Below are 57,342 nucleotides of genomic sequence, written 5' to 3'. Positions count from 1 at the left end.
GGCGTGAAGACGCCGCTGGAGCTGACCGTGACCCTGCCGCCCACGCCCTACGCGCGCCAGGGCGGCGAGGTGATCGCGGCCCAGCTGGCCAAGATCGGCATCACCGCCAAGCTGCAGAACGTGGAATGGGCCCAGTGGCTCAGCGGCACCTACGGCAACAAGAACTACGACCTGACCATCATCTCGCACGTGGAGCCGTTCGACCTGGGCAACTTCGCCAAGCCCGACTACTACTGGGGCTACAACTCGCCCAAGTTCAACGAGATCTTCAACCAGATCAAGAACGCCGCCCGCCCGGCCGACCGCTCGCGCCTGCTCGGCGATGCCCAGCGCCTGCTGGCCCAGGATGCCGTGCACGCCTTCCTGTACCAGAACCAGTGGATCACGGTGGCCAACAAGAACCTCAAGGGCCTGTGGAAAGACATGCCCGTGTTCGTGAACGACATCTCGGCCCTGTCCTGGTCCTGATGCAAACTGGCGGGGGCTGCACAAGGCCCCTGCCACTGAGACGCCTTGCCCCTGTGCGCTGCCGGCCCCTGCCGGCAGCCGCCCCGCCTTCCCTCCCCAGCCCCTGCCATGAGTGACCTCCACGACCTGCCCGCCCACGAACTGATCGCTGCCTACCGCCAGCGCACGCTATCCCCCGTCGAGGTCACGCAGGCCGTGCTGAACCACATCGCGGCCTGGGAGCCCCACATCCAGGCGACCTACCTGCTGCGCCCCGAATCGGCGCTGGAACAGGCGCGCGCCTCCGAAGCGCGCTGGGCCCGTGGCGAGCCCCTGGGCCCGCTGGACGGCGTGCCCGCCACCATCAAGGAAAACATCGCGACCGAAGGCGACCCGCTGCCGGCCGGAACGGCCGCCGTGGAGCTGGTGCCCGCCGCAGCCGATGCCCCGCCGGCCGCGCGCATGCGCGAGGCCGGCGCCGTGCTCGTGTCCAAGACCACCATGCCCGACTACGGCATGCTGTCCTCGGGGCTGTCGAGCTTCCATCCCCTGGCGCGCAACCCCTGGGACACGAGCAAGGGCCCGGGCGGCTCCAGCGCGGGTGGCGGCGCTGCAGCCGCCGCCGGCTACGGCCCGCTGCACATCGGCACCGACATTGGCGGCTCGCTGCGCCTGCCGGCCAGCTGGTGCGGCATCTTCAGCCTCAAGCCCAGCCTGGGCCGCATCCCGATCGATCCGCCCTACACCGGGCGCGCCGCCGGCCCCATGACCCGCACCGTGGCCGACGCCGCGCTCATGATGCAGGTCCTGAGCCACCCCGACGCACGCGACAGCATGTCCCTGCCCGCGCAGGACATTGCCTGGGACCAGTTCGACCAGGGCGCCGAGCGCCTGCGCGGCCTGCGCATCGGCCTGCTGCTGGACGCCGGCTGCGGCCTGCCCGTGGATCCCGAGGTGCGCGCCGCGGTGGAGAACGCCGCGCGCCTGATGGAGGCCGCCGGCGCCACCATCGTACCCATGCAACCGTTCATGACACAGGCCATGCTCGACGGCATGGACCACTTCTGGCGCATGCGCTCCTTTACCGACCTGCAGGCCCTGCCCGCCGCCAGGCGTGACAAGGTCCTGCCCTATATCCGCGCCTGGGCCGACAGCGCCGAGGGCATGTCGGGCACCGCCGTGTTCAATGCCAGCCAGCAATTTCATGTAACGCGCGTGGCCACCGTCAAGGCGTGCAGCGCGTTCGACTACGTGATCTCGCCGGTGGCGCCGAATGTCGCCTTCCAGGCCGAGCTGCCCTCGCCCACCAACGACCCGCTGCGCCCGCTGGAGCACATCGGCTTCACGGTGCCGTTCAACATGTCCGAGCAGCCCGCCGCCTCGGTCAATTGCGGCTACACCCAGGCCGGCCTGCCCATCGGCCTGCAGATCGCTGGCGCGCGCTTCGACGACCTCGGGGTGCTTCAGGTCTCGCGCGCCTTCGAGCTGGTCCGCGGCGCGCAGCGCCCCTGGCCGCAGCCACCCAAGGGCTGATCCGCCATGGACGTCCTGATCCTGTCGATCCTGATCGCCAGCGGCATCTATATGCTCAATGCCAAGGAGCAGCGCAAGCGCATTGCGCTGCTCGGGGCACACCTGGCCAACTACCAGATCGAAAAGCTCATGGAAGCGCTGACCGAGGGTTACCTGCGCGCACTGGGAGAGAGCACCGACGAGCGGCGCAGCCAGATATGGTCGCTGCTGGAGACCACCGAATCGCAGCTGGCCGAGCAGTTCACGCGCTTCGCAGCCGATTTCGCCAAGGTGGATGAAGCCCAGGCCCGCGTGAGCCGGCTGGCCCTGGCCATCCCCTTCGCACAGGCCATCCTGCCCGCGGCCACCTTCGACATGCGCCGCGCCCTGGCCATCCATGCGCGCGGCATCGCCAGCGTGGCGGAAAACAGCGAGCATCGCACGCCCAAGGACAAGGCCTTCGTGATGACGGCCGAGCTCTTGCTCATGCAGCACAGCTGCCACTGGTTCTGCAAGTCCAAGACCATCGCCACGGCGCGCATGCTGGCCCGCCACAAGACGCCGCACGAGCAACTCGTGGCCTCGGTGTCGCCCGCCACCCGCACCGCATACCTCGCCCTCATCGAGGGCAAATGAGTTGCCTCAGGACGGGGTGACTGCCCACCCCGCACAATGCACCGATGCACACCGCCACCGACAGCCTGGGCAACCCCGTCACCCTGCAGGACCAGAGCAGCCTTGCGGCGCTGAACGACTTCGTCGAAGGCTTCATCGCCTGCGAGGCTCGCGCCGTGAACGTACTCGCTGCAGAGCAGGACCACAGCGCCATCGTGCAGGCCTGCTGCGCGGCGCTGCACATGTTTGCCGAGTCGGCCGACGCACCCCGCAACGCGCTCCCCTACCTGCAGCGCGCGCAGGCGGCTGCCGACCATGCGACGGAGCGCGAGCAGCGCTTCGTCGCTGCCGTGGCCGCCTGGGTCGCGGGCGACCTTCCGCGCGCCATTGCGCTGCATGAAGAGCAGGCCCGCCTGAACCCGCGCGACCTGGCCTCGCTCAAGCTGGGCCAGTACCACCTGTTCAACCGCGGCGACTCGCCGGGCATGCTGCGCATCGCCCTGGCCGCCCTGCCTGCTGCAGCCGAGGTGCCCTACCTGCATGGCATGCTGGCCTTCGGCTGGGAGCAGTGCCACCTGCTCGACCGCGCCGAGGCATCGGCCCGGCATGCCGTGGCGCTGTGCCGCAAGGAGCCCTGGGCCCACCATGCACTGGCACACGTGATGCTGACCCAGGGCCGCATTGCCGAAGGAGCGGATTTCCTCGCCAGCGTGAGCGACACCTGGACGGGTCTGAACTCCTTCATGGTCACGCACAACTGGTGGCACCAGGCCCTGTTCCTGCTGGAGCAGGAGCGCCATGCCGAGGTGCTGGCGCTGTACGACCAGCAGGTCTGGGGCGTGGTCAAGGAGTACACGCAGGACCAGATCAACGCTGTCTCGCTGCTCGCACGGCTGGAGTTGGCCGGCGTGGACGTGGGCCCTGCGCGCTGGACCGACCTGGCAGGCCACCTGGCGCTGCGCCTGTCGGACCAGGTGCTGCCCTTCCTGGACCTGCAGTACCTCTACGGCCTGGCGCGTGCCGGCCGGGTGGACGAGGCCCGCACGCTGCTGCAGCACATCACCGTGCACGCGGCCAGCCGCAGCGAAGCGCATGAGCGCACCGTGTGGCAGCAGGTCTGCGTGCCCGCTGCGCATGGCCTGCTCGCGCATGCCACGGGCGACTGGGCCTCGGCAGCGCGGCAGTTGGGCCTGGCCCTGCCCCAACTGGTGGCCGTGGGCGGCAGCCATGCGCAGCGCGACCTGTTCCACCAGATCTACCTCGATGCGCTGGCCCGCAGCGGCCAGTGGGCCACGGTGCAGAACCTGCTGCAGCCCCAGGCCAATGCCCAGCCCGAGTCGCTGCGGCTGGCACGGCAGCTTCGGGCCGTGTACGGGGCCCTCGCGCTGGACGGCGCCCTGGGTCACACGTAGGACAACACCGCATGCTGCCGTAGCCGCCCAGCCCACTCCCAAGGCTGCGCGCTGCACGCCGTGCAAACCCCTGATGGCACGGGGCCTGCGCCGGGCAATCCGGTTCTAGAATGGGAGCGCACAGCGCCCTGGGGGTGCGGTGCGCCCCATTCCTTCCACAGGTCTCCCGTACCTTGCAGCACACCGCCCTCGCACCCACGCTCCCCCAGCCCGCCGCCACCGACGCACTGCAGGCGCTGCGGCATGCGACGGCGGTACGGCATGCCCAGCTCGACTCCGGGCTGCCCATCGCCCGTGCGAATGCCAGCCTGGCCGACTACCTGCGCCATGTCCATGCGCTGTCGGCCTGGTTGCAGGCCCTCTGGCCCGCGCTTGAGCACATGCAGGCGCGCGAAACCGGCTTTTGCTTCGCCCCGGCCGCGCGGCTGTCCGCGATGCGCGAGGACCTGGCCCATGCGGCCTCGGAGCCCATCCTGCCATGGCCCCACCCCAGTGCGGCCACCGTGCTGTGCCTGGACAGGGCCCTGGAGCGCCACCCTCACCATGCCGATGCCGTGCGCTGGGGCCTGGCCTACGTGGTGGAAGGCTCCCAGCTCGGCGGGCAGGTGCTTTACCGCGGCCTGGCGCCCCGGCTTGCGCCGCACCCGCTGCGCACCCTGCAGGGCGATGGCGCCGGTACGGGCGCGCGCTGGAAGGCCTTTATGGCCCTGCTGCGCGCCCGCGTAGCGTCCCCCCCGGCCATTGCGGCTGCATGCGACGGCGCACTGGCCGCCTTCCAGGGCCTGCAGGTGCATTTCGATGCCACACAGGGAACGCCGGCATGAGCTCCAGTGCGGCCCCTGTGCAAGCCACCACGCTGGAAAACTGCGACCGCGAGCCCATCCACATCCCGGGCTCCATCCAGTCCCACGGCGTGCTCCTGGCCGTGGATGCGAGCGGCGTGGTGCGCCACGCCAGCAGCAACGCCCAGGACCTGCTCGGGCATGCCGTGCAGCCTGGCGACGCGCTGCGCGACAGCGCGCTGGTGGCACAGCAACCGGGGCTCGGCGAGCTGCTCGACGAAGGTCTTGCCGCCCTGGGTGCCGCGGCCGACCTGCCCATGCCGACTGAGCTGGAAGCCGCGGGCCACAGCTTCGACGTGGTGCTGCACCAGTCGCACGACCTGCTGGTGATGGAGTTCGAGGCACGCCAGGCCTCATCCGACGAGCTCACGGGCTTTGCCGTTCAGGCCCATCGGGCCATGGAGAAGCTGCGCCGCCCGCGTGCCTCCATCGACGACCTGCTGCAACTGGCGACCCAGGAGCTCAGGGCGCTCACGGGATTCAACCGCGTGATGGCCTACCGCTTTCGGCCTGACAGCAGCGGCGACGTGGTGGCCGAATCGCGTGCGGACTTCCTGGACTCCTACCTGGGCCGGCGCTACCCGGCCAGCGATATCCCGGCGCAGGCACGCGCGCTGTATGTGGCCAACACCCTGCGCCTGATCGCCGATGTGCGCGCCGAGCCCGTTCAGCTGCAGCAGCAGGCCGGTGGCAAGCCGCTGGACCTGAGCGCCGCCATCCTGCGCAGCGTCTCGCCCATCCATATCGAGTACCTGAACAACATGGGCGTGGGCGCGTCCATGAGCATCTCCATCGTCATCAACAACCGGCTGTGGGGCCTGCTCGCCTGCCACCACATGGGCCCGCGCCAGGTGCCCTACAGCGTGCGCATGGCCTGCGACGTGATGGCGCAGATGCTGGGCGCGAACATCCAGGCGGCCCTGGCGCGCAAGCAGGCCGAGCGCCAGCAGCAGGTGGCCGAACTGCGCACGCGCGTGATGGAAAGCGTGTTGCACTCCGATGACGAATTCGCGGCCCTGTGCTCGCATGCCACCGCCCTGGCCGCGTCGATGCATGCCGACGCCATCATCGTCTCCGAGCACAGCAAGCTGTGCCTGGAAGGGGGTATCCCGGACACGGCCGCTCGGGCCCTGCTGCACTGGCTCGACACCACGCAGGACGGCAGCGCGCTCTACGCCACCCATGCCCTGCCGCTGGAAGCGCCGGGCATCGCCGTGCAGATGGCCCCGTGGTGCGGCGTGCTGGCCCTGCCACTGGACAGGAACCGGGGCAGCTGGCTGGTGTTCCTGCGCAAGGAGCAGATCGAGACCATCCACTGGGGCGGCAAGCCCGAGAAGGAGGTGCGCCCCGGCCCCCTGGGCCCGCGCCTCACGCCACGCGGCTCGTTCGACCTGTGGAAGGAGATCGTGCGCTCCACGGCCGAGCAGTGGGCCGCTGACGACCTGGAGATCGCCCGGCAACTGCTGGCCGAGCTGGTGCGCGCCCAGAACGCCCGGCACGCCGAACTCAACAACGCCCGCGCCCACCTGATGGCCGTGCTCGGCCACGATCTGCGCGACCCGCTGCACTCCATCAGCATGGCAGCGCGGGTGCTCGAAAAGAACAATGGCACCGATGGCAGCACCGGCCGGTTGGGCCAACGCATCCAGTCCAGCAGCAGCCGCATGCAGCGCCTGGTGAGCCAGGTGATGGACATGTCGCGCCTGCAAAGCCGCCTGGGCCTGGACCTGCGGCCCACGACCATCGACCTGGTGCAACTGCTGGCCGACCTGATGGACGAGGCGCGCACAGCCCACCCGGGCCTGCAACTGGTGGCACACCTGCCGGACAGCCTGCGCGCAGAGGCCGACCCCGACCGCATCGCCCAGGTGTTCGCCAACCTCATCAGCAATGCGCGCCACCATGGCGATGCCGGCCACCCGGTCGAAGTGCATGCCCATGGTACGCCGGCCGGACCGGTGGTGCAGGTGCGCAACGTGGCTCCGGCCATCGCGCCCGAGGTGGCGGCCGACCTGTTCACGCCATTCAAAGCCTCCTCCGTGGGCAAGGCGCGCAACCGCTCCGGCCTGGGCCTGGGCTTGTACATAGCTCACCAGATCGTGCAGGGCCACGGCGGCAGCATCGGCTACGCGCACGAGGCGCCGCACGTGGTCTTCACCGTGCACCTGCCCCTGCGCCCGCCGGGCGCCACCGACCATTCCCTTGCCTGACCAACATGCCGCTAGAGATCCTCCTCATCGACGACAATCAGGACGCCACCGAACTCCTGGAAGAACTGCTGTCCATGGAGGGCCATGCCGTGCGCACGGCCCCTACCGCGGCCCGGGCCCTGGCACTGGCGCGCGAGAAACCCGCGCAGATCTTCCTGGTGGACCAGAACCTGCCGGATATGAGCGGCTCGGACCTCGTGCCGCTGCTGCGCGAGAGCGTGGCCGCGCATGGTGCAGGCCCCTGCTTTGCCATCGCCATCACCGGCATGGCCTCGGGCGGCGTACAGGCAGCCGGGGGACAGATGGGCGTTTTCGACTACATCCTGGGCAAGCCGCTCGACTTCGACGCCTTCGACGCATTGCTGGCGCGCTGCGCTGCCGCGCTGCAGGCCCCTCCCGCGCCCTGAGCGCCACCACGACCGCCATCCTCCGCCCATGCCCGCCAAGAAATCCGCACCCTCCCCGTCCGACCGCACCCGGGAACTGACGGATGCCGGCCTGCAGCATGCCGTGCTGATGCGTGCCATGCCGGTGCTGCGGCACGACGTGGCCAGCCCCCTGTCGGTGATGCGCATGGGTACCATGCTGCTCAAGCGCCGGCTGGGCCAGGGCGACATGGCGCCCGAGCAGGCCGTGGAGCGCGTGGAGCAGATCGAGGAGCAGCTCGCCGAGATTGCGCGCCACATCCGCCGCCTGCGGCTGTGGGACCTGCAGATCAACGACCGCCACACCGTGCAGGAACTGGCGCGTGAAGCCGTGGAACTGGCGCGCCCCATGCTGATGGTGCGCGGCACCGAGATGGAGCCCCTGGCCGAAGACGCCCCCGGCTGGGAGGGCAATGCCAAGGTGCCGCACTCGCTGCTGTACCTGGTGCTGGCCGCCATCTACCACCTGGCCGAGCAGCCCGGCCCGGCGCCCGCGCGGATCACGGTGGAGCCCGCTGGCGCCCTGGGCGTGCGGGTGCTCGCGCAGGGGACTTCGACCGCCCCGCAGGACATGCTGCCAACCCCGGAGGCCGGTGGCCCCGCGCGCCCCCCGGCGCTGGATCTGGCGGCCCTGCTGCAACTGGCGCAGCCCCTGGGCGTGCAGGTTCAGGTGGCCGGGCCGCAGGTCGACATCACCCTGCCACCCTGAAACGCCCTCACTCGGCAGCAGTCTCCGCCAGCAGCTTCTTCTGGTCGTAGACCGGCTGGGGCGGCAGGTCTGCCAGGTGGCGCACATCGGCCCAGTGCAACAGCTCGATGGCGTCGCCATCCAGGCGCACGCGGTTGAAACCCGCGTTTGGGATATCGCTCTGGCGCGGGCCGTGCAGACCCACACCCTTCGCAGTACGCCAGACCATGTCGAGCACGCCACCGTGCGTGACCACCATCAGGGTCTTGCCCGCGTACTCCTGCGCCAGGCGGCGCACCGCATCCATCACGCGGGCATGGAACTGGCGCGTGGTCTCGCCACCCGGCATGCCGCCATCGGCGTCGAAACGCAGCCAGTTCTCCCACGCCCCCGCATGCTGCAGCTTGATGTCGTCCACGCGCATGCCATCGACCAGGCCGAAGCTCTGCTCGCGCAGGCTGGCATCGACCACGTTGTCGATGTGCAGCGCAGGCAGCAGGGCGCCCAGCACGGGCTGCGCGGTCTGGCGGGTGCGGATCAGGTCGCTGCTGACCAGGTGGTCCACCGCCAGTCGCTCTGCGCCCAGGCGCTCTGCCAGGCGGCGCGCCTGTTCGTGGCCCGTGGCGTTCAGGGGTACGTCCACCTGGCCCTGGAAGCGCAGCTCACGGTTCCAGTCGGTTTCACCGTGGCGTATCAGTATCAGTTCGGTCATCCCGTCCATTATCGAATGCATGCACCGCATTGCAAGCCGGTCGCCTTCCGGTACGCACCCCCGGAGGGTCTGCCGTCAGAACCGCAGGGGTGCGCCATGCGCCAGCGCCGGGTCGAGTAGCGGCGCGCTGCCCCCGGTGGCGCGGGCCAGCACCAGGGCATACGGCCCTTCGCCGCGCGTGGCCAGGTGCCGGGCCAAGGCGCCCTCGCCGCCGCGCGGCGCGCTCAGCACCAGTGTGCTGGCACCGGCGCGCACCAGGCCGATCTGCACGTCGCTGTGGGGCAGGTCCACTGCGGCGCTGGCATGGCTGGCCGGTGCGCCCTGCGGTGGCTCGCCCAGCAGGGCCCGGTAGCGGCCCAGGCTGGCGGGCAGGTCGTGCACCGCGATAGACAGGCTGGCCACGCCGATGGCGCCGTTGGGATGCACGCGTGCATCGCCCTCGGGAACGCGCAGCGCGCGCGGCGTGAGGTCGCCGCACAGAAAGGGCAGATCGTGCGAGGGCGGGCGCGCCGTCTGCCAGCGCAGCTGTTCGCCGTCGGGCCGCACGCGCCCGCCGTCGTGCGGGCCGCTCAGCGCCAGGCCGCGCGCCTGCGCCGCGGCCACCGTGGTGGCGGTGCCGGGCGGCAGCAGGGCAAAGTCCACGATGCCTTCACCGTGCTGCTGCAGCAACTGCCACCAGCGATCGGCGGGTGCTGGTTCGCGCCAGGCGATCAGCTCGAAATAGCTGCCGTCGGCAAACACCACCAGGGCGTTGTGCGTGGGCCGGCCGGGGTGGTCGCCACCGCGCAGCACGTTGAAGCCCAGCGCCTGGTAGTCGGCGATGGTGGCCCCGAGGTCGTTGACGGCGATGACCACATGGTCCAATGGCAAGGCCAGGGCCTGAGCGGGGGTGCCGGCGCTCATGCCGCCACCGCCTCTTCGATCACAGGCACGGCAGCCTTGGAATTGGTGAGCTTTACCTCGGCGCGGATGGCCTGCGGGTTGCGCAGCAGGTTGAGGATGGGGCAGTTGCGCTCCACCGCCTCGAACAGGGCATCGATCTCGGCGCGGCCTGCGGGGGAGTCGATGTGCACCGTGTAGGCGATCTCGTGCGGCCAGATCGGGGTGGCCTCATGCCCGGGCTTGCCGCCGCGCGGGTCGATGATGCCGCTGACCTCGACCTCCAGGCTTTCCAGCGGCACCTGGCGCTCGGCTGCCTGGATCAGGAAGATGTGCGTGACGCAGGTGCCCAGCACGCCGAGCTGCAGCTCGGGCGAGCTCGGCCCCAGGTTGTAGCCCGCGAAGTCGGGCGGGCTGTCGCTGATGACCTGGTGGTCGCGGATGCGCAGGCGGCGCACGCCGCTGCGGCCCTCCGCGCTCACGCGCGCCTTCAGGGCGGCGGGCTGGGCCGTGCCGGCGTCGATGGCGGCCTGGCGCGCCAGCACGGCAGCGCGTTTCTCGGCAAGGTACTCGTTCAGATGGCTCATGGCTCAGCGGTTCTCCGGTGTGTGCGTGCCGCCGCAGACAGAGCGCGGATCACGGACGTTCAGGCCATTGTTGGGCGCCGCGCCGCTGCCTGGGAAGCGACAAAACCGCGTGCGCTTATGCGCATTCCGGATATGCGGCGCAGCGCCGTCCATGCACGGTTTTCAAATAACGATGCTACTTTTTATACCAATGCGCTTATGTAGCGCCGATACCATGAATTGCGTGGGCCGGGCCTGCGCCATGGGGCGGCAGCCGGTCTTGAAAGAGCGTTAGGCGGTGAGGTATGAACGTGTTTCCCCTGAAGAAATCGATGGTCTGGGCTGCAGTGGGCATCCCGGTGCTGGCACTGGGCGTGCTGCTGGCGGGCTGCTCCAAGAAGGACGCGCCAGCCTCTGCCACGGCCAGCGACGGCCCCGTGCAGGGCGGCACCCTGGTGTACCTGGAGCAGCAGGCCCACACCAACCTGTACCCGCCGGCCGGGGGCTTCTACCCCAACGGCGGCGTGCTCAATCAGATCACCGACAAGCTCACCTACCAGGACCCCAAGACGCTGGAGATCCAGCCCTGGATCGCCGAGTCCTGGGAGGTGAACGCCACGGCCACCGAGTACACCTTCAAGCTGCGCAAGGGCGTCACCTTCTCCGACGGCACGCCGCTCGACGCCACCGCCGTGGCCAAGAACTTCGACACCTACGGCCTGGGCAACAAGGAGCTCAGGCACCCGGTCTCGGAGGTCATCAACAACTATGAGAAAAGCGAGGTGCTGGACCCGCTCACGGTGAAGTTCACCTTCAAGAAGCCTTCGCCGGGCTTCCTGCAGGGCACCTCGGTCATCGGCTCGGGCCTGGTGTCGCTGGCCACGCTGGCCCGGCCTTTCGAGGAGCTGGGCGACGCGACCAAGATCATCGGATCCGGCCCCTTCGTGGTCACCAGCGAAACCCTGGGCAAGGAGCTCACCCTGCAGGCGCGCAAGGAATACGCCTGGGGCCCGGCCAGGCTGGCCCACCAGGGCCGCGCCCGGCTCGATGAGGTCAAGTTCATCGTGACGCCCGAGGACAGCGTGCGCATCGGCGCGCTGCTGGCCGGCCAGGCCGGCTTCATCCGCCAGGTGCAGGCCTATGACGAAAAGCGCGTGCAGGAACAGAAGTTCCAGGTCTACGCCCCCTCCACACGCGGCGTGAACAACAGCGTGGTCTTCCGCCCCGACAACGCCCTGGTGGCCGACGTGAAGGTGCGAAAGGCTTTGCTGCACGCCACCAACACGCAGGAGATTGTGCAGACCCTGTTCTCGGCCAACTACCCGCAGGCGAAATCGGTCATTGCCTCCACAGCCGCAGGCTATGTGGACCTGTCGGCCAAGCTGGCCTACGACGAGGCCGCCGCGAAGAAACTGCTGGACGAAGCCGGCTGGACCCTGGGCGCCAACGGCCTGCGCCAGAAGGACGGCAAGGAGCTGGTGCTCGCTGCCTACGAATCCCTGCCCCAGCCGCAGAACAAGGAAACGCTGCAGCTCATCGCCCAGCAGTGGGCCAAGGTGGGCGTGAAGCTCAATGTGCTGGCCGGCGACAGCGGCAGCCGCACGCTGGACAACCTTGACCCCGAAAAGACCCCGGTATCGCCCGGCATGGTGGGCCGCGCCGACCCCGACGTGATCAAGAGCAACTACTACCCCACCAACCGCAACGTGCTGCTGCAAAAGGGCGGGGTGAGCGGCAAGGTCAAGTCCTTTGTCGATGACAAGCTCAATGGCCTGCTCGACGCCATCGCCGCCGAGACCGACCCCGCCAAGCGCCTGGCGCTGGCCGGTGAGGTGCAGCACTACCTGATCGACCAGGCCTATGTGATCCCGGTGTTCGAGGAGCCCCAGGCCTTCGCCGGTGCCACCTGGGTGCGCGACGTGGGCTTCGAGGCGGTAGGCCGGCCCAGCTTCTACAGCACCTGGGTCAGCAAGCAGCCCTGATAGGACGCAGCAGCACGGAGGCTTTGCAATGAACCTGCCCTACCTCGCGCGCCGCATCGGCCAGGCCCTGCTGGTGCTGTGGGCCGCCTTCACGGCGTCTTTCATCCTGCTGCAGTTGCTGCCGGGCGATGCGGTGCTGATCAAGTTCCTGAGTCCCGAGTTCGCTCTGGGCCCGCAGGAGATCGCCGACATCCGCGCCGCCTACGGGGCCGACACGCCTGTGTGGCGCCAGTACCTGCACAGCCTCACCGGCTTTCTCACGGGCAACTTCGGCTACTCGGTGCAGGCGGGCGTGCCGGTCAGCCAGGGGCTGGCCACCAACCTGCCGCCCACACTGCGGCTGGCCAGCTTCGGCTTTGCCACGGCCCTGCTGCTGGCCGTGGCGCTGGCGTTTGCGGCACAGCTGGCACCACTGCGCTGGCTGCGCTCGGCACTGCAGTCGCTGCCCTCGCTGTTCGTCTCGGTGCCGGTGTTCTGGCTGGGCATCATGCTGATCCAGGTGGTCTCTTTCCGCCTGGGCTGGATCCCGGTGATCAACCCCGGGCGCTGGGAGGGGCTGGTGCTGCCCACGCTGACACTGGCCGTCCCGATCTCGGCGCCGCTCGCGCAGATTCTCTTGCGCAACATCGACGAGGTGCTCACCCAGCCCTTCGTGGCCGTGGCGCGCGCCAAGGGTGCCACGCGCCAGTGGGTGCTGTGGAAGCACGTGGCGCGCAATGCGCTGCTGCCCACGCTGACCATCGCTGGCGTGCTGTTTGGCGAGCTGCTGGCCGGCGCCGTGGTGACCGAGGCGGTCTTCGGCCTCAACGGCCTGGGCAGCCTCACCCAGCAGGCCGTGGGTAACCAGGACACGGCCGTGCTGCAGGCCGTGGTGGTGTTCTCGGCCACGGCCTTCGTGCTCATCAACCTGGCCGTGGACCTGCTCTACCCGGTGCTCGACCCGCGGCTGCGCCATTCCCCCGGAACCTGAACCCCATGACCACGCACTCACACACGGCCGACCCCGGCCTGCTGCTGGGCACGTCCCAGCGCACAGATGCACCCGCTCCAGTGGCCGCAGCACCCCTTGCGGCGCCGGCCCCCCGGCAGTCCTTGCCCTTCGCCCGCGCCGTGCGCCGGCTGCGCGGCACACCCGCCACCCTGCTGCTGGCCTGGGCGGTGATCGCCATCGTTGCCCTCTGGGCGCTGGCGCCGGGCCTGTTCACCAGCTACAACCCCATCCAGGGCACGGCCGGCCACCAGTTGCAGGGGCCGAGCGCCGCGCACTGGCTGGGCACGGATGCGCTGGGACGCGACGTCTATGCACGCCTGGTGCATGGCGCCGTGCATTCGCTCTCGGGTGCCTTCGTCGCCGTGGCCGTGGGCCTGGTGCTGGGCACGCTGCTGGGCCTGGTCGCGGGCTCGGTGGGCCGCTGGGTGGACGACGCGCTGATGCGCACGGTGGACGTGCTGCTGTCCGTGCCCTCGCTGCTGCTGTCGCTGTCCATCATCATCATCCTGGGCTTTGGCACCATCAACGCGGCCATCGCCGTGGGCGTGGCCTCGGTCGCGGCTTTTGCGCGGCTGGTGCGCTCGGAGGTGGTGCGCGTGCGGCGCACCGAGTACGTGGAGGCCGCCTTCGGCAGCGGCGGGCGCTTTGCCGCCGTGCTGTGGCGCCACGTGCTGCCCAACTCTCTGACCTCGGTGATCGCCATGGCGGCGCTGCAGTTCGGCTCGGCCATCCTGTCCATCTCCACCCTGGGCTTTCTGGGCTATGGCGCGCCCCCGCCCACGCCCGAATGGGGGCTGTTGATCGCCGAGGGACGCAACTACCTCGCCACCGCCTGGTGGCTCACCACCGTGCCCGGTGTGGTGGTGGTGGCCGTGGTGCTGTCGGCCAACCGCATCAGCGCGGCCATCGCGAAAGGCCGGCCATGAGCAGCCTCCCCACCAAGGCGCCGGTGCTCGCAGTCGGGGACCTGGCCATTGCCTACCGCGACCGGCAGCAGCACGCGCAGCGCGTGGTGCATGGCGTGTCGTTCTCCATCGCGCCCGGCGAGGTTGTGGCGCTGGTGGGCGAATCGGGTTCGGGCAAGACCACCACGGCCCAGGCCGTGATCGGCCTGCTGGCCGACAACGGCGAATTCGAACACGGCTCCATCCGCCTGAACGGCACGGACATCGCGGGTTGGCCGCCCGAACGCCTGGACGGCGTGCGCGGCCGTGTGGTGAGCCTGATCCCGCAGGACCCGACCAGCTCGCTCAACCCCGTGCGCACGGTGGGCGAACAGGTGGGCGAGATCCTGCGCATCCACCGCTACGGCAACCGCCAGGCCATTCAGGCGCGCGTGCTGGAGCTGCTTGAACGCGTAGGCCTGTCCCAGCCCGCGCTGCGTGCGCACCAGTACCCGCACGAGCTCTCGGGCGGCATGAAGCAGCGCGTGCTGATCGCCATCGCCATCGCGCTGCGCCCGGCCCTCATCATTGCCGACGAGCCCACCAGTGCGCTGGACGTGACGGTGCAGCGGCGCATCCTGGACCTCATCGACGGGCTGCGCCGCGAGGACGGCACGGCGGTGCTGCTGGTCACGCACGACCTGGGCGTGGCCGCTGACCGGGCGGATCGGCTGGTCGTGATGCAGGGCGGCCGCATCCAGGAACAGGGGCCCACACAGGACCTGCTGCGCCGCCCCGGCAGTGCCTACACGCGCCAATTGCTGGCCGATGCACCTTCGCTGTCGGGCGGCCGCTTTCGCCCTACCCCCAGGTACCAGGATGGCTCGGCACAGGACATCGCCATCGCTGTCGAAGGCCTGGTGCACGAGTTTCCCGTGGCCGGGCAGCGCCAGCCTTTTCGTGCGGTGGATGGCGTGAGCTTCCAGGTGCGGCGCGGCACCACGCATGCGCTGGTGGGCGAGTCGGGCTCGGGCAAGACCACCACCATCCGCGACGTGGTGGGTTTTGCGCGGCCCACGGCGGGTCGCATCCTGGTGCAGGGCATCGACCTGGCCACACTGCGTGGCGAAGCGCTGCGCCAGGCGCGCCGGCACATCCAGCTGGTGCACCAGAACCCTTTCAGCTCGCTGGACCCGCGCCAGACGGTCTACCAGATCATCGAGGAGCCCCTGCTCAACTACGAACCCGTCGCCCGGCCCGAACGCGAACGCCGGGTGCACGACATCCTGGCCCGCGTGGGCCTGCCGCCGGCCGTGCTGCAGCGCCCGCCGCGCGCGCTCTCGGGCGGGCAGCGCCAGCGTGTGGCGATTGCGCGCGCGCTCATCCTGGGCCCGCAGGTGCTGGTGCTCGACGAGGCCGTCTCGGCCCTGGACGTGAGCGTGCAGGCGCAGATCCTCGCGTTGCTCGACCAGTTGCAGCGCGACCTGGCGCTGACCTACCTCTTCATATCGCACGACCTGGCTGTGGTGCGCCAGATCGCGGACACCGTCTCGGTACTGCACGCCGGCCGCCAGGTGGATACAGGACGCGTGCAGGACGTCTTCCTGCACCCCGGCAGCGACTACACGCGCGAACTCATCAACGCCATCCCCGGCAACGCCGCACCAAGGAACAACGACCGTGCCCTCTCCAAGCTCCCCGATCCATCCTCCGACGCCGAAGCGCCTGGGCTTCTTCAGCAGGCTGCTTGACGACGCCCCGGCAGGCGAGCGCTACCGGCTGGTGGCCGAGCAGATCGCCCATGCCGAGGCGCTGGGCTTCGACTCGGCCTGGGTCGCGCAGCACCATTTCCACGAGCACGAGGGCGGCCTGCCCTCGCCCCTGGTCTTTCTGGCGCACGTGGCCGCACGCACCCACCGCATCCGCCTGGGCACGGGCATCATCACCCTGCCGCTGGAAAATGCCGTGCGCGTGGCCGAAGACGCCATCGTGCTGGACCTGCTCGCGGGCGGGCGGCTCGACGTGGGCGTGGGCACGGGTGGCACGCCCGAGTCGTTCGCCGCCTTCGGGCACGACAGCGAAGACCGCTCCGCCCTCTTTGCCCGGCAGTTGGCCGTGCTGCGCAACGCCTGGGCCGGCCAGCCGCTGCCAGGGGGCGACATGCTCTACCCCGCCGCACAGCAACTGCTCGGCCGCATCTGGCAAGCCACCTTCTCGGTGGCTGGGGGTACGCGCGCCGGGCTGGCGGGCGACGGGCTCATGCTCTCGCGCACCCAGCCACGGCCCGGCGATGCGCCCGACGCCTCGCTGTCCGCGCTGCAAAACCCCATCATCGACGCCTACCTCGCTGCCCTCCCCGCCGGCACCACGCCGCGCATCGTGGGCTCGCGCAGCCTGTTCGTGGCCGACAGCCGCAAGGAAGCGCTGCGCCTGGCCGACACAGGCCTGCGCCGCGCGGCCGCGCGTTTCGCGGCGCTGGCCGCCGCGCCGGGCAGCGCGCCCCGCCTGGGTCCCGATGCGCCGCTGGAACAGCTGATCACCGCCTACGACGGGCACGTGGGCACGCCCGAAGACGTGATCGCCTCACTGCGCGCCGACACCACCCTGGAGCGCGTGACGGACCTCGTGTTCCAGGCGCACTCCATCGATCCGCCGCACGCGGCCATCCTGCGCTCCATCGAACTCACCGCCACCGAGGTCGCACCCGCCCTGGGCTGGGTGCCACGGCACGCCCCCACAGCCACGCCCCGCACCGCCTTGCCCCAACCCGCCTCGGAACCCGCATGACCCAGACCGCCGACACCACCCCCGACGTGATCGACCTGCTCACCGGCATTGCGCCGGGCGACCGGCTCGACACCATCCGCCGCCACCGCCTGCAGGCGCGCACCCATGCGCAGCAGAGCTACCTGGCGCTGTTCGAGCCCGCGGCGCCGCAGCCCGGCCGCTTCAGTCTGGCCGACCGCCAGGCCGTGGCGGCCTTTGTGGCCGGCCTGCACCAGCAGCCCGACGCCACGGCCTTCTACAACGCCGGCCTGGCCGCCGAGGGTGCGCGCCAGGCCCGCGCCGGCGTGCCCCAGGCCATCGCGGCCGAAGTGGTGCGTGGCGCGGCCCGCGGCCCCTATGGCAGTTACCCGCCCGGCCCACTGAGCGAGGAAGACACGCCCGGCCCCGCCTACCGCGTGGGCGATGCCCAGCGCGCCGTGCTGGGCACGCCGCTGTCGGCCGCGCTGGAGCACGCGCACCTGCTGACCTTCCACCCGCGCGATGCCAGCCCCGCTGCCCTGCAGGCGCTGCTCGACGCCGGCTGGCGCGCCACCGAGATCGTGACCCTCTCGCAGCTGGTCGCCTTCCTGGCGTTCCAGATCCGCGTGGTGGCGGGGCTGCGTGCCCTGGCCGCCGCCCCCGCACGCACCGGCAAACACCCTTTCAGCGAGGCCACCCAGGCATGACCGATAGCACCACCCTTTCGCACCCCGGCAGCCAGGAACCCGTGGCCTTCACGCAGGCCCAGCTCGAATGGCTGCCCTGGCTGGCCCCGCTGCCAGAGGCGGAACTGACCGAGCGCCACCTGGCGGGCCTGGTGGACGCGGCGCGCGCCAAGTCGCCCTACTTCCGGCTGTTGGCGCGCGACCCCGACATCCTGGGCGCGCGCACCCGCACCGACAAGGACATCTTCTACAACCCCGACGCCGGCCTGCCGCGCGCCGAGCGCGAGCTGTCAGCCGCCGCGGCTTCGCGCCACAACGGCTGCATCTACTGCGCCTCGGTGCACGCACGCTTCGCCTCGCACTTCTCGGGCCGCGCGGACGACGTGCAGCGCCTGCTCGACGAAGGCACGGGCACCGACCTGGGCCCGCGCTGGAATGCCATCGTGCAGGCCTCGGTGGCGCTCAGCGACACGCCGCTGGACTTTGGCACGGAGCACATCACGGCGCTGCGCGAGCAAGGCCTGGACGACGCGGCGATCTCGGATGCGCTGCACGGCGCCGCGTTCTTCAACTGGGCGAACCGGCTGATGCTGTCGCTGGGTGAGCCCCAGGAAGCTGCCGTGAAGGTCTGATCACCGCATGGGCACGATGAGCACCTTGCGACGCGGGGTGCAACCAGGTCCTTCATACGGCTGGCTGTCCTTGACCCAGCCCTGGCCAGGCGAGGTTTGCGCACAGACGCGTTGGCCATCGACCTTGCTGCGCCAGTAGAACCAGGGCGCGGGCGCAGCGAATGCGGCCGTGGCAGCCAGCGCGCAGGCAAGCGCACCAGCCCGCAGCCGGTGGGCCTCCATGAACGCAAGGGCTCCTGTCATGGCCCTATTGTGGAGCGCTCTTGTCCATCCCTGCACCCGCCAGGGGCATGGGCGCGGTAACGATCCAGCCTTCCAGCGGGTCCAGGCCGGGCGGCAGGCCATAGAGGGCGTCGCCCTCGGCATGGCGCTGCTCGGCCCAGCCGGCCTGCAGCATGCACAGCACGGCATCCAGGCTGTCGCCGCTGGCGTCGGCCACCAGGGCGTCGCGCTGGGCGTGCGTGAGCTTCAGGCGCAGGGCCAGGCGCGTCTGCCCCAGCTCCAGCGCGGTCAGCAGGTCCTTGCGTGCGATCAGGCGGTCTGGCGTCTGCTTGGCCACGTCGTCGCTCTTGTAGCTGCGCCGCTGCAGCACTTCGCGCGCCAGCAGGCCGGGGTAGGCCTCCAGCGCCACGCGCGTGGGATCACCTGCGTGCAGGCCGGGCAGGTGCACGCCGGCATCGAGCAGAAGCGGCAGCCCCGCGTGCAGCATGTAGGCTACGGGCGGGTTCACCCACTTCATCGACGGGCTGGAGCCCGCCGGCCCATCGGTCGCACGGTGCGCGAACTTGCCGCCCACGGGGCGGGCATCGCAGAAGGCCGCGAAGGCTTCGCGGATCTGGGGGCGCGTGAGCGTGCGGTAGTGCTGCATGCTGGCATGCCACTGCAAGGGCCAGCCCAGGGTCTGCAGCAGCTCGCGCGGCAGGCCGAAGGGCAGGTCGAACCCGCCGACCCAGGCACGTGGCTCGGCCAGCCAGCGGCCCACGGCGGCCAGCGTCTCCAGACGCACCAGTTCCGTGAGTTGCACGCGCGCGCCTTCGCGCCGGCCCAGGGCCAGCACCACGGGCTTGCGCCGCGTAGGGCTGCTGGAAAAATCACAGCCAAGCAGCATGGCTTACCCCAGAGCGAGCGCGGTGACGCCGGCCGCAATCAGCACGGCACCGCAGATGCGCGCCACGCGGTCGCCCTCGCCCAGCAGATGCCCGCCGATCAGCGCGGCAAAGAGCATGGACACCTCGCGCGCCGGGGCCACATGGGACATGGGTGCCTCCTTCATCGCGTACAGCACCAGTACGTAGGCTACGGGGCTGACCACCGCCACCAGCAGCGCAAAGCGCCACTGCGCGCGCCACAGCTGCCCGGCCGTGGGCAGGTCCCGCAGCACCACGGGCGCGAGCAGCGCCACCCGCACGAAATTGCCCATGTAGTCCACGAGGATGGGCGACATCAGCAGAATCTTGACGGCATAGCCATCAACCACCGTGTAGCTGGCAATGAAAGCGCCCGTGAGCAAGCCGTAGAACACGCCCTTGTGCACGCGCTCGCGCGCGGCCGGGTCGTGCGCGGCACGCAGCAGGGCGGGTCCGCCTGCGATCAGGAACACCCCGCCCACCACGCCCGCAATGCCGGCCACGCCCAGCGCCGAAATGCGCTCACCCAGCAACGTGATCGCCACCAGCGAGGACATCAGCGGCCCCGAGCCGCGCGCCAGGGGGTAGACCACGGTGAGGTCGGCCTTGCGGTAGCCGCGCAGCAGGATGACGAAATAGCCCACGTGCAGCAGCCCGCTGGCCGCCACAAAGCCCCACTCCACCGCGCCCCACAACGGCACCACGTCACGGCCCAAGTACCAGCCCAGCGGCGCCCATACCAGCATCAGCAGCAGCGAAGTGAAGAACGCGAAGCGCGAATCCCCGCCTGCCTTCTTCGCCACGATGTTCCAGCAGGCATGGATCAGGCCCGCCAGGATGATGAGGCCGAAAGCATTGAGGGTCACGGTGGAAAATGCAGGAAAAAAAACAAAAGGCCGCAGCGCGTTGGCGGCTGCGGCCCGTGGTCGGACGGCGGGCCATGCGGCCCGGTGCCTGGTATTCGCGCCCCATGATCGACGCCGTGGCCATCAATTCTTCCAACAGCGCGAACGACCCCTTGCCCGACACCGCATACGGGTCGAGTTCGGGCTTTTCGGAGTACTTGAGCAAAATGGAATGGTTGATCTTGGACAGGTTCACCTGGCCCATGGTCCAGCCGCCGAAGCGGCGCTCGGAGATCTCCTCGTAGTGCAGCAGCTCCACGTTCTGGTGGCGCGGGTCGCGCTGGATGTGGCCGTACAGGTCGCTCACGGCCGACCGGCCGCCCTCGATGGCCTGCAAAAAGATGCCGCCGCCGTAGCACAGCACCCCGGTGATGCCACTGCCCGGGTTGTGCTGGCGCGATTGCATCAGGATGGCTTCGATGGCGGCGGGCGAGGTGTCCACCGCGCGGCTGGCATAGAGCAGGCGTACGAGCATGGTCAGTTCTTTCCAGGGATGAGGGACAGGAATTCACGGCGCAGCGAGGGGTCCTTGAGGAACACACCGCGCATCACGGAGTTGATCATCTTGCTGTCCATCTCGCGCACGCCGCGCCAGGACATGCATAAGTGGCTGGCCTCCATGACGATGGCCAGGCCGTCGGGCTGGGTCTTTTCCATGATCAGGTCGGCCAGTTGCACCACGGCCTCTTCCTGGATCTGGGGGCGGCCCATGACCCAGTCGACCAGGCGCGCGTACTTGGACAGGCCGATCACGTTGGTGTGCTCGTTGGGCATCACGCCGATCCAGATCTTGCCGATCACCGGGCAGAAATGGTGGCTGCAGGCGCTGCGCACCGTGATGGGCCCGACGATCATGAGCTCGTTCAAGTGCTCGGCGTTGGGGAACTCGGTGATCGGGGGCTGCGCCACGTAACGGCCCTTGAACACCTCGTTGAGGTACATCTTGGCCACACGGCGCGCGGTGTTGTGCGTGTTGTGGTCGCCTTCCGTGTTGATGACCAGGCTGTCGAGCACACCCTGCATCTTGACCTCGACCTCGTCCAGCAGCTTCTCCAGCTCGCCGGGCTCGATGAACTCGGCGATGTTGTCGTTGGCGTGGAAGCGCTTGCGCGCGGCGGCAAGGCGCTCTCGGATCTTGACGGAGACGGGCGTGCCTTCTTCGTCCGGCGGGGTGGTCGTCATATCGGCGGCAGTGGGACTGGACATGTCCGGCATCGTAACAGTGATCGAGGGGGACCGCCTTGCAAGGGTTTTGCGCAGCTATCGCCCATGGAACATCACCATATAGCTCCTATTTGTGTAGCAAAAAATCGATGCATGGTGCTCAATAGCGCTTTCCCGTGATCCACAGGGCCAGGCGCATCAGCGCATAGGCCGCGCCATCGAGCACGCGCTGGCGCAGCGGCCGCCCGGCATAGCGCGCCGGCTCCATGCGCCGGCCGGCCTGCTGCATGGCTTGCACCAGCCGTCCGCGCAGGTCGGCGGCAAAGGCCGCATCCTCCACCACCACGTTGGCCTCGCGCGCCAGCAGAAGGCTCAGCGGGTCGAGGTTGGACGAGCCCACCGTGGCCCAGGGCCGCTCGCCCAGCGCATCGACCACGGCCACCTTGGCGTGCAGAAAGCTCGGCGCGTACTCGTGGATCTCCACCCCCGCTTCGAGCAGCGCACCGTACACCGGCCGCGCGGCGTGGTACTGCATGAAATACTCGTAGCGCCCCTGCAGCAGCAGGCGCACGCGCACGCCGCGGCGCGCCGCCATCAGCAGTGCGCGGCGCAGCTTGCCGCCGGGCAGGAAGTAGGCGTTGGCAATGATCACCTCGTGCCGCGCCGCCCCAATCGCGCGGCGGTAGGCCTTCTCGATGCGGCTGCGGTGGCGCACGTTGTCGCGCAGCAGCAGCGCGGCGCGCATGGCCGGCCCCTGATGCTGTGCCTCGTCGGCCGCATGCCGGGCGGCACTGGCCACCCGCAGGGCCTGCAAGGCCTCGGGCAGGCGGCGCTCGCGCATGTCGCGCACGGCCTGCATGCGCCACCAGAGCTGGTCCATGGTCTCGCTGGCCGCTGCCACCAGGCTGCCCGTGGCCTGTACGGCAAAGTCCAGGCGCGGTGCGGCCAGCGCGCCGTGGTTGGGGTCGTACAGGTCGTCCAGCACGTTGATGCCGCCGCAGAACAGCACGCAGCCATCGACCACGCACAGCTTGCGGTGCAGCCGGCGCCAGCGCTGCGGCAGCAGCAGGCCCAGCGGCCCGAGCGGCGAATACACGCGCACCTGAACCCCCGCGGCTTCCAGGCGCCCCGCCCATTCACCCGGCAGGGCCCCGGTGCCCACGCCATCCACCACCCGTTGGGTGCGCACGCCGCGCCAGGCGGCCCGCTCCAGCGCCTCGGCCACGCTGGCGCCGCTGCCGGTGAAGTCGAAGATATAGGTCTCAAACTGGATGTCCGACAGCGCGGCATCCATGGCCCCGACCAGCGCCGGGAACAGCTCCTGTGCGCCTTGCAGCAGGCGTACCCGGTGGTCGGCGGCGAAGCTCACAGGCCGAATTCGGCAATGAGGGGCAGGTGATCGGACATGCGCCACCAGATGCGCCCGCGTGGCACATGCAGCGACAGGGGCGTGAGGCCGCGCACATAGACATGGTCCAGCTGCACCAGGGGCAGGCGCGCGGGGTAGGTGAAGGCCCGGGGCTCCTCGAACTCGTACAGGCCGAAACCCGCGAGCATGCGCTTGACCTGCAGGCCCCAGTCGTTGAAGTCGCCCGCCACTACCAGCGGCGCACTGGCCGGCACCTCGCGCTCGATGAAGCGCTGCAGGCGCTCGATCTGGCGGATGCGGCTGCCCGGGATCAGCCCCAGGTGGACAACGATCACATGGATCTTGCGGCCATGGGCGGCCACCTCGACGTGCAGCAGGCCGCGCTGCTCGAAGCGGTGGTCGGATATGTCCTCGTGCTGGTGGCCGACCACCGGCCAGCGCGAGAGCAGCGCATTGCCGTGCTCGCCATGGCGGGTGAAGGCGTTGGTGCGGTAGACGGCCTCGTAGCCCTCGGGCGCCAGGTACTCGGCCTGGGGCAGCTCGGGCCAGCGCTGGAAGTACCTGGCCTCCTGCCGGTTCATGCGGCGCACCTCCTGCAGGCAGACGATGTCGGCATCGAGCTGCTCGACCGCGTGGCCCAGGTTGTGGATCTCCAGCCGGCGCGCCGGGCCGATGCCCTGCACCCCCTTGTGGATGTTGTAGGTCGCCACCCGCAGGATGTCTGTGTTGTCCATGGCTGCCATTGTGTCGCAAGCAACCGACACTTGGCAGGCCGGGCGGTGCTTACCCGCATCGCACAATGCGCACACCGGGCATACACTGTGCTTGCAGTGAGCAGTTACTTTTAATTACACCAACCCCGAGCTGCAGATGGCTACAGCCAAAGACCCGGATCCACCAGAGAGCCTGGCACTGATCATCGACAGCAATGCCACGTCGCGCAGCATCCTGGTGGGGCAGTTGCGCGAGTACGGCGTCACCAAGATCGTGCAATGCAGCCGCGTGCGCGACGCCCGTGCCCGACTCGAACACACCGTGTTCGACTATGTGCTGTGCGACCAGTTTTTCAGCGAGTCCGGCGACTCCGGGCAGACCCTGCTGGACGACCTGCGCCGGGCCCAGCTGCTGCCGTTTTCCACGGTGTTTTTCATGGTCACGGCAGAAGCCTCGTATGCCGCCGTGGCCGAGGCCGCCGAATCGGCACTGGACGGCTACCTGCTCAAGCCGTTCACCCCGAGTGCCCTGTTCGAGCGGCTGAGCTTGGCGCGCCTGCGCAAGATCCACCTCAAGCCCATCTTCGACGCCATCGAACTGGAGGACTTCGAGGAAGCCTCGCGCCTGTGCGTGGAACGCTTCGAGGCGCGCAAGCCCTACTGGCTGTACGCCGCGCGCATCGGCACCGAGCTGCTGCTGCGGCTCAACCGCCACGACGAGGCGCGCACCCTGTTCGAAGCCGTGATCGCCGCGCGCGCCCTGCCCTGGGCCAAGCTCGGCGTGGCGCGCGCGCAGATCGAATCGGGCCAGGCCACACGCGCCATCACCACCTTGCAGGGCCTGATCGGCGAGGATGCTTCGTTCGCCGATGCCTATGACGTGCTGGGCCGCGCCCAGGTCGAACTGGGCAACTTTGCCGATGCCATCGAAACCTACCGCACGGCCAGTGGGCTCACCCCCGATTCGGTGGTGCGCCTGCAGAAGCTGGGCATGATGTCGTTCTACATGGGCGACCGCAAGACCGCGTCCAGCGTGCTGGCGCGCGCGGCCATGCTGGGTGTCGACTCCAAGCTCTTCGACTTCCAGGCCCTGGTGCTGCTGGGCTTCTCCTACTTCGCGGACAACGACCGCAAGGGCATCGAGCGCTGCGTGGCCGACTTCACGCGCATCCTGGAGCGCCATGCCGACAGCCAGCGCGTGCAGCGCCTGGCGGACGTGGTGCGCACCCTGCAGCTCATCCAGCAGCGCCAGTTCTCGGCGGCGGTGGCCGCAGTGCGCAACATGGCGCGCGAGATCGACGAAGCCGGTTTCGATTTCGAGGCGGCCAGCAACCTGGCCAGCCTGCTGTCCGTGCTCGGCGCCACCTCCATTGATCTTTCCGACGGGGAAAGCTGGGTGCGCGCCCTGGGCATGCGCTATGCCAACACCCGGGGGTTGACCGAGCTCATGGCCAATGCCTGCAACATGCACCCGCCCTACGCGGACATCGTGCGCGGCTGCCTTCCGGAGATCAACAGCACGGCCGAGAAAGCCATGGCGCAGGCCCTGGCGGGCGATGCCGAGGGCGCCGTGCGCAGCCTGCTGCAACAGGCCGGCACGACCCTGAATTCCAAGCTCGCCGACATGGCCCAGCAGGTGCTGCAGCGCCACCGCGAGCGCATCCCCGATGCCCAGTCCCTGCAGGAAAGCATCGAGGCCGTGCGGGCGCGCTGCGGCAACGCCCCCACGCGCGCGGTGCTGGGGCAGGATGGCGATCGCCGCCCTGGCGGCGTGGTGATACGCACGCGCGCGCCGGCCGTGGCAGCGGCAGCGGTTGCGGCGGCAGCCACCACAGCGGCCCTGAACACCCTCGCCGCAAGCAACAAGCTCAGCGCGGACGACATCCTGGACATGCCCGACGAGCCATCCATCGACGATATCCTGGGCGTGCCCGCCCCCGAACCCTTCGACCCGGCGGAGAAGCTCCGGCTGCGCCCCCTGTAGGCGGCAGCGCCCCGACATCAACCGTAGACCGGGCCCCTGCCGGCGCGGACGCCGCCGCAGCTGCCATTTGTACCGGCGCGGACGCCGCCGCAGCTGCCATGTGCAGGGCCCGCCCGTAGCGCGCCGCCAGATCGCGCGTGGCCGCCACCAGCACGCTGGTGTCCACGCCCACTGCGACGAACACCGCGCCCAGTTCCAGGTAGCGGCGTGCCAGCTTCTCGTCGGCCATCAGGATGCCAGGTGCCTTGCCCGCCGCCAGCACGCGACGGATACCGTCCTCGATGGCCACCTGCACCGCAGGGTGCCCGGGGTTGCCCACATGGCCCATGCTGGCCGAGAGGTCGGCCGGGCCGAAGAACACGCCATCCACGCCCGGCGTGTTGGCAATCGCATCCAGGTTCTCCATGGCCAGGGTGCTTTCGGCCTGCACCAGCAGGCACACCTGGGCGTTGGCCTCCTTCAGGTAGCCCGGGTAGCGCATCCACTGCGAGGCGCGCGCCAGGCCTGCCCCCATGCCGCGGATGCCGCCCTGCCCGTCGTCCTGCGGGTAGCGCATGGCGCGCACCAGCTGGGCCGCCTGCTCGGGCGTGTCCACCATGGGCACCAGCAGCGTCTGCGCGCCGATGTCCAGGTGCTGCTTGATCAGCGCCGTATCGCCCACGGGCACCCGGGCCACGGGGTGCGGCCCCGTGCCCAGCATGGCGCGTGCGCTGGCCACGCCCTGCAGTTGCTGCAGCATGCGCGGCACGTCGTTGGGCGCATGCTCGCCATCGAGCAGCAGCCAGTCGAAGCCGGCGCCCGCCACCAGCTCGGCCGCATAGCCGCTGGCCAGCCCGAACCACAGGCCGATCTGCGGCGTCCGCGCCGCCAGGGCCTGTTTGAAGGTGTTCAGGGGTGTCTGCACAGCGATCCCCTCACACGAAACGGAACGCGATATTGCCCAGCGGCCCGTAGTCGGCATGGAAGGTGTCCCCCGCCGCAGCCGCCACCGGGCGGGTGAACGAGCCGCCCAGCACCCCCTCGCCCGCCGCCAGCCCCTCGCCATAAGGTGCGAGCTTGTTGGCCAGCCAGGCCACGCCCGTGGCCGGGTGGTTGAGCACGGCCGCGGCCAGGCCCGATTCCTCGATCACCCCGTTCTTGTAGAGCAGCGCGCCGCACCAGCGCAGGTCCACCGCATCGGGCCGCACCGGGCGCCCGCCGGTGACGATGCCGGCATTGGCCGCGTTGTCGGAGATGGTGTCGAACACCTTGCGCATCAAGCCCGTGTGGCGGTCGTGCTGCTCGATGCGCGCGTCGATGATCTCGATGGCGGGCACCACGTACTCGGTGGCGGCCAGCACGTCGAAGATGCTCACCGGCGGACGCCCCGGCTCGCCGCGCAGCGGCTTGTTGAGCACGAAGGCCAGCTCCACCTCCACCCGCGGCAGGATGAAGCGCTGCATGGGGATGTCGCCGCCCTCGGCGAAGAACATGTCGTCCAGCAGGGTGCCGAAGTCGGGCTCGGTGATCTGGCTGGCGATCTGCATGGCGCGCGAGGTCAGGCCGATCTTGTGTCCGCGCACGCTGCGGCCCTCGGCGATCTTCATCGCCACCCAGGCGCGCGAGATGGCATAGCCGTCCTGCACCGTCATGCCGGGGTGGCGCCTGGAGAAATGCCCCACCTGCACCCGGGTCTTCTCGGCTTGGTGCAGTTCCTGGGCCAGTTGCTGGATCAAGGCATCGCTGAGCATCGTCAATCCTTCCTGTTCTCTTTTGCGGCCTGCCGGTAGTTGGCCTTGAGGTGCTCGGGCACGCGCTCGTCGAAGCCGCAGGCCACGCGCCGCACTTCGGGGCTGTCGGTGGGCTGGTGGCCCACGCCCAGTGCCGAGGCGCGCGGCGCATCGATGGCCACCACCGTGCCCGCCAGCCGGCCCAGGCCGGTGATCTCGCACTCCACCCGATCGCCCGGGTCCACCGAGCGCGAATGGCAGGGCGTGCCCATCAGGATCACGTCGCCCGGCACCAGGGTGATGTGGCGCGCGATATCGGCCACCACGTAGTGCGGGCCCCAGATGGTCTCGTCGCCGATGTGCGCCTCCTGCACCACCAAGCCGTTGCGGTAGGTGCGCAGCGTCTGCTCGAACAGGTTGACGCCGCGCACGACGCCCGGGCCGATGGGCAAGAGCGTGTCCGCCCCCTTCACGCGCAGCATGCTGCCCTGGTCGGTGTCGCGGTAGTTCTGCAGGCCCATGTCGAGCGCCGGGCAGAAGCCCTCGATGTAATCCCAGGCTTCGTCGGGCAGCACGTTGCGGCAGGTCTTGCCGATGACCACGGCGTACTCGCCCTCGTAGTTCAGGTACAGGCTGTCGGCGGGCTTGTGGATCTCGCAGCCATGGCCGTTGACCGAGGTCGGCGGCTTGGTGAAGTAGGTCGGCGTCTCGGTGGGCTTGGGCTGGTTGCGCGTCTCGAAGCTGCGCGAGCTGTACGAGATGTGCACCGCGATGACCTTGCTGGGCGCCACCGGCGGCAGGTGCTGCACACGGGCCGGGTCCACCACGCGGCCATCGTCCAGGCGCAACTGGCCCTGCTGCGCGCCCTCTTCCACCATGGTGCCCCAACAGGCGCTGCCACCCACCAGCACGCGGCGGCGCTCCACGCGCGGGCCGCGCATCACGGCGGGAAGTTCGGTGATCGGGAATTCGAAGTTCATGCAGCCACCTCCGCCGTCGCTGGTTCACCATCGAACCACATGTGCACGTTGCCCGTGCCGCGTGCGTTCTCGTAGGCCGACAGGGCCACGCCCTTCGCGCGGCAGTCGGCACCGCCCATGGCGCCCAGCATCTGCAGGTAGTGCGCGCCGAAGGCTTCCCAGGGCATCTTGCGGTACTCGTCCTGCCAGCGGTCCAGCACCATGTCGTGCCGGCCCTGCTCCATGAGCGCGATGGCGCCCTTGTCGCTCACCACGTTCTCGGGGCGCGAGACATTGCTCTCGTGGAAGATGCGCGGGTGGTTGGGCTTCCAGTCGATGGGGTTGAACTTGTGGCTGAGCGCGCCCGAGGCCAGCAGCAGCACACGCAGGCCGCTGCGGCGCACGGCCTCGGCAATCGCCTCGCCAGATTTCAGAAAGTGGCGCCAGTCGCAGTTCTGGCACGAGCTCACGGTGACCACGGGCGTGTCGCTGCGCTCCAGGCGCAGGTGCTTGACCAGGTTGATGGTGGCGTACTGCTTGCCCAGGTCCGGGTGGTTGATGACGCGGTTATAGCCCTTCTGCTCGCGCGAGACGGCCTCGATGGCCAGCGCCAGGTCCGGGTGGCCGCAGTAGTCGTACGGCACACCGTGCAGGTACCAGGGCATCTCGTCGGAGATGAACATGCCCTGGTAACGCGGCGCGCCGTCCACCAGGTGGTAGCCGGTGGTGAACCAGTGCGAGTCGAAGATGATGGCCACGTCGGGCCGGGCCGCGGCGATCTTCTCGCGCAGGCGCGCATAGCCGGGGATGAGGTCTGAGTCGGCCCCCGCGCCCTGCAGCACGCGGAATTCCTCGCACTGCATCAGGCCGGGGTGGTGCGAGACGATGGCGGCGCCAACGATGCTTCCCATGGTGTGTGTCTCCTCTGAAGATGGCTTATCGGTGGCTGAAACTTGCGCGGAAAGGCTTCTTCGGAACAACAATGTCCTTCACATCGCAGAAGAACTCGAAGCTCCAATCCCCGCCCTCGCGGCCCACGCCGCTGCGCTTGATGCCGCCAAAGGGCGCGGCCAGGTCGCGGATGCCGAAGCTGTTGACCCAGATGAAGCCGGTGCGCACCTGCTGCGCCACGGCACTGGCATGCTCGGTAGCGCCGTAGCACACGCCACCCAGGCCGTAGTCCGTGCCGTTGGCCAGGGCGATAGCCTCTTCGTCGCTGTCGAAGCTTTGCAGGGTGAGCACCGGGCCGAAGACCTCGTTCTGCACGATCTCGCTGTCCTGGCGCACATCGGTGAGCAAGGTGGGCTGGTAGTACTGCGCGCCGAAGGGGTGGTGAGCACCGCCCCAGAGCAGCGTGGCGCCATCGGTCACGGCGCGCTGCACGAAGCCGTGCACGCGCTCCACCTGGCGCGGGTGGATGATGGGGCCGACCTCGGTGGCCTCCTCGCGTGGATCGCCCACGGTGAGCTTTTCCACATAGCCGCGCAGCACGGTGACGAAGGCATCGTGCACCTTGCGGTGCACCAGGAAGCGCGTGCCCGCCAGGCACACCTGGCCGGCGTTGCGGTACATCAGCGCGCCGGTGGCGGCGGCGTTGTCGATGTCGGCATCCTCCAGCACGATGAAGGCCGACTTGCCGCCCAGTTCCAGGCTGCAAGGCACAAGGTTGGCGCCGGCCGACTGGGCGATCCACTTGGCCGTGGGCACCGAGCCGGTGAACGAGATGCGCGCCAGCCGCGGGTCGCTGACCAGGCGCGCACCGGTGCTGGCACCCGCGCCCTGCACGAGGTTGAACACCCCGGGCGGCAGGCCGGCCGCGTGCGCGCAGTCGGCCAGCAGGCTGCTGGTCAGCGGCGCCCATTCCGGCGGTTTGACGATGGCGCAGTTGCCTGCGGCCAGGGCCGGGCCGAGCTTCCAGGTGGCCAGCATCAGCGGCGCGTTCCAGGGCGTGATGATGGCCACCACGCCGGCCGGGTCGTGGCGCACCATGTGGGTGGCCTGCTCGGTCTCGATGGGGCGGTCCTGCAGGGACAGCGCATGCTCGGCGAACCAGGTGATGTTGAGCATGGCGCGCGGCACCACGCCGTGCTTCATGCGCGAGAGCAGCACGCCCGCATCATTGGATTCGAGCGTGCAGAAATCGTTGGCGCGCTTGCCGATCTCGGCGGCGAAGCGGTCGAGATACGGCTTGCGCTTGGCCGCCGTGAGGGTGCTCCATGCGGGGAAGGCGCGCGCTGCCGCAGTGACGGCCGCGTCCACCTGCGCGGGCGATCCCTCGCTGATGCGGCCCAGCAGCGCCTGGTCGATGGGCGAATGCAGGTCGAAGCGCATGTCCGAGGCCACGCGCTGGCCGTCGATGTAATGGTGGGGCGATACGGCAATGCCGGCGACGTTCAGGGTCTCGGTGCTCAAGGGGTGTCTCCATCGGGGCTGCGGTGTGCGCTTTGGTCGCAAAGTATCGTGACGCGATGCGCCGACCACAATCAACGCTTTCTTACCGATTGTGAAGATGGTCTAATGAATGGCCATGTCCCTGCCCCATTTCACGCTGCGCCAGCTCGAAGCCTTCGTCACCGTCGCCGAGATGCGCAGCTTCACCGCCACGGCGGACCGGCTGGCGCTCACGCCCTCGGCGGTGAGCCAGCTCGTGGGCGAACTGGAGGACGTGCTCGATTTCAAGCTCTTCGAGCGCAGCACGCGCCGGGTGGCCATCACCAGCGCAGGGCGAGAGTTCCTGGCTTCGGCCGAATCGGTGCTCAAGCACCTGCGCATGGCGCAGTCGGCCGCCAGCGATGTGCGCAACCGCGCGGCTGGCGTGGTGCGCGTCGCCGCTCCGCTGGTTGTGGCCAGCGTGATCCTGCCGCGCGCCATCAAGGCCTACCTGCAGGACCGGCCCAAGGTGCGCATCCACATCCGCGATGTGCCGGTGGAAAAGCTCGTGGATGCGGTCGCCAGCGGCGATGCCGACCTGGCCCTGGGCCCGGATCGCGCCTGCGGCGAGGACGTGGCCCGCACCCAGCTCTTCCAGAGCCCCTGGGTGCTGTGGTGCGCCCCCACCCACCCACTGGCACGCCAGCGCAGCGTGACCTGGGAGCAATTGCACGCCCACCCCCTGGTGGCCGCAGGTCGTGACCACGAGCGCAGCGTGGCGCAGATGCACACCGGCCTGCCCAGCGAACAGCGCGTGACGCCCGTGGAAATCGTGGACAACATCTCCACCGCCCTGGGCCTGGCGGCGGCCGATGTCGCTGCCACGCTGGCGCCCGACTACGTGGGCGCGCTGGCCAAGCCCCTGGGCCTGGTGCGCCGGCGCATCCTGGCGCCCGAGGCCATGCGCTACGTGTGCCTGTACAGCCCCACGCAGCGCGCCACCTCACCGGCAGCCGAGGGCTTTGCAGAGCACCTGATCAGGGTGCTGCCGCAGCGGCGGTAAACCGGGGCAGCTGCAAGCAGGCCTCGGCGTTGGAGGCGGAAAAACACCGGTCCGCCGCGTCGCGCCAGGGCAGCCACTGGAAGGCCACATGCTCGCGCGGGCTCAGCACCACGGGCGTTCCGGCGGGCACGCACAGACCGAAGACACGCTCGCGGTTGAACACCACGTCCGGCGCATAGCGGTGGCGCCACTGGGGCCAGATGTCATAGATGTTTTCCAGGTACCAGTCGGTCAGCACGCAGCCGGGGGCCCGCACGTCGATGCCGGTCTCTTCCTGTACCTCGCGCGCGGCGGTGGTCTCCCAGGGCTCGTCCTCGCTGTCCTTGCTCCCGGTGACGGACTGCCAGTGCTCGCCGCCGTCGGCGCGGCGGATCAGCAGAATCTCCAGGGCCGGCGTGTGGATCACCACCAGCACCGACTGCGGTATCTTGAAAGGCCGCGCCGGCGCCCCCTCCCCCGGGCTGCTCATGCCGCTGCCACGAGGGCGTCGACGTCGTGCGCGGGCCCTTCGGTCAGCGCGCCCAGCGCGCACTGCAGCAGCCAGCGCGCGGAGATGCGGCACAGCAGGCCCTGCTGCCCGGGGTTGCCGCCGCCCGAGGTGGGCACGGGCACCACGGCATCGATCAGCGCATTGCCGGCAGGCCCGCCCGCCACGCCCACCGGGCGCAGCGCGCGCCGGTCCAGGTCGAGCATGGCGCCGAGCGCATCGACGCGCAGGATGAAATCCCGCGTGCCACCATTCTCCAGCGGCACGCGCACCAGCACCATCTGGCGGGTGGGGTCGGCTGCGCGCTGCACGGGCGCATCGCCCGGCGCCGGCGCCACCACACTGCGCAGGTCCACCACGGAATAGACGCGTGCGCCGATCTGCGCAAGCCCCAGGAACGGCGCACGCGCCCCCCCGCCGTTGAGCACCACCATGTCGGGCGCGGCCGTGACGACCTGGGACGCATCCACCCCGAGCCAGTGGTTGCCGATCAGGAAGGTTGCCATCTGCAGGCGATTCTCCTGGCCCACGCGGGCGGCGCCCGGGTGGGCATCGGGCTGGGGTACCGAAGAAACGACCCCGCGGCGCTCGCACAGGTGGCGCAGCACCAGGCACGCCAGGCCGTGCTCGTAGCCGTCGCTGGTGCGGAACTCGCGGTAGCCCTGGCCACGCGCCTGGCCCACGCCGTAGAGCTGGCCGCCGAGCGCAGCCATGCGCCCGCCCTGGCGGCTGCTGGCAATGGCCTCGCGCGCCTGCATGGTGGCAGCGTCGCCGCTGGCGCGCACCAGCCGGTCGTCTGCATCCACAAAGGCCAGCGCGTCGCGCGCGCCTGTGCCCACGGCGCAGTCGTCCAGGATGGACTGCAACTGGTTGGCCGCGTCCCAGACGATGGCGATGCCACCGAGCACCGGCCCGGACGCGCTGGCGCCCATGCCCTCGCCCACGCCGGTCCGTACCGCGGCGGCATACACGAAGGTCGGGCCTTCGCCGTAGAAACGGCTGGCCTCGTAGCGGCTCACGGTGTAGGCCTGGCTGCCCTGCAGGCGCAGGCAGCGCTGTGCCCAGTCCTCGTCGAGCCGTGCGCCCACATGGCGTGCCTGTCCCGGCTGCGAAACGGCCATGACCCGGCCATCGGTCCCGAACAGCACCAGGCAGGCGTACACGGTGTACAGGCCGTTGATCTCGGCCAGCACCGCCGTGGCCTGGCTGCAGCCCACGGTGCCTGCGGCCAGGGTGCGCGCGAACTGCGGCGTGAGCGCCCACCAGCGGCAGTCGTTGGCACGCTCGTAGAGGTTGCGGTCCAGGATCTGCATGGCCAGCGCGGCGCGGCCCTGGGCGTCGCGCAGCAGCGAGCGCATCACCACGCCGTAGAGGTCCTGCAGGGCGCTGGAGAAGGCCTGCGCGGTCTTGCGCGCGGTGGCCCCGATCTCTGCCAGCAGGGTCTTGGCGAACAGGAGCTCGCGCGGCGCTGCGGCCTCCCCGCCCACAGCACCGTTCCCACCGCCCGGCTCGCCGATCTGGTTGAGCTCGAGCAGTCCGTTCCAGACCGAGCGTTCCAGCGCCGACTGGATGGCGGCCGAGCGCCGGGGAATATCGCGCAGCTCCTGCGACAGCAGCTCCGCCTGGCCCGAGAGCTCGCCGGCCAACGCGCTGCGCTCGTCATGGCCGGCCTCGTCGAAGGCCAGGTCCAGCGGCAACAGTGCCAAGCCGCGCCATCCCGGTCCCTGGTAGCCCTGAAAGCCCTGGGTGTCGCGCACGGCCATCAGGTAGCGCCGGCTGGCATGGCGCAGCAGGTGCACGCCGGCAGCCGCCGCCTGGGGCAGCCGCCAGCCTGCGGGCAGTTGCAGCGGGTCGCCCGAGACGAGCACACGCCCATCGGCATCGGCCAGGGCCAGCACCGCATCGCTGCCCTGCGCCGTGCCGCCCTGCGCATCTCCGTCCTGCACCGAATCGAAGATGGCCGGCATCTCGTCGGCGAGCTTGAATTCCAGGCACAGCACACCCACGATGCGCCCGCTGCAGTGCACGCGCCGGGCATAGACCAGGGTTTCGGCGGCGCTGCCGCAAAAGCCGTGCACGGCGTGGTGCTCGACGTAGGCGGCATCGCTTTGCAGCACCGCGCGCAGAAAGGCGCCATCGGCATCCTGCTGGTCGAGTCCCCCCACCGGCGCCACGGCGCGCAGGCTGGCGCAGGGCTCCAGGCCGGTGTCGAAGAGGAAGATGTTGCCATAGACCGTGTACTTGCTGGCGTATTCGGCCAGGCGCGCCTCGATCAGCGCTCGCAGGGCCGGGTCGGGGTCGGCCAGGTACTCGGCCACGCCCACGTCGGTGGCAAAGAAGCCGATGTCGGCGGTGCGCTCGAACAGGTTGCGCACCAGCACGTCGATGCACACCTGGGCGCGGGCGCCGAGGTCCTCGGTGCGGTTCTTCAGGGCCTCGCCCACCAGGCCCTGCAGCAGGTCGTGCGAGAGCGCCGCAAAGTCCCGCCTCGCCTGGGCCAGGTCACCGCCCGACGCGGCCTTGGAGGACAGCAGCGACAGCGAAGAGAGCAGCGAGAGCTGGTCCCAGGCGCTTTCGACCAGGCGCAGCTCCTGGCGCTGGTGCTGCGCGGAGGGCATGTAACGCAGCCATTGTTCGGGAGAGGTCGGGGAGGTTTGCACGGGAAAGGTCCTTTGCGCGGTGGGCCCGGTGACGACGCATTGTGCGGCCCGGCCCGCTGTCTGCAAACAGGCATATTGCAGGCCTTTTGCAAATATATTTACCGGATTGGCGCAAGGCTGACAGGTACGCCCCCAGCGGGCGGACTTCCGCCCCCTACCGCCCGCCTCCTGCGTGCGGAGACCCAGTCCTCCATGGCGCCACCCGCGACCTGCGAAAGCGGCGCGGCCCCACTCAGGGGGTGGTCACTTCCTCGTCGCCACAGGTGGCGGCAGTTCCTTGGCCTGCAGCATTTGCACCTGGGTCACGAGCTTGTTGTGCGAGTCGAGGAAGGCGGTGGCGATCACCTTGCCCTCGTTGGTATTGCTCCAGCCCGCGCCCCCGGCACCGCCCATGCGGCCCCAGAGCAGGCCCGCCGCGCCCAGGTCGGTGCTGCGCGCGGCGCCGGTGGCTGCAGCCACCTGCTCGGTGGTCTCGTTGTCGGTGAGCAAGAGCGCGGTCTGCGCCTCCTTGAACTTGACCTGTTCGGCCAGGCCCACCAGGCCGGCGATGTCGCGCAGCACCGGGATCATGGCGATGATGCCCGCGATGCTGCGGCCAGCGTCCTGCTCGCTGAAGGTCAGGCTCGGGGTCAGGGTGTACTGCGCCTCGTAGCCCTTGCCCTTGGATACGGTGGAGTTCTTGCGCAGAATGCCCGCGTCCTTGAGTTCCTGCTCCTGCACGGTGCCACGCAGGCCGGCCGCACGGTCCACGATGCGAAAGCAGCCGCTCTGCTGCGCGATCAGGCGGATCAGCGGCACGGGCGAGGCCGGCAGCTGGTAGCTGCTGGACACGGTGTAGCCATTCGGGTTTTCGGCCAGGGCCAGGGTGGCCACGGGCTGGGTGCACTTGGTGAGCTCCTTGGCCGCATCCTGCGCGCCGGCCGGGCCGGCAGAGCCGGTGACCACCGAGCCACCCTGGCCCAGCTCGGTCTTCTTTTCACCGCAGCCGGCCAGCAGCAGGGTGGCGGACACCGCCAGCACGAAGGGGGCTTTCATGGAAGAGCGCATGGACGACCTCGAAAGAATGGGGAAAGGGAACGCAAGGGACTCACCCATGAAAAAAGCGGCACCGGCCGATGGCCGCTACCGCTTTGTCCGAAGGCGTGCCCGGTCATGGGGATGACAGGGTGGCTGGCTCCGGCCTGCCTGCTCAGGCCCCCGCCGTGGTCTTCACGGCATCGGGGTTGCGCAGGCGGATGTGCAGCTCGCGCAACTGCTTCTCGTCCACGGGCGACGGGGCCTGGGTCAGCAGGCACTGGGCGCGCTGGGTCTTGGGGAAGGCGATCACGTCGCGGATCGACTCGGCACCGGTCATCAGCGTCACGATGCGGTCCAGGCCGAAGGCCAAGCCGCCGTGCGGGGGCGCACCGTACTGCAGCGCGTCCAGCAGGAAGCCGAACTTCTCCTGGGCTTCCTCGGGCGAGATCTTCAGGGCGTCGAAGACCTTCTGCTGCACGTCGGCGCGGTGGATACGGACCGAGCCGCCACCCATTTCCCAGCCGTTGAGCACCATGTCGTAGCCCTTGGAGATGCACTTCTCGGGCGCCGTCACCATCCAGTCCTCGTGGCCGTCCTTGGGGCTGGTGAAGGGGTGGTGCACCGAGTTCCAGCGCTGGTTGTCCTCGTCGTACTCGAACATCGGGAAGTCCACCACCCACAGCGGGGCCCAGCGGTCTTCGAACAGGCCGGTCTTCTTGCCGAACTCGCTGTGGCCGATCTTGATGCGCAGCGCGCCGATGGCGTCGTTGACGATCTTTTCCTTGTCGGCACCGAAGAAGATCAGGTCGCCGTCCTGTGCGCCCGTGCGCTGGAGGATCTCGGTGATCGCGGCGTCATGGATGTTCTTGATGATCGGGCTTTGCAGGCCTTCGCGGCCCTTGGACAGGTCGTTGACCTTGACCCAGGCCAGGCCCTTGGCGCCGTAGATCTTCACGAACTCGGTGTAGGCGTCGATTTCGCCGCGCGACAGGCCGGCGCCTTCCTTGGCACCGCCGGGCACGCGCAGGGCGACCACACGGCCGTTCTTCATGTTGGCCGCGCCCGAGAAGACCTTGAACTCCACGTCCTTCATCACCTCGGTAAGCTCGGTGAACTCCAGCTTCACGCGCAGGTCGGGCTTGTCCGAGCCGAAACGGAAAGCCGCATCCTGGTAGGTCATGACCGGGAACTCGCCCAGGTCCACGCCCAGCGTGTTCTGGAACACCGTCTTGATCATGCCCTGGAACATGTCGCGGATGTCCTGCTCTTCCATGAACGAGGTTTCGATATCGATCTGGGTGAACTCGGGCTGGCGGTCGGCACGCAGGTCTTCGTCGCGGAAGCACTTGGTGATCTGGTAGTAGCGGTCGAAGCCAGCCACCATCAGGAGCTGCTTGAACAGCTGGGGCGACTGGGGCAGCGCGAAGAACTGGCCGTCGTGCACGCGGCTGGGCACCAGGTAGTCGCGCGCGCCTTCGGGCGTGCTCTTGGTGAGCATGGGGGTCTCGATGTCCACGAAGCCGTTGGCGTCGAGGAACTTGCGCACCTCCATGGCCACCTTGTAGCGCAGCATCAGGTTGTTCTGCATGTAGGGGCGGCGCAGGTCCAGCACGCGGTGCGTGAGGCGCGTGGTCTCGCTCAGGTTCTCTTCGTCGATCTGGAACGGAGGCGTGACCGAGGGGTTGAGCACGTTGAGTTCGTGGCACAGCACTTCGATCTGGCCGCTCTTGAGCTTGTCGTTGGTGGTGCCGTCGGGGCGTGCACGCACCACGCCCTTGACCTGCACGCAGTACTCGTTGCGCACTTCCTCGGCGGTCTTGAACATTTCGGCGCGGTCGGGGTCGCACACCACCTGCACATAGCCTTCGCGGTCGCGCAGGTCGATGAAGATCACACCACCGTGGTCGCGGCGACGGTTCACCCAGCCAGAGAGGGTGACGGTTTGGCCCAACAGGGCTTCGGTCACAAGACCGCAATAGTGGGAACGCATGGCCATGGCAGAACTTCCGGCGCCCCTCGGGCGCATTGAGAGAAAAAGGGTTACTTGGGAGGCAGCTGGGTCGGATCGACCGGAGCCACCACGCCCATCGAAACAATGTACTTGAGCGCCGAATCCACGCTCATGTCGAGCTCGACGCAGTCGCTCTTGCGCAGCATCACGAAATAGCCGCCCGGGGGATTGGGGGGGGTGGGCACGGAGACGCTCACGAATTCATCGCGCAGGTAGGCCGCCACCTCGCCGTTGGGTGCTCCGGTCACGAAGGCCACCGTCCAGACGCCTTCGCGCGGCCACTGAACCAGCACGGCCTTGCGAAAGGCGTTGCCGTTCTCGGAAAACAGGGTGTCGGAGACCTGCTTGACACTGGAGTAGATCGAGCGCACCACCGGGATGCGGTGCACCAGGGCATCGCCCCACTGCACCAGCTTGCGGCCGGCGAAATTGCTGGCAATGGCCCCCACCACGAGCAGGATGGCCAGCGTGAGCACCACGCCGAAGCCGGGCACGTGCACGCCCAGCACCCGGTCGGGCTGCCAGGCCTCGGGCAGTATCTGCAGGGTCTGGTCCAGCGTGCTGACGATCCAGTGCAGTACCCACGCGGTGATGACACCGGGCACGATGACCAGCAGACCGGTGAACAACCATTTGCGCAGGGAGGGCATCGGCGGGCTCAGTCTTTGGAGGTGGAGGCTGCACCGGCGCTCGCTGCGCTGGTGCTGGAAGAGGTGTCTTTCTTGGTGGCAGCATCCGTGCTTGCGACCGGCGCGGCCGCGGGAGCATCGCCGCCCTTGGCGTCGGTGGCGGGTGCGGAGGTGCCACCTCCACCGTTGTTGCCGCCACGGAAGTCCGTCACGTACCAGCCCGATCCCTTGAGCTGGAAGCCCGCAGCCGTCACCTGCTTGGAGAACGCCTCGGCGCCGCACGCCGGGCACACCGTCAGTGGTGCGTCGGAGATTTTTTGCAGCACGTCCTTGGCATGGCCGCAGGAGCTGCATTTGTAGGCGTAGATAGGCATGTCGGGCGTGTCGTTGAAGGCAAAGTGCAAAACCTTCAATTATAGGCGTGCACTGCTGCCCCTTGTACAGGCCCTCGCCTTGGGGCCCTGCGGCCTATTCCACGCCCACCATGCGGTGGTGGCCGGCGTGGCGGTTGGCCAGCACTTGCGGCGCCATCGAGCCCAACACCATGCCCACGATGGCAGCCAGCAGGCCTGCGAGCTGAGCCGGGAACACCTCGCCCCAGGGGGTGTTGAGCAGCAGCAGCCAGGTTCCCAGGCCCAGCACGATGGCCAGGATGGCACCCTGCGTGGTGGAGCGCTTCCAGTACAGCCCCGCGACCAGCGGCACGAACGCACCCACCAGCGGTACCTGGTAGGCGCCCGAGACCAGCTCGTAGATGGAGGTGCCCTGCATGCGGATGGCATAGGCCAGGACGCAGCCGCTGAACACCAGGGTGGTGATGCGCATGGTGCGCAGGTGCTCCTTGTCGGTCATCGTGGGGCGGAACTGGCGCCAGATGTTCTCGGTGAAGGTGACGCTGGGCGCCAGCAGGGTGGCCGAGGCCGTGGACTTGAGCGCAGAGAGCAGCGCGCCGAAGAACAGCACCTGCATGATGAAGGGCATCTTGGCCATCACCAGGGTGGGCAGCACCTTCTGTGGGTCTTCCTTGAGCAGCGCCGCAGTCTCGCCGGGCATGATGATGAGCGCGCTGGCCACGAGGAACATGGGCACGAAGGCGAACAGGATGTAGCAGATACCGCCGATCACCGGACCGCGCGTGGCCGCCTGGATGTTGTTGGCCGACATCACGCGCTGGAACACGTCCTGCTGCGGGATGGAGCCGAACATCATGGTGATGCCCGCAGCGATGAAGAACACCACATCGTGGAACTTGGGCTCGGGCAGGAAGCGGAACAGCTCCCGGTTGGACGCGAACTCGATCACCTTGTCGGCCCCGCCGGCCATGTTGCCCGCAAACACCGCGATGATGGCCAGGCCCACCACCAGGATGATCATCTGGATGAAGTCGGTCACCGCCACCGACCACATGCCGCCGAACAGTGTGTAGGCCAGGATGGAGACCACGCCAATGGTCATGCCCACGGGGATGCTGATGGCACCGCCCGAGAGCAGGTTGAACACCAGGCCCAGCGCCGTGACCTGCGCCGACACCCAGCCCAGGTAGCTGAGCATGATGATCAGCGAGCAGACGATCTCCACCAGGCGGCCATAGCGCTCGCGGTAGTAGTCGCTGATGGTCAGGAGCGTCATGCGGTAGAGCTTGCCCGCGAAGAACAGGCCCACCAGGATCAGGCAGAAGCCCGCGCCGAAAGGGTCCTCGACCACATTGCCCAGCCCTCCTTCGATGAACTTGGCCGGGATGCCCAGCACCGTCTCCGAACCGAACCACGTGGCGAAGGTGGTGGTGATGATCATGTACAGCGGCAGGTGCCGCCCGGCGATGGCGAAGTCCGCCGCGTTCTTCACGCGCCGGGCCGCCACGAGGCCGATGGCAATGGTGATCAACAGATAGACAATGACCAGGGTCAACAGCACGGCATGCTCCTCGATGTCGCGAAGGGTGGAAAAAGGGAACGGCTAGAAAATCCGGAAGCGCTGCAGCACTTGCAACTGCTGTACCAGCATGAAGAACAGCCAACCCAGGAAAAAGCCGATGCCTGAGTAGATGATGCCGTTGAGCAGGCGGTTGGTGCGCTTTTGCTCGGCCAGCAGCTCCATCAGCTCGCGCCGGTGGTTCTGCGGCCGGTTGCGCAGGTAGTCGTGCAGCAGGCGCGGCAGCTCGGGCAGCATCTTGGCGAAGTGCGGGCCCTCGGCCTGGATTTCGCGCCACAGGCGCTGCGGCCCCATCTGCTCGAGCATCCATTTTTCGAGAAAGGGCTTGGCGGTGCTCCACAGGTCGAGTTCGGGGTCGAGCTGGCGGCCCAGGCCCTCGATGTTGAGCAGCGTCTTCTGCAGCAGCACCAATTGCGGCTGGATCTCCACGTGGAAGCGGCGCGAGGTCTGGAACAGGCGCATCAGCACCATGCCCAGCGAGATTTCCTTGAGCGGCCGGTCGAAGTACGGCTCGCAGACGGTGCGGATCGCCGACTCGAGGTCGTTCACCCGCGTATCGGGCGGCACCCAGCCGCTTTCGATGTGCAGCTCGGCCACGCGCTTGTAGTCGCGCCGGAAGAAGGCCGTGAAGTTCTGCGCCAGGTACTCCTTGTCGAACTCCGTCAGCGTGCCCACGATGCCGAAATCGAGCGAGATATAGCGCCCGAAGGTCGCGGCGTCCAGGCTCACCTGGATGTTGCCCGGGTGCATGTCGGCATGGAAGAAGCCATCGCGGAACACCTGGGTGAAGAAGATGGTGACGCCATCGCGCGCGAGCTTGGGAATGTCCACCCCGGCGTCGCGCAGCCGTTCGATCTGGTTGATGGGCACGCCGTTCATGCGTTGCATCACCATCACCTCGGCGTGGCAGAAGTCCCAGAAGATCTCGGGGATCAGCACCAAGTCCAGGCCGGCCATGTTGCGGCGCAGCTGGGCGGCATTGGCGGCCTCGCGCACCAGGTCGAGCTCATCGTGCAGGTAGTTGTCGAACTCGGCCACCACCTCGCGGGGCTTGAGGCGCTTGCCGTCTGCCGACAGGCCTTCCACCCAGCCGGCCATCATGCGCATCAGCGCCAGGTCCTTTTCGATCACCGGCAGCATGCCCGGGCGCAGCACCTTGACGGCGACTTCGCGCGCTATGCCGTGGCTGTCGCGCAGGGTGGCGAAGTGCACCTGGGCAATCGAGGCACTGGCCACCGGCACGCGGTCGAAATGCGTGAACACCTCGTCCACCGGCCGGCGGAAGGCGCGCTCGATGGTGGCGATGGCGATGTCGGAGTGGAACGGCGGCACCCGGTCCTGCAGCAGCGCCAACTCGTCGGCGATGTCCGCCGGCAGCAGGTCGCGCCGGGTGGACAGCACCTGGCCGAATTTCACGAAGATCGGCCCCAGGCGCTCCAGCGCCTCGCGCAGGCGCTGGCCGCGAGGGGCGTCCAGGTTGCGGCCGATGGAGACGATGCGCGAGACCAGACGCAGCCACGGCTTCTGGAAGCTGTCGAGCACCAGCCCATCGAGCCCATAGCGGAACACCACCCAGAGGATGGACGCACCCCGGAGAAATTGCTTCATGGACCGGTCCGGTCGGCGCCAGGGCTGGTGCTGCTGCTACCGCCCGCCGGCGGAACGGGGGCCGGAGCTGGTGCCGGTGGGTACGCTGCAGCGGCGGGGCCGCTGCCACCATCGGCCGGCGGCACGCGCGAGCCCACGAACTGGCGCAGCGCCTGCGCGGCCTTGCGGGCCACTTCGCTGATGGTGTGGGCCGGTGCATCGCCCACCACGCGCGAGAGGTCTTCTTCCAGGTCCCAGCGCACGTTGTCCACCAGCCAGTTGATCTCGGCCGCCAGTTGCACATCGCCCTCGACGCGGATGGCGGGCTTGTCGCCGCGCAGCGCCACCTGGGCCAGGGCCAGGGGCGAGGTTTCGGTGATCTCCAGCTGCAGGTCGGGTACCGCGCCTTCGGCGGCCAGGTTCAAAAGGCCGGCCGGGGTGATCAACAGCGCCATGGAGAACGCACGCCACTGCACGCGCGCCACGCGCCCGCGCTGGCGCACCAGGCGGTCCATGGCTTCCCGTTCCTGCATGAGCACATGGTTCAGGAACAGCACCAGCCGCTGCTGCACCTCGTGCACCAGCCATTGCGGTGGTTGCGGGCCTGCGGTCAGGCGCTCGAAGAGGCCGTCCAGGAAGGAAAAAGGGGACTGTGTTGCCATAGTCCCCGATTATTCCCTGAACTCGGCCCAGAACATGGGTTTTGGGCCGATCCGAGGTGATTTACAAAGCCGCGATCACTGCAGGGCCTGCACGCCGGCCACCAGCCAGCCGCTGGCACCGCTCTTGGCCTTGGTCATGTTCCACACTTCGCGGAAGGGGCTCGGGCCGGCCGAGAGTTCTTCGCGGATCATGCCCGAGAACTCCACGCTGGCCATGTAGCCATCGTCCAGCTCTTCGATGCCCAAAAGCTGCGCCTCGATCATCACCACGTCGGTGTGGTTGGGCTCGGCGCCGCGGTGCGTCTCGCGCTCGGCCAGCTGCGAGCGGATCTCTTCGAGCATGCTGTCGGTCATCATGGAGCGCAGGGTGGAGATGTCTGAGCGGTCCCATGCGGCCTGCAGCGTCACGAAGTTGCGCTTGGCAGCGGCCAGGAAGCCGGGCGTGTCGAAGCCCTCGGGCACGCCCCAGTTCTGCGAGCCGGCCAGGGCCGAAACCCCTGCCCCGGCGGCGGCACCGGTCAGGCCGGAGCCGATCACCACGCCCGAACCGGCAGCGCCAGCCGCAGCGGGCTGCTGTGCACGCGCCGCATCGAAAGCCATGCTGTTGCGCTCCCAGGGACGGGCCGATGCGTCGTTGCCGACGTTGTTCGGGCTGTACTGCGGAGGCACCTGGGCGGCGGCCGGCGTGGCCGCACCTGCGCCCTGGAAGGCAAAGGGCGAGCCGCCTGCGGCTGCACCGCCCTGGTTGCCGCCGCCGTTGCGCATGCGCATGACCATCTTGAAGATGGCGAAAGCGGCCACGGCCAGCAGCAGGATCATCAGGATGTTGCCGAAACCTGCACCCAGGCCCAGCGAACTCGCCAGCCAGGCCAGGCCCAGGCCCGCAGCCAGGCCGCCGAGCATGGCGCCCCAGGGTTTCTTGGGCGCTGCAGCGGCAGCAGGGGCCGACGCCGGCGTGGCCGGCTTGGCCGCGTTGTTGGCGTTCTGGGCAGGGCCGCCGGGCGCCGCGGATTCGCGCTGCGTCACGTTGCTGGACTGCTTGCCCACCGAATTGCCGCCACCCAGGCGGCGGGCGTCGGCATCCGCATGCGCGAACGCCAGCATCGCCACCAGAACCACAGACCACAGTTTCATCATGTCATCTCCATCTTGTATACGGCTGACCTTGCCGTTCAACACTTGATTCCAACATGCAAGGCCACTATGCCGCCAGTCATGTTGTGATAGTCCACATGCCCAAAGCCAGTTTGCTGCATGAGGCTTTTGAGTTCTTCCTGGCTGGGGTGCATGCGGATCGATTCGGCCAGGTAGCGGTAGCTGGCATCGTCGCCGGCGACGAGTTTGCCCAGCTGCGGCAGCACCTTGAAGGAATACCAGTCATAGGCCTTGGTCAGCGGCTTGGCCACCTTGGAGAACTCCAGCACCAGCAGCTTGCCACCCGGCTTGAGCACCCGGCACATCTCTTTCAGCGCAACATCCTTGTGCGTCATGTTGCGCAAACCAAACGCCACGCTCACCACGTCGAAGTGCGCATCGGGAAACGGCAGCTTCTCGGCATCGCAGACCAGGGTGGGCAGCACCACGCCCGCATCGATCAGCCGGTCGCGCCCGGTGCGCAGCATGGCTTCGTTGATGTCGGTATGCACCACGCGGCCGGTGGCCCCCACTTTCTTCGAGAAGGCCAGAGCCAGATCGCCCGTGCCGCCCGCGATGTCCAGCACCTGGCTTCCTTCGCGCAGGTTGGCCACCATCACGGTGTAGGCCTTCCAGGCGCGGTGCAGGCCGGCCGACATGAGGTCGTTCATGACATCGTATTTCGACGCCACCGAATCGAACACGCCGCGCACGTGGCGTGCCTTGTCCTGCTCGTCGACCGACTGGAAACCGAAGTGGGTGGTGCTCATGGGATTCATGCTAGGCGCGTGGGCGCCCCAGGTACAGCGACAACCCCGCACTGAAACGGGGCATCTGCCGCAAGGGTTTTGGAAGTATGGGCATCAAAAGGCAGGCAACACCTGTCCATGAACGCCCGGTTTGCTATCATAAAAAGAGCAACCGGAGCCGGCACGCGGGTTCCGGCATGGTGCGCGCGGGCCACAGTGGTGCGCCGGCGCGCCGGGGTCAGTGGCTACTGCAAGCGCCGCCGCCGTGGCTGTGGCCCTTGGCAGCCGTGCCCATGGGCGCATCGCGGTCCACGCCGGCCTCGGCCAGCCGGCTCTCGTACTGCGCCCACAGCACATCCTGCTGCTGGCCCAGCTCGTACAGGTAGTCCCAGGTGAAGATGCCCGTGTCATGCCCGTCCGAAAAGACCGGCTTGACGGCGTAGTTGCCAATGGGCTCCAGGCCGTCGAGGGTCACGTCGCGCTTGCCAGTCTGCAGCACCTCCTGGCCAGGACCGTGGCCCCGCACTTCGGCCGAAGGCGAGTACACGCGCATCAGCTCGAACGGGATGCGGAACGCCGCACCGTCCGAGAACACCACTTCGAGCACCCGCGACTTGCCGTGCACCGTGAGCGCCTGCGGCGTGGGCGAACCCGCTTTCAAACCTGCCATGGATACCACCTCGAAAAAATCGGCGCGGCGACGACTGCCACGCCGGCCCGCATTGTCCACTCAGAGCCTTTGAAGGGCTGCCACCATCGCGGCCTCGACGGCGGGCAGGCGCGCGCGCAGTGCCGCCTCCTCACCCTCTGGGCTGGGCCGCTGCGCAGGCGCCCACACCGGTGCCGGGAAATGGCTGTCCCAGGAAAAGCGCGCGATCACGTGCCAGTGCAGGTGCGGCACCATGTTGCCCAGCGCCGCCAGGTTCACCTTGGTGGGCGCCAGATGGTCGCGCAGCGCCTGCTCCACCGCCGTGACGGCTTCCATGCAATACATGCGCTCGGCCGCTGCAAGATCGGAAAACTCGGCCGCATGGGCATTCCACACCACGCGGTAGAAGGCCGGGAAGCCCGCTTCGTCCGCACGGATCACGCGCAGACGAGTGCCGCGCCAGACCAGCGTGCCGCCATCGGCGGCGCACAGGGGGCAGGCAATGCGTTCACTCATACGAGCACCCGCTCGATGCCGCCGGCATTGGCGCGCTCGACGTACTCGGGCATCCAGTTCTCGCCCAGGATCTCGCGTGCCATCTCGACCACGATGTAGTCGGCTTCGAGCAAGCCGTTGTTCAGATCGTCCTGGTAGCGGTTCAGGCCCTGCAGACAGCTCGGGCAGCTGGTGAGGATCTTCACGTTGTCCTGCGCACCCACGGCGCCGCTGGCGCGCAGCGCGGCCTCGCCCTTCTTGATTTCCTCTTCCTTGCGGAAGCGGATCTGGGTGGACACGTCCGGGCGCGTCACGCCCAACGTGCCCGATTCGCCGCAGCAGCGCTCGCTCTTGAGCACCTGCTCGCCCACCAGCGCTTTCACGGTCTTCAAGCCGTCCTGCTGCTTCATGGGGCTGTGGCAGGGCTCGTGGTACAGGTAGGCGCCCTTGCCCTGCAGGGCGATGCCCTTTTCCAGCAGGTACTCGTGGATGTCGATGATGCGGCTGCCCGGGAAGATCTTGTCGAACTCGTAACCCTGCAACTGGTCGTAGCAGGTGCCGCAGCTCACCACCACGGTCTTGATGTCGAGGTAGTTGAGCGTGTTGGCCACGCGGTGGAAGAGCACCCGGTTATCGGTGATCATCTTCTCGGCCTTGTCGAACTGGCCGCTGCCGCGCTGCGGGTAGCCGCAGCACAGGTAGCCCGGCGGCAGCACGGTCTGCACGCCCGCATGCCAGAGCATGGCCTGCGTGGCCAGGCCCACCTGGCTGAACAGGCGCTCCGAGCCGCAACCGGGGAAGTAGAACACCGCCTCGGCCTCGGCCGTGGTGGCCTTGGGGTTGCGGATGATGGGGACGTAATCCTTGTCCTCGATGTCCAAGAGCGCACGCGCCGTGCGCTTGGGCAGGCCGCCGGGCAGCTTCTTGTTGATGAAGTGGATCACCTGCTCCTTGACCGGAGCGGTGCCCACGGTGGCCGGCGGCTTGGCGGTCTGCTTGCGGCCCACCTTGCGCAGCAGGTCCACGGCCACGCGCTGGGCCTTGAAGCCCACGTCCACCATGGCGCTGCGCATGAACTTGATGGTCTCGGGGTTGGTGGCGTTGAGCATGGTCATCGCCAGCGCATTGCCGGGGCGGAAGGTCTTCTTGCCCATCTTGCGCAGCAGGTTGCGCATGTTCATGGTGACATCGCCGAAGTCGATCTTCACCGGGCAGGGGCTCTCGCACTTGTGGCACACCGTGCAGTGGTCGGCCACGTCCTCGAACTCCTGCCAGTGCTTGATGCTCACGCCGCGGCGGGTCTGCTCTTCGTAGAGGAAGGCCTCGACCAGCAGCGAGGTGGCCAGGATCTTGTTGCGCGGGCTGTACAGCAGGTTGGCGCGCGGCACGTGCGTCGCGCACACGGGCTTGCACTTGCCGCAGCGCAGGCAGTCCTTGACCGAATCGGCGATCGCGCCGATGTCGCTCTGCTGCATGATCAGCGACTCGTGCCCCATGAGGCCGAAGCTCGGCGTGTAGGCGTTGGTCAGGTCCGCATGCAGCAGCGCCGGATCGCGCGCCTGGCCGCCGGGGGTGGCATCCATGGCCAGCACCGGCGCGGCATCGCGCAAGAGCTTGCCCTTGTTGAAGCGGCCCTCGGGGTCGACTCGCTGCTTGTACTCGGCAAACGGGCGCAGCTCCTCGTCGGTGAGGAATTCGAGCTTGGTGATGCCGATGCCGTGTTCGCCCGAGATCACGCCATCCAGGCTGCGCGCCAGCACCATGATGCGCTCCACCGCGCCGTGCGCGGTCTGCAGCATCTCGTAGTCGTCGCTGTTGACCGGCAGGTTGGTGTGCACGTTGCCGTCGCCTGCGTGCATGTGCAGCGCCACCCAGACGCGGCCCTTGAGCACGCGCTTGTGGATGGCCGTGGCTTCGTCGAGGATGGGCTTGAAGGCTGCCCCGGCAAAGATGCCCGAGAGGGGCGCGCGAATCTGGGTCTTCCAGCTCGCGCGCAGGGTGTGGTCCTGCAATTGGGGGAACAGGCTGTCCACGTTCTGCAGCCAGGTGGCCCACAGCGTGCGCACTTCGGCCACCAGGGCGATGGCCTGGGCCACGCGGTCCTCGAGCAGCTCGGCCGAGGGGATTTCATTGGCGTCGTCCTGCTTTCCGAGGGGCAGGTTGCCGCGCTCGAAGAAGTCGGTGAGCGCATCGCACAGCTTGATCTTGTTTTGCAGCGACAGCTCGATGTTGATGCGCTCGATGCCGTCGGTGTACTCGGCCATGCGCGGCAGCGGAATCACCACGTCCTCGTTGATCTTGAAGGCGTTGGTGTGGCGGCTGATGGCAGCCGTGCGCTTGCGGTCGAGCCAGAATTTCTTGCGCGCCTCGGGGCTGATGGCGATGAAACCCTCGCCATTGCGCGAGTTGGCGATGCGCACCACCTCGCTGGTCACACGCGCCACCTCGTCGGCGTTGTCACCGGCGATGTCGCCGATCAGCACCATCTTGGGCAGGCCGCCGTTGCCCTTCTTGCTCTTGGTGGCGTAGCCCACGGCCTTCAGGTAACGGTCGTCCAGGTGTTCCAGGCCCGCCAGCAGCACGCCCGAGCGCTTCTGCTCGGCGAACATGTAGTCCTTGATTTCGACAATGCTAGGCACCGCGTCCTTGGCGTTGCCGAAGAACTCCATGCACACGGTGCGCGTGTGCTCGGGCATGCGGTGCACCACCCAGCGCGCGCTGGTAATCAGGCCGTCGCAGCCCTCCGTCTGGATGCCCGGCAGGCCCGAGAGGAACTTGTCGGTCACGTCCTTGCCCAGGCCTTCCTTGCGGAAGGTGCGGCCCGGGATGGCGAGCTGCTCGGTGCGCACCGGTGTCTTGCCGTCGGCCTCGAAATACTGCAGCTCGAAGGTGGCAGTCTCCACGTCGTGGATCTTGCCCATGTTGTGGTCCAGGCGGGTCACTTCAAGCCACTGGGCTTCGGGCGTCACCATGCGCCAGCTGGCCAGGTTGTCCAGGGCCGTGCCCCACAGCACGGCCTTCTTGCCGCCTGCGTTCATGGCGATGTTGCCGCCGATGCACGAGGCCTCGGCGCTGGTCGGGTCCACGGCGAAGACGAAGCCCGCGCGCTCGGCGGCGTCGGCCACGCGCTGGGTGACCACGCCGGCCTCGGTCCACACCGTGCCCACATCGCGGTCCATGCCCGGCAGGCGGCGCATCTCCACCTCGGTCATGGCTTCGAGCTTCTCGGTGTTGATGACCACGCTCTTCCAGGTCAGCGGGATGGCCCCGCCGGTGTAGCCGGTGCCGCCCCCGCGCGGGAGGATGGTCAGCCCCAGCTCGATGCAGCCCTTGACCAGCAGCGCCATCTCGGCTTCGGTGTCGGGCACCAGCACGACAAACGGGTACTCCACGCGCCAGTCGGTCGCGTCCGTCACGTGGGACACGCGCGAGAGGCCGTCGAACTTGATGTTGTCCTTGGCCGTCAGGCGCCCCAGCGTGCGCTGGATGCGCCGGCGCAGCTCGCCGGCCTGCACGAAGGTGGCGTTGAAGGCGGCCACGGCCTGGCCCGCGGCCTGCACCAGCTCGCCCACCAGGCGGTCGCGCCCGGCGTCGTCGCCCGGGGTGCGGCGCTTGTCGATCTCGGCCAGGCGGTGCTGCAGGGCCTCCACCAGCTGCTTGCGCCTGCCGGGGTTGTCCAGCAGGTCATCCTGCAGGTAGGGGTTGCGCTGCACCACCCAGATGTCGCCCAGCACTTCGTACAGCATGCGGGCGGAGCGCCCGGTGCGCCGTTCCTTGCGCAGCTGGTCGAGCACCTCCCAGGCCGGGGATCCGAGCAGGCGGATCACGATCTCCCGGTCGGAGAACGAGGTGTAGTTGTAGGGGATCTCGCGCAGACGCACAGGCTCGGCGGCCTGCGTCTGCAAGGCAGCCAACGCTATCGGAACATTCATGGGGGTCTACCTGGGGTGGGCGCTGCGCGCCCATGAGCCTCGGGGGCGTGATTTTATGCCACCCGCCCGCGGACTGCCCGGGACGGGGCATCCGGGGTCGCAGAGCCCGCCTAGGCGCGCTGGTGAGCGCCTTGGCCGAGGGCGTCGTTCGCGGGGCCCGGATGCGGCAGCATGCCCGGGATGGTGCGCGCCACCACGTCGGCAATACCGCCGTGCTCGTCGTTGTGCACCACGATGACCTGCCCCGAGCGCAGTGCACGCAGCAACTGCGGCGTGAGGCGAAAGCTGGCCGCGAGCTTGTCGTCATCGAGCGCAGGGATCTTGCCGCGGCGCTCCACCCGGCGGCGGATCTGGTTGTAGAGGGCCCAGGTGGCCAGCACGCTGGCGTTGAACAGGGCGATCACGATGTACCAGCCCAGCGTGTCGATGGTGGCATGCAGCAGCTCCAGCCGCGAGGCCACATCCGGCCCCTGGTAGCGCATCATGGCCAGGATGCCGCGCGCGAACAGGTAAAGAAAGCCTGCCCAGGCCAGCAGCGTGGCCAGCACGTCGACCAGGCGCATCAGCCCGCCCTGGCGGGTATGGATCAATGGGCCGTTCATGGCGCAGGGCCCTTGGCGCTGGCGCTGGCAATGCCGCGGTCGGGGCTGACCCAGCGCGCACGCGCCTGCTTGGAGCGCAGCATGACCTTGGGGAAGCTCATCAGGGTGGTGAACAGGCTGAGCATCCAGAACACCACGGGGTACCAGATCATCCAGAACAGCGTGCTGCGGATGCCGGGCTCGTAGCGCCGCTCGATGGACACGCTCACCGCGAACTGCAGCAGGCAGGTGACCGACAGCACCAGCCCGGTGAAGGACGGCGGCATGAGCCGGGGCACGAACAGGTTGTCGGGCATCTCGAACAGCTTGCCCAGCAGGTACAGCACGATGGTCAGCGCGAACATGAAGGCCCAGCCGGTGGACATGCAGAACTCCAGCATCAACAGCCACATGCGGCGGTTGCGCCAGTTCCACATGCCGCGCAGGTTCTTGAGGAACACCTCGGCACCGCCCTGCGCCCAGCGCAGGCGCTGCTTCCACAGGCCGCGCAGCGTCTCCGGCATGAGGATCCAGCACAGCGCACGCGGCTCGAAGAAGATCGACCAGTGGCGCTTTTGCAGCTTCCAGCTGATGTCGATGTCCTCGGTGATCATGTCCGGGCTCCAGTAGCCCACGTCATCGAGCGCGCGCCGGCGAAACGCCGCCACCACGCCCGACACCGTGAACACCTGCCCGTACACGCGCTGCGTGCGCTTGATGAGCCCGATGATGGACGAGAACTCACCCACCTGGATGCGCCCCACCAGCGTGGAGCGCGTGCGGATGCGCGGATTGCCCGTGACGGCGCCCACGCGCGGGTTGTTGATCAGCGGCGCCACCAGGTAGGCCACGGCATCGCGGTCGAGCAGCGCGTCGCCGTCGATGCACACCAGGTATTCGCTGCGCGCGGCGGCCGCGCCCATCTGCAGGCCGATGGCCTTGCCCTGGTTCTGTGCCAGGTGCACCACGCGCAGGCGCGGGTGCTCCGCGGCCAGCGCATCTAGCACCTCGCCCGTGTTGTCGCGCGAGCCGTCGTTGATGGCGATGACCTCGATGTTCGGGTAGCGCTGGGCCAGCGCCGCGCCCAGCGTGTCGGCAGCGTTGTCGCCCTCGTTGTAGCAGGGCACAAGAATGGACACCAGGGGCTGGCCCGCGAGTTCAGGCGGCAGCACGTCGGGCCCCCAGGCCCAGTGTCGCTCCCAGTGCATCAAGTAGTACAGGCCGCCGGCGATCCAGATGCCCGACATGAACAGCGGGTACAGGAACACGAAGTCCAGCACCGCGTCGCTGGTGAACAGCATCTGCAGCCCGAGCGGGCCGCCGATGATGAGTGCCAGCACCGCCAGCGCGATGGCGCGGTGCATAATCATGGCTGCATGGCCCCGCTGTTGGACAGCACCGGACGCATCACCTCGACGCTGGGCACGCCGGTGATGAAGTTGTCGGGATAGTAGCCGAAGCTGCGCGCGCCACGCACCTGCAGCCGGCGCATCCAATGCGCCAGGCGCTCGCTGGCCACCGGCTGGCCGGTGCGCCAATCCACGGCCTGCAGCTCGAAGATGGTGCGGTCCACCGCGCCCGGGCGGCGCGTGATGCTGTCCACCACGCGGTCCAGCCAGGCGTCGGCCTCGCCTTCGGGCACCTTCTCCATGAGCGGCATCGCCATGGGCGCGGTCCAGTCGTAGGAGGCGAGGAAGTCGTCCAGGTTCTGCGCAAACCATTCCTCGCTCTCGGGCGCGAGCATGGGCATGGCGAAGATGTTGCGTGCCGTCTTGACCTGGGGCCCGCGGATGGCGCGCACGCGCTCCGCCAGGTGCAGGGTGAAGTCGGTCAATGCGCGCGTTTTGAAGCGCGTCCAGCGCCGGTGCACGGCCGGGTCGGCACGCAGCTCGGCCACGGTGCCGGGCAGGCCGGCCTGGCGGTAGGCGGCCAGCGCCACGGCGCTGCCATCCTCGAAGTCGGAAAGCAGCGCATCGTCGTGGAACAGCACGCCATCGAACCAGGCGCTCTTGGCCAGGTCTTCGTACAGGTCGGTGATGCGCGAGCGCACCGTGGCGTCGAAGGGCGACAGGCGCCGGTACTGGCCGGTGTCGGCGCTCACCTGGCCCTGGGCGTCCAGGCGCAGCACGCGCGGCAGCGCCGGGTCGAGATCGAACGCCAGAACCGGCATCCAGGCGTACACCGCCACGCGCGTGCGTGTGCGCAGCTGCCAGGCCACGCGGTTGAACAGGTCGGCGCGCATGGGCAGCCAGCGGTTGGGGTAGTACAGGGTGTGCACCGTGCCGTCGCCCTGCGCATCGGAGAAGGCCTGCAGGAACACCGTGTTCACGCGCAGGTCCGAGATGCGCTGCACCAGGTGGTCGAAGTTGCGCGCCTGCTGGGCCGGGTCTTCGTCGTACAGGTAGTCGAGGTCCACGTGGGCCACGCGCAGCACGCGGTGCTCCTGGGTGGAGATGACGGCCGAGGCGAACTGGTCCACCGAAGGGTCGCCCGTCACCAGCAGGCGCGGCGTGTTGTACAGGTTGGCGGTGTGGCCCATGCCCTCGTCGAGCGTGGCGGCGATCTGGTAGCCATGGCGCTTGACCACCGCCAGGGCCGTGCCGTTGGCGGCGCCGTAGGGCCAGATCCAGACCCGGGGGGATTTGCCGGTCACCTTGCGGATCTTGGCCGTGATGGCCACCACGTCGGCCTCCAGGCGCCGGGTGAAGGCCTCGTCGCTTTCATACGTGGTGGTGGCCGGATCGTACTGGCGCGTGGCTGCGGCGGGCTGGGTGTTGCCCTGCGGGTTGGCCAGCACGCCTTCGTGCAGGTCGTCGGTGTGCGCACCCACCTCCACCAGGCCGGAGGCCGCCATCTCCGCCACCTGCGCCCAGGTGGCGAAACGCTCGCGCGGCGTGGGCAGGCCGCCGAAGTCCACGGGCTGGTCCGCCGGGGCGTCCAGCCAGGCGCCGACCGGCGCCAGCACGGCGGGCCAGCCGGTGGCCTTGAGCAGCGGGAACACACGGTCGTAGAAGCTGCGGTAGCCGTCGTCGAAGGTCAGCAGCACGGCCTTGGGGGGCAGGGGTTTGCCGCCATCGCGCGCGGCCAGGATCTGGTCGACCGAGACGGGCTGGTAGCCGTTCTCGCGCAGCCAGCCGAAGTGCGCCACCAGCCGCTCGGTGCGCACGCCCAGGTAGCGCGGGTCGCCCTCGCCGTCCTGCACGTCGTGGTAGGCCACGGTCACGAAACTGTTGGCCGGCCAGGGGCGGTCGGCCTCGGGCAGGGCGCGGTCGCGCGGGTGCACGAAGGGCTGCGCGGTGCCTGCGCAGGCGGACACCAGCGCTGCGATGGCGAGCAGGGCAGCGAGGCGAAGGAACGCGGGAATCATCGAGGAGGCCTCAGAATTTGTAAAGAAGGTCGAACGCGGCGCGCCGGATGTTCTCGTCCACACCGTCATAGGGGCGGCGGGTGATGGAGAACGCCAGGCCCAGCTCGAAGGTGTCGTTCATGCGCAGGCGCTGGCCATAGCCGAAGGTGGCGACTCCACCGGTGCTGTAGCCCCGCTGGCCGTAGGAGCCCACCCCCAGCTGGAAGCGCTGGCGCCACTCCGTCTGGTAGTGGCGGTACAAGACGTGTTGCACGTCCAGTGTGGGCATCGCGAACCAGTCGGACTCGGGCGCAAAGTACGGGCCGCCCGGCTGGCTGTTGCGCGAGCGCGATAGCTCCAGCACCAGATCGCCATAGAGCCCGTAGCGCGTGAAGATGCGCTCGCGCCCCACGATGCCGAAGGAGGTGCGGCGGTTGCCATCGGAGTAGTCGAGCGCTCCGAGTGTGAGATTCCACTCGCGCCGTTCGTTTGCACGCCAGCGCAGGCCCGCGGTGGCGCTGTTGGCGGTGATGTCGCTGCGCAGTGCGCGCAGGGGCGTATCGCGCGAAATGCGCTCCGCTGCACCGCTGACCTGCCACTGGTCGCTGAATTCGTGCCGCGCTTCGAGCCGCAGCCCGGTGCGGTGGCCGTAGCCGAAGTCGTGGCTGGACACTTCGCCCTCTGCCGTGTTGTCGCGCCCGCGCCATTCGGCCCCGGTGCGCACGGTGCGGTGCAGGCCGCGCCCTTCGCGGAAATCGCCGCTGCCGAAGCCGTAACCGGCGAAGACGCGCCAGTTGTCCTTGATGGGCGCGCTGTAGACCGCGGTGTCGATGCCGTAGTCGCCGTTGCCGGTGGACGGGTTGGGGCTCGAAGAAAGCCCGCGGTAGCCCGAGATGCGCAATTCGGGCATGCGGTAGACGCGGCGCACCCGGTCCAGGCGCTGCGCTTGCAGGTTCTCGGGGTAGCGCGCCATCACGTCGTCGGCCAGTGCATCGGCCTGGGCCCATTCCTGCAGGTCCAGCGCGGTGAAACCCTGCTGCAACTCCAGCGAGAGCGCGCGCGGCTCCATGGCCTCGACCATCTTGAGCTCTTCTTCGGCGCGCCGCGGCCAGGCACGGCCGCGGTACACGCCGGCCAGCGCGATGCGCGCGCCCAGGTTGCCCGGGGCCATGGTGACCATGCGCTCGAAGCGCAGCTGGGCTTCGGGCGTGTCGTCCGAGAAGCTGTGCGCCTGGGCGGCTTCCATGGCCGCGCCGGCCCAGGCGCCCAGGCCCGAGGGAATCTTTGCCAGGGTCTGCGCCGTGCCGTCGGCCAGCGCCACGGCCTGGTCCATGGCTTCGACCTCCACCAGCGCGTAGAACAGGCCGGAGGCATCGCCCGCGCTGCCCACGGGATCGGCCTTGTGGCGCTCGCGCAGTTCGCTGTAGAGCCGGCGCGCCGCCTCGGCCTGGCGCAGGTAGAGGTAGGCACCGGCCACCCAGCGCAGCGCGTAGTCGGGCACGGGCACACCGTCGCGCCGCAGGGCCTCGTATTCGGACACCGCAGTGTCCATGCGGGCGCGCACCGTGAGGGCGCCGATGCGGTCGATGCGCATGCGCTGCACGTCGCGAAGCGCCTCCGGGTCGGTGCGCAGTTGGGTCAGCACCGGCTCGTAGAAGGCCAGCGCGCGGTCTGCCAGCGCAAAGCGCTGGCTCTCGCCCCGGGCGGGAGAGAAGGACAGGCGCACCAGCTCCGCCCCGATGTCGCCCAGCAACCGGCGCTTTTGCGGGCTGCCCAGCAAGGAGGGCCTGGCGTCCACGAGTTCCTGCGCCTCCATGGGCAGCCCGGCGGACTGCAGCGCGTCGGCATAGGCAGACTCCACGCCAGCGTCATCGGGCGCCAGCGAGCGCGCGCGGCTGGTCTCGGCCAGCGCCGCATGGAAGCGGCGCGCGGCCGTGTGCACGTAGGCCAGCGCCAGGCGCCGGCGCGCCACCATGGGGGCGTCGGCCACCAGGGCCAGGGCCTTGGCCTGCGCGTCGGGGTCGCGTCCGGCGTCGGCCAGCACCTGGATCTCGCCGATGCGCAACTGCGGGTCTTCCGGCTTGAGCGCCAGCGCGCGCGCATACAGGGCCAGGGCCTCATCCCATTGCCGCAGGTTGCGGTGGGCCAGGGCCACGTTGGCCAGTGTGCTCACCGGCAGTTCGCGCCGGGCACCGTGCTCGCGGTACACCTGCACCACTTCCTCGTCGAGCCGGGCCCAGCCGGCGATGTCGATCCAGTCGGCGACCAGGCGCGCGGCATCGGGCCGCGCCAATGGCTCCTGGCGCAAATATTCCAGGGCTGGCGCGGTGTCGCCGCTGCGTGCGCGGCGCACCAGCGCGTCATAGGCCTCGGCCGGCAAGGTGGCCGCATGCGCCAGCACGCAGGCCAGGGCACCGGCGGCCAGGGCAGCTTGCAGGGTCTGGCGCGCAGGCACACCATGAGAAAACGATTTCCCGGACATAGGGCAACGAGGATTCAGCGGAACAGGTGCGTGCACGGACCGTCGCAGGCAACGCCTGGAGGGCCGCCTCTCGCAATGGACCCGGTGGCAGGCACCGGCGTGCGAAAGGGCTTCACAAATCCTTTTGTAAGAATTTGTGTGAAGTGCAAGATTTTATAGCAGGTGCGAGGAGAGGCAAAACGTCTGTCGTATGGAGTGCACATGCCCTCCATACGGACGGATTGGGCGACTGGATGTGTAACAGGACCATGCAGCAATAATGACAGGGGAACCCACCAATGCGGAGGTTTCGGACTGTTAACTATTCTGTCCGGGCGCCGCGCCCGGCATGTCGGAAACGCACTGTACAAGAGTCAGCCATTGCCCCGCATGGCGCTGCCCACGCCACAGCCGCGCCAGGGCCAGTGCTGCCGGCAGCGGCCCCGCGCCCTCAGCTTTCCATCAGAACAGCACGCGCGTGCGCAGCGTGCCGCCCACCTGGGCCAACTTGTCCAGCGCCAGGTCGGACGAGGCGGCGTCGATGTCGATCACCACGTAGCCGATCTTCTCGTTGGTCTGCAGGTACTGGGACGAGATGTTGATCTGGTTGTCCGAGAAGATGCGGTTGATCTCGGACAGCACGCCCGGCACGTTGCGGTGGATGTGCAGCAGGCGGTGCTTGCCCGGGTGGGCGGGCAGCGCCACCTCGGGGAAGTTGACCGACGAGGTGCTGGTGCCGTTGTCGCTGTACTTCACCAGCTTCTCGGCCACTTCCAGGCCGATGTTGGCCTGCGCCTCCATGGTGGAGCCGCCCACGTGCGGCGTGAGGATCACGTTGTCCAGCCCGCGCAGGGGGGACTGGAACTCGTCCTTGTTGGTGCGTGGCTCCACCGGGAAGACGTCGATGGCGGCACCCAGCAGCTTGCGCGCCTTGAGCGCCTCGGCCAGCGGCTCGATCTCGACCACCGTGCCGCGTGCGGCATTGATCAGGATGCCGCCCGGCTTCATGGCCGCGATCTCGGCCGCGCCGATCATCCACTGGGTGGACGGCAGTTCAGGCACGTGCAGGCTCACGATGTCGCTTTGCGCCAGCAGGTCGTGCAGCTTGTGCACCTGGCGCGCATTGCCCAGGGGCAGCTTGTTGACCACGTCGAAGAAGGCGACATGCATGCCCATGGCCTCGGCCAGCACCGAGAGCTGGGTGCCGATGGAGCCGTAGCCGACGATGCCCAGGGTCTGGCCGCGGCTCTCATAGGCGTTGTCGGCCGATTTGAGCCAGCCGCCGCGGTGCGCCACGGCATTTTTTTCCGGAACGCCACGCAGCAGCAGGATGGCTTCGGCCAGCACCAGCTCAGCCACCGAGCGGGTGTTGGAGTACGGGGCGTTGAACACCGCGATACCGCGCTCGCGCGCGGCGTC

General features: G+C 68.8%; 49 protein-coding genes and 2 pseudogenes (1 of these 51 only partly in view). 17 read left to right on the top strand and 34 right to left on the bottom strand.

What is annotated here, in order from left to right; genetic code table 11:
* The 8 genes from ACK59X_RS17950 to ACK59X_RS17915 form a co-directional block, all read left to right on the top strand.
* On the top strand, positions 1–468 hold the final stretch of the coding sequence (locus ACK59X_RS17950) for an ABC transporter substrate-binding protein (protein ID WP_409959358.1). It extends 1,023 nt beyond the left edge of the window; only the last 468 of its 1,491 coding nucleotides appear in the window; the start codon falls outside the window, past its left edge; its stop codon occupies positions 466–468.
* 108 nt (positions 469–576) lie between these two features.
* Positions 577–1,980: an amidase gene (locus tag ACK59X_RS17945; RefSeq protein WP_409959356.1), complete on the top strand. Its 1,404-nt coding sequence runs from the start codon at positions 577–579 to the stop codon at positions 1,978–1,980.
* Positions 1,981–1,986: 6 nt separating this feature from the next.
* Positions 1,987–2,595, top strand: coding sequence for a hypothetical protein (locus tag ACK59X_RS17940; protein WP_409959354.1), 609 nt, complete (start codon positions 1,987–1,989; stop codon positions 2,593–2,595).
* A 44-nt stretch (positions 2,596–2,639) separates the two neighbouring features.
* A complete protein-coding gene (locus ACK59X_RS17935; protein ID WP_409959352.1) occupies positions 2,640–3,986 on the top strand; it encodes a tetratricopeptide repeat protein in 1,347 nt (448 codons plus the stop codon).
* A 173-nt stretch (positions 3,987–4,159) separates the two neighbouring features.
* The gene (locus ACK59X_RS17930) at positions 4,160–4,810 is read left to right on the top strand and encodes a biliverdin-producing heme oxygenase (RefSeq protein ID WP_409959350.1); all 651 of its coding nucleotides are present in this window, start codon (positions 4,160–4,162) and stop codon (positions 4,808–4,810) included.
* Complete coding sequence (locus ACK59X_RS17925) at positions 4,807–7,038, top strand: ATP-binding protein (protein ID WP_409959348.1); 2,232 nt, start codon at positions 4,807–4,809, stop codon at positions 7,036–7,038. The genes ACK59X_RS17930 and ACK59X_RS17925 overlap by 4 nt, the downstream gene beginning before the upstream one ends.
* Before the next feature lie 5 nt (positions 7,039–7,043).
* A complete protein-coding gene (locus ACK59X_RS17920; RefSeq protein WP_409959346.1) occupies positions 7,044–7,445 on the top strand; it encodes a response regulator in 402 nt (133 codons plus the stop codon).
* A 28-nt stretch (positions 7,446–7,473) separates the two neighbouring features.
* Positions 7,474–8,172: a hypothetical protein gene (locus ACK59X_RS17915; RefSeq protein WP_409959344.1), complete on the top strand. Its 699-nt coding sequence runs from the start codon at positions 7,474–7,476 to the stop codon at positions 8,170–8,172.
* A gap of 7 nt (positions 8,173–8,179) precedes the next feature.
* On the opposite strand, the gene ACK59X_RS17910 is transcribed toward ACK59X_RS17915, so the two are convergent.
* The 3 genes from ACK59X_RS17910 to ACK59X_RS17900 form a co-directional block, all read right to left on the bottom strand.
* A complete protein-coding gene (locus ACK59X_RS17910; protein ID WP_409959342.1) occupies positions 8,180–8,863 on the bottom strand; it encodes a histidine phosphatase family protein in 684 nt (227 codons plus the stop codon).
* A 75-nt stretch (positions 8,864–8,938) separates the two neighbouring features.
* Positions 8,939–9,739: a VOC family protein gene (locus ACK59X_RS17905; RefSeq protein WP_409959378.1), complete on the bottom strand. Its 801-nt coding sequence runs from the start codon at positions 9,737–9,739 to the stop codon at positions 8,939–8,941.
* 23 nt (positions 9,740–9,762) lie between these two features.
* Entirely contained in the window at positions 9,763–10,329 is a 567-nt protein-coding gene (locus tag ACK59X_RS17900; RefSeq protein WP_409959340.1) for an OsmC family protein, read from the bottom strand.
* A 311-nt stretch (positions 10,330–10,640) separates the two neighbouring features.
* On the opposite strand from ACK59X_RS17900, the gene ACK59X_RS17895 reads away from it, so the two are divergent.
* From ACK59X_RS17895 to ACK59X_RS17865, 7 genes are read left to right on the top strand one after another with little or no spacing between them, the layout of a single operon-like run.
* Entirely contained in the window at positions 10,641–12,290 is a 1,650-nt protein-coding gene (locus ACK59X_RS17895; RefSeq protein ID WP_409959376.1) for a TIGR04028 family ABC transporter substrate-binding protein, read from the top strand.
* Positions 12,291–12,318: 28 nt separating this feature from the next.
* Entirely contained in the window at positions 12,319–13,260 is a 942-nt protein-coding gene (locus ACK59X_RS17890; RefSeq protein WP_409959338.1) for an ABC transporter permease, read from the top strand.
* Between the two features lie 5 nt (positions 13,261–13,265).
* Complete coding sequence (locus ACK59X_RS17885) at positions 13,266–14,207, top strand: ABC transporter permease (protein ID WP_409959336.1); 942 nt, start codon at positions 13,266–13,268, stop codon at positions 14,205–14,207.
* Complete coding sequence (locus ACK59X_RS17880) at positions 14,204–15,916, top strand: dipeptide ABC transporter ATP-binding protein (RefSeq protein ID WP_409959334.1); 1,713 nt, start codon at positions 14,204–14,206, stop codon at positions 15,914–15,916. The genes ACK59X_RS17885 and ACK59X_RS17880 overlap by 4 nt, the downstream gene beginning before the upstream one ends.
* Complete coding sequence (locus tag ACK59X_RS17875; RefSeq protein WP_409959332.1) at positions 15,846–16,952, top strand: putative FMN-dependent luciferase-like monooxygenase; 1,107 nt, start codon at positions 15,846–15,848, stop codon at positions 16,950–16,952. The genes ACK59X_RS17880 and ACK59X_RS17875 overlap by 71 nt, the downstream gene beginning before the upstream one ends.
* The gene (locus tag ACK59X_RS17870; protein WP_409959330.1) at positions 16,949–17,617 is read left to right on the top strand and encodes a CMD domain protein; all 669 of its coding nucleotides are present in this window, start codon (positions 16,949–16,951) and stop codon (positions 17,615–17,617) included. Before ACK59X_RS17875 ends, ACK59X_RS17870 begins: the two co-directional genes overlap by 4 nt.
* Entirely contained in the window at positions 17,614–18,228 is a 615-nt protein-coding gene (locus ACK59X_RS17865) for an alkylhydroperoxidase domain protein (protein WP_409959328.1), read from the top strand. The genes ACK59X_RS17870 and ACK59X_RS17865 overlap by 4 nt, the downstream gene beginning before the upstream one ends.
* On the opposite strand, the gene ACK59X_RS17860 is transcribed toward ACK59X_RS17865, so the two are convergent.
* The 7 genes and pseudogenes from ACK59X_RS17860 to ACK59X_RS17830 form a co-directional block, all read right to left on the bottom strand.
* The gene (locus tag ACK59X_RS17860; protein WP_409959326.1) at positions 18,229–18,471 is read right to left on the bottom strand and encodes a hypothetical protein; all 243 of its coding nucleotides are present in this window, start codon (positions 18,469–18,471) and stop codon (positions 18,229–18,231) included.
* Between the two features lie 4 nt (positions 18,472–18,475).
* Positions 18,476–19,336 (bottom strand): DUF429 domain-containing protein, encoded by an 861-nt coding sequence (locus ACK59X_RS17855; protein ID WP_409959324.1) that lies wholly within the window; start codon positions 19,334–19,336, stop codon positions 18,476–18,478.
* A 3-nt stretch (positions 19,337–19,339) separates the two neighbouring features.
* Positions 19,340–20,221, bottom strand: a complete 882-nt coding sequence (locus ACK59X_RS17850) for a DMT family transporter (protein WP_409959322.1) — start codon at positions 20,219–20,221, stop codon at positions 19,340–19,342.
* 97 nt (positions 20,222–20,318) lie between these two features.
* Positions 20,319–20,735 (bottom strand): annotated as a pseudogene (locus tag ACK59X_RS17845) (BLUF domain-containing protein); the annotation flags it as partial.
* A 2-nt stretch (positions 20,736–20,737) separates the two neighbouring features.
* Entirely contained in the window at positions 20,738–21,466 is a 729-nt protein-coding gene (folE, locus tag ACK59X_RS17840) for a GTP cyclohydrolase I (RefSeq protein ID WP_409959320.1), read from the bottom strand.
* A 118-nt stretch (positions 21,467–21,584) separates the two neighbouring features.
* Positions 21,585–22,793, bottom strand: a complete 1,209-nt coding sequence (clsB, locus tag ACK59X_RS17835) for a cardiolipin synthase ClsB (protein WP_409959318.1) — start codon at positions 22,791–22,793, stop codon at positions 21,585–21,587.
* The gene (locus ACK59X_RS17830; RefSeq protein ID WP_409959316.1) at positions 22,790–23,527 is read right to left on the bottom strand and encodes an endonuclease/exonuclease/phosphatase family protein; all 738 of its coding nucleotides are present in this window, start codon (positions 23,525–23,527) and stop codon (positions 22,790–22,792) included. The genes clsB and ACK59X_RS17830 overlap by 4 nt, the downstream gene beginning before the upstream one ends.
* A 136-nt stretch (positions 23,528–23,663) precedes the next feature.
* Between ACK59X_RS17830 and ACK59X_RS17825 the strand changes: the two genes are divergently transcribed.
* The gene (locus ACK59X_RS17825) at positions 23,664–25,490 is read left to right on the top strand and encodes a response regulator (protein ID WP_409959314.1); all 1,827 of its coding nucleotides are present in this window, start codon (positions 23,664–23,666) and stop codon (positions 25,488–25,490) included.
* 106 nt (positions 25,491–25,596) lie between these two features.
* On the opposite strand, the pseudogene ACK59X_RS17820 reads toward ACK59X_RS17825, so the two are convergent.
* The 5 genes and pseudogenes from ACK59X_RS17820 to ACK59X_RS17800 all read right to left on the bottom strand — a co-directional run.
* Positions 25,597–26,394: pseudogene (locus ACK59X_RS17820) on the bottom strand (aldolase/citrate lyase family protein); the annotation flags it as partial.
* Between the two features lie 10 nt (positions 26,395–26,404).
* Positions 26,405–27,220 carry a 2-oxo-hept-4-ene-1,7-dioate hydratase gene (gene hpaH, locus ACK59X_RS17815; protein ID WP_409959312.1) on the bottom strand — a complete coding sequence of 272 codons (816 nt, stop codon included), beginning with the start codon at positions 27,218–27,220 and terminating at the stop codon, positions 26,405–26,407.
* Between the two features lie 2 nt (positions 27,221–27,222).
* Entirely contained in the window at positions 27,223–28,179 is a 957-nt protein-coding gene (locus ACK59X_RS17810; RefSeq protein WP_409959310.1) for a fumarylacetoacetate hydrolase family protein, read from the bottom strand.
* On the bottom strand, positions 28,176–29,069 hold the full coding sequence (locus tag ACK59X_RS17805) for an extradiol ring-cleavage dioxygenase (protein ID WP_409959308.1): 894 nt from the start codon (positions 29,067–29,069) through the stop codon (positions 28,176–28,178). The genes ACK59X_RS17810 and ACK59X_RS17805 overlap by 4 nt, the downstream gene beginning before the upstream one ends.
* A 25-nt stretch (positions 29,070–29,094) precedes the next feature.
* Entirely contained in the window at positions 29,095–30,570 is a 1,476-nt protein-coding gene (locus ACK59X_RS17800) for an aldehyde dehydrogenase family protein (RefSeq protein ID WP_409959306.1), read from the bottom strand.
* A gap of 115 nt (positions 30,571–30,685) precedes the next feature.
* Between ACK59X_RS17800 and ACK59X_RS17795 the strand changes: the two genes are divergently transcribed.
* A complete protein-coding gene (locus ACK59X_RS17795; RefSeq protein WP_409959304.1) occupies positions 30,686–31,591 on the top strand; it encodes a LysR family transcriptional regulator in 906 nt (301 codons plus the stop codon).
* On the opposite strand, the gene nudB is transcribed toward ACK59X_RS17795, so the two are convergent.
* The 19 genes from nudB to serA all read right to left on the bottom strand — a co-directional run.
* Positions 31,566–32,060 carry a dihydroneopterin triphosphate diphosphatase gene (nudB, locus tag ACK59X_RS17790; protein WP_409959302.1) on the bottom strand — a complete coding sequence of 165 codons (495 nt, stop codon included), beginning with the start codon at positions 32,058–32,060 and terminating at the stop codon, positions 31,566–31,568. The two genes, ACK59X_RS17795 and nudB, sit on opposite strands and share 26 nt — an antisense overlap.
* Complete coding sequence (locus ACK59X_RS17785) at positions 32,057–34,738, bottom strand: chemotaxis protein CheW (protein ID WP_409959300.1); 2,682 nt, start codon at positions 34,736–34,738, stop codon at positions 32,057–32,059. Before ACK59X_RS17785 ends, nudB begins: the two co-directional genes overlap by 4 nt.
* Before the next feature lie 243 nt (positions 34,739–34,981).
* On the bottom strand, positions 34,982–35,773 hold the full coding sequence (locus ACK59X_RS17780; RefSeq protein ID WP_409959298.1) for a curli production assembly/transport component CsgG: 792 nt from the start codon (positions 35,771–35,773) through the stop codon (positions 34,982–34,984).
* Positions 35,774–35,927: 154 nt separating this feature from the next.
* Positions 35,928–37,751, bottom strand: coding sequence for an aspartate--tRNA ligase (gene aspS, locus ACK59X_RS17775; protein ID WP_409959297.1), 1,824 nt, complete (start codon positions 37,749–37,751; stop codon positions 35,928–35,930).
* Positions 37,752–37,795: 44 nt separating this feature from the next.
* Entirely contained in the window at positions 37,796–38,416 is a 621-nt protein-coding gene (locus ACK59X_RS17770; protein WP_409959295.1) for a DUF502 domain-containing protein, read from the bottom strand.
* Between the two features lie 8 nt (positions 38,417–38,424).
* Positions 38,425–38,769 carry an FmdB family zinc ribbon protein gene (locus tag ACK59X_RS17765; RefSeq protein WP_409959374.1) on the bottom strand — a complete coding sequence of 115 codons (345 nt, stop codon included), beginning with the start codon at positions 38,767–38,769 and terminating at the stop codon, positions 38,425–38,427.
* 94 nt (positions 38,770–38,863) lie between these two features.
* A complete protein-coding gene (locus ACK59X_RS17760; RefSeq protein WP_409959293.1) occupies positions 38,864–40,309 on the bottom strand; it encodes a sodium:solute symporter family protein in 1,446 nt (481 codons plus the stop codon).
* Between the two features lie 42 nt (positions 40,310–40,351).
* Entirely contained in the window at positions 40,352–41,935 is a 1,584-nt protein-coding gene (gene ubiB, locus ACK59X_RS17755; protein ID WP_409959291.1) for a ubiquinone biosynthesis regulatory protein kinase UbiB, read from the bottom strand.
* Positions 41,932–42,576: an SCP2 domain-containing protein gene (locus ACK59X_RS17750; protein ID WP_409959289.1), complete on the bottom strand. Its 645-nt coding sequence runs from the start codon at positions 42,574–42,576 to the stop codon at positions 41,932–41,934. The genes ubiB and ACK59X_RS17750 overlap by 4 nt, the downstream gene beginning before the upstream one ends.
* Positions 42,577–42,651: 75 nt before the next feature.
* Positions 42,652–43,713 (bottom strand): Tim44 domain-containing protein, encoded by a 1,062-nt coding sequence (locus ACK59X_RS17745; protein WP_409959288.1) that lies wholly within the window; start codon positions 43,711–43,713, stop codon positions 42,652–42,654.
* A 35-nt stretch (positions 43,714–43,748) separates the two neighbouring features.
* Positions 43,749–44,480: a bifunctional demethylmenaquinone methyltransferase/2-methoxy-6-polyprenyl-1,4-benzoquinol methylase UbiE gene (gene ubiE / locus ACK59X_RS17740; protein ID WP_409959286.1), complete on the bottom strand. Its 732-nt coding sequence runs from the start codon at positions 44,478–44,480 to the stop codon at positions 43,749–43,751.
* A 217-nt stretch (positions 44,481–44,697) separates the two neighbouring features.
* Positions 44,698–45,129 (bottom strand): gamma-butyrobetaine hydroxylase-like domain-containing protein, encoded by a 432-nt coding sequence (locus tag ACK59X_RS17735; RefSeq protein ID WP_409959284.1) that lies wholly within the window; start codon positions 45,127–45,129, stop codon positions 44,698–44,700.
* 60 nt (positions 45,130–45,189) lie between these two features.
* Positions 45,190–45,624 (bottom strand): HIT family protein, encoded by a 435-nt coding sequence (locus ACK59X_RS17730; RefSeq protein WP_409959282.1) that lies wholly within the window; start codon positions 45,622–45,624, stop codon positions 45,190–45,192.
* On the bottom strand, positions 45,621–49,535 hold the full coding sequence (locus tag ACK59X_RS17725) for a DUF3683 domain-containing protein (protein ID WP_409959280.1): 3,915 nt from the start codon (positions 49,533–49,535) through the stop codon (positions 45,621–45,623). The genes ACK59X_RS17730 and ACK59X_RS17725 overlap by 4 nt, the downstream gene beginning before the upstream one ends.
* A 110-nt stretch (positions 49,536–49,645) precedes the next feature.
* Positions 49,646–50,137 carry a poly-beta-1,6-N-acetyl-D-glucosamine biosynthesis protein PgaD gene (gene pgaD, locus ACK59X_RS17720; RefSeq protein WP_409959278.1) on the bottom strand — a complete coding sequence of 164 codons (492 nt, stop codon included), beginning with the start codon at positions 50,135–50,137 and terminating at the stop codon, positions 49,646–49,648.
* Positions 50,134–51,483: a poly-beta-1,6-N-acetyl-D-glucosamine synthase gene (gene pgaC, locus ACK59X_RS17715; RefSeq protein WP_409959372.1), complete on the bottom strand. Its 1,350-nt coding sequence runs from the start codon at positions 51,481–51,483 to the stop codon at positions 50,134–50,136. Before pgaC ends, pgaD begins: the two co-directional genes overlap by 4 nt.
* Complete coding sequence (gene pgaB, locus ACK59X_RS17710) at positions 51,483–53,483, bottom strand: poly-beta-1,6-N-acetyl-D-glucosamine N-deacetylase PgaB (protein WP_409959276.1); 2,001 nt, start codon at positions 53,481–53,483, stop codon at positions 51,483–51,485. The genes pgaC and pgaB overlap by 1 nt, the downstream gene beginning before the upstream one ends.
* Positions 53,484–53,493: 10 nt before the next feature.
* Positions 53,494–55,944 (bottom strand): poly-beta-1,6 N-acetyl-D-glucosamine export porin PgaA, encoded by a 2,451-nt coding sequence (gene pgaA, locus ACK59X_RS17705; protein WP_409959274.1) that lies wholly within the window; start codon positions 55,942–55,944, stop codon positions 53,494–53,496.
* Positions 55,945–56,385: 441 nt separating this feature from the next.
* A partial coding sequence (serA, locus tag ACK59X_RS17700; protein ID WP_409959272.1) for a phosphoglycerate dehydrogenase occupies positions 56,386–57,342 on the bottom strand: 957 nt, incomplete at its 5' end.

Source organism: Acidovorax sp. (assembly GCF_046339755.1).
In the GTDB taxonomy this organism is placed as follows: domain Bacteria; phylum Pseudomonadota; class Gammaproteobacteria; order Burkholderiales; family Burkholderiaceae_C; genus Acidovorax.
This window is presented reverse-complemented; position numbering and strand designations above follow the sequence as displayed.

Excerpts from the sequence above, each read along its gene's own strand:
- ACK59X_RS17945 (WP_409959356.1), top strand. The coding sequence starts at position 577 with ATGAGTGACCTCCACGACCTGCCCGCCCACGAACTGATCGCTGCCTAC.
- ACK59X_RS17940 (WP_409959354.1), top strand. The coding sequence starts at position 1,987 with ATGGACGTCCTGATCCTGTCGATCCTGATCGCCAGCGGCATCTATATG.
- ACK59X_RS17935 (WP_409959352.1), top strand. The coding sequence starts at position 2,640 with ATGCACACCGCCACCGACAGCCTGGGCAACCCCGTCACCCTGCAGGAC.
- ACK59X_RS17925 (WP_409959348.1), top strand. The coding sequence starts at position 4,807 with ATGAGCTCCAGTGCGGCCCCTGTGCAAGCCACCACGCTGGAAAACTGC.
- ACK59X_RS17920 (WP_409959346.1), top strand. The coding sequence starts at position 7,044 with ATGCCGCTAGAGATCCTCCTCATCGACGACAATCAGGACGCCACCGAA.
- ACK59X_RS17915 (WP_409959344.1), top strand. The coding sequence starts at position 7,474 with ATGCCCGCCAAGAAATCCGCACCCTCCCCGTCCGACCGCACCCGGGAA.
- ACK59X_RS17910 (WP_409959342.1), bottom strand. The coding sequence starts at position 8,863 with ATGACCGAACTGATACTGATACGCCACGGTGAAACCGACTGGAACCGT.
- ACK59X_RS17900 (WP_409959340.1), bottom strand. The coding sequence starts at position 10,329 with ATGAGCCATCTGAACGAGTACCTTGCCGAGAAACGCGCTGCCGTGCTG.
- ACK59X_RS17895 (WP_409959376.1), top strand. The coding sequence starts at position 10,641 with ATGGTCTGGGCTGCAGTGGGCATCCCGGTGCTGGCACTGGGCGTGCTG.
- ACK59X_RS17890 (WP_409959338.1), top strand. The coding sequence starts at position 12,319 with ATGAACCTGCCCTACCTCGCGCGCCGCATCGGCCAGGCCCTGCTGGTG.
- ACK59X_RS17885 (WP_409959336.1), top strand. The coding sequence starts at position 13,266 with ATGACCACGCACTCACACACGGCCGACCCCGGCCTGCTGCTGGGCACG.
- ACK59X_RS17880 (WP_409959334.1), top strand. The coding sequence starts at position 14,204 with ATGAGCAGCCTCCCCACCAAGGCGCCGGTGCTCGCAGTCGGGGACCTG.
- ACK59X_RS17870 (WP_409959330.1), top strand. The coding sequence starts at position 16,949 with ATGACCCAGACCGCCGACACCACCCCCGACGTGATCGACCTGCTCACC.
- ACK59X_RS17865 (WP_409959328.1), top strand. The coding sequence starts at position 17,614 with ATGACCGATAGCACCACCCTTTCGCACCCCGGCAGCCAGGAACCCGTG.
- ACK59X_RS17860 (WP_409959326.1), bottom strand. The coding sequence starts at position 18,471 with ATGACAGGAGCCCTTGCGTTCATGGAGGCCCACCGGCTGCGGGCTGGT.
- ACK59X_RS17855 (WP_409959324.1), bottom strand. The coding sequence starts at position 19,336 with ATGCTGCTTGGCTGTGATTTTTCCAGCAGCCCTACGCGGCGCAAGCCC.
- folE (WP_409959320.1), bottom strand. The coding sequence starts at position 21,466 with ATGTCCAGTCCCACTGCCGCCGATATGACGACCACCCCGCCGGACGAA.
- ACK59X_RS17830 (WP_409959316.1), bottom strand. The coding sequence starts at position 23,527 with ATGGACAACACAGACATCCTGCGGGTGGCGACCTACAACATCCACAAG.
- ACK59X_RS17825 (WP_409959314.1), top strand. The coding sequence starts at position 23,664 with ATGGCTACAGCCAAAGACCCGGATCCACCAGAGAGCCTGGCACTGATC.
- hpaH (WP_409959312.1), bottom strand. The coding sequence starts at position 27,220 with ATGCTCAGCGATGCCTTGATCCAGCAACTGGCCCAGGAACTGCACCAA.
- ACK59X_RS17810 (WP_409959310.1), bottom strand. The coding sequence starts at position 28,179 with ATGAACTTCGAATTCCCGATCACCGAACTTCCCGCCGTGATGCGCGGC.
- ACK59X_RS17805 (WP_409959308.1), bottom strand. The coding sequence starts at position 29,069 with ATGGGAAGCATCGTTGGCGCCGCCATCGTCTCGCACCACCCCGGCCTG.
- ACK59X_RS17795 (WP_409959304.1), top strand. The coding sequence starts at position 30,686 with ATGTCCCTGCCCCATTTCACGCTGCGCCAGCTCGAAGCCTTCGTCACC.
- nudB (WP_409959302.1), bottom strand. The coding sequence starts at position 32,060 with ATGAGCAGCCCGGGGGAGGGGGCGCCGGCGCGGCCTTTCAAGATACCG.
- ACK59X_RS17780 (WP_409959298.1), bottom strand. The coding sequence starts at position 35,773 with ATGAAAGCCCCCTTCGTGCTGGCGGTGTCCGCCACCCTGCTGCTGGCC.
- aspS (WP_409959297.1), bottom strand. The coding sequence starts at position 37,751 with ATGGCCATGCGTTCCCACTATTGCGGTCTTGTGACCGAAGCCCTGTTG.
- ACK59X_RS17770 (WP_409959295.1), bottom strand. The coding sequence starts at position 38,416 with ATGCCCTCCCTGCGCAAATGGTTGTTCACCGGTCTGCTGGTCATCGTG.
- ACK59X_RS17765 (WP_409959374.1), bottom strand. The coding sequence starts at position 38,769 with ATGCCTATCTACGCCTACAAATGCAGCTCCTGCGGCCATGCCAAGGAC.
- ubiB (WP_409959291.1), bottom strand. The coding sequence starts at position 41,935 with ATGAAGCAATTTCTCCGGGGTGCGTCCATCCTCTGGGTGGTGTTCCGC.
- ACK59X_RS17750 (WP_409959289.1), bottom strand. The coding sequence starts at position 42,576 with ATGGCAACACAGTCCCCTTTTTCCTTCCTGGACGGCCTCTTCGAGCGC.
- ACK59X_RS17745 (WP_409959288.1), bottom strand. The coding sequence starts at position 43,713 with ATGATGAAACTGTGGTCTGTGGTTCTGGTGGCGATGCTGGCGTTCGCG.
- ubiE (WP_409959286.1), bottom strand. The coding sequence starts at position 44,480 with ATGAGCACCACCCACTTCGGTTTCCAGTCGGTCGACGAGCAGGACAAG.
- ACK59X_RS17735 (WP_409959284.1), bottom strand. The coding sequence starts at position 45,129 with ATGGCAGGTTTGAAAGCGGGTTCGCCCACGCCGCAGGCGCTCACGGTG.
- ACK59X_RS17730 (WP_409959282.1), bottom strand. The coding sequence starts at position 45,624 with ATGAGTGAACGCATTGCCTGCCCCCTGTGCGCCGCCGATGGCGGCACG.
- ACK59X_RS17725 (WP_409959280.1), bottom strand. The coding sequence starts at position 49,535 with ATGAATGTTCCGATAGCGTTGGCTGCCTTGCAGACGCAGGCCGCCGAG.
- pgaD (WP_409959278.1), bottom strand. The coding sequence starts at position 50,137 with ATGAACGGCCCATTGATCCATACCCGCCAGGGCGGGCTGATGCGCCTG.
- pgaB (WP_409959276.1), bottom strand. The coding sequence starts at position 53,483 with ATGATTCCCGCGTTCCTTCGCCTCGCTGCCCTGCTCGCCATCGCAGCG.
- pgaA (WP_409959274.1), bottom strand. The coding sequence starts at position 55,944 with ATGTCCGGGAAATCGTTTTCTCATGGTGTGCCTGCGCGCCAGACCCTG.